Annotated in this window: 54 protein-coding genes and 1 riboswitch (2 of these 55 only partly in view); of the genes, 31 read left to right on the forward strand and 23 right to left on the reverse strand. The window is 69.8% G+C overall.

The window, feature by feature from the left end:
* Nucleotides 1–604 carry the 3' portion of an ABC transporter permease gene (locus tag M9914_05165; protein MCO5173564.1) on the forward strand. The gene continues 227 nt to the left of window position 1, outside the view, so only the last 604 of its 831 coding nucleotides appear in the window; the start codon falls outside the window, past its left edge; the stop codon is at nucleotides 602–604.
* A gap of 118 nt (nucleotides 605–722) precedes the next feature.
* Here the strand turns inward: M9914_05165 and M9914_05170 are convergent, their stop codons facing one another.
* Nucleotides 723–1010 (reverse strand): hypothetical protein, encoded by a 288-nt coding sequence (locus M9914_05170; GenBank protein MCO5173565.1) that lies wholly within the window; start codon nucleotides 1008–1010, stop codon nucleotides 723–725.
* 7 nt (nucleotides 1011–1017) lie between these two features.
* Entirely contained in the window at nucleotides 1018–1320 is a 303-nt protein-coding gene (locus M9914_05175) for a hypothetical protein (GenBank protein ID MCO5173566.1), read from the reverse strand.
* A 130-nt stretch (nucleotides 1321–1450) separates the two neighbouring features.
* On the opposite strand from M9914_05175, the gene M9914_05180 reads away from it, so the two are divergent.
* Nucleotides 1451–2671, forward strand: coding sequence for an alkaline phosphatase family protein (locus M9914_05180; GenBank protein ID MCO5173567.1), 1221 nt, complete (start codon nucleotides 1451–1453; stop codon nucleotides 2669–2671).
* Between the two features lie 3 nt (nucleotides 2672–2674).
* Here M9914_05180 and M9914_05185 read toward each other — a convergent pair whose 3' ends face one another.
* Nucleotides 2675–3331, reverse strand: coding sequence for a GntR family transcriptional regulator (locus M9914_05185; protein MCO5173568.1), 657 nt, complete (start codon nucleotides 3329–3331; stop codon nucleotides 2675–2677).
* 83 nt (nucleotides 3332–3414) lie between these two features.
* On the opposite strand from M9914_05185, the gene M9914_05190 reads away from it, so the two are divergent.
* The 8 genes from M9914_05190 to M9914_05225 all read left to right on the forward strand — a co-directional run bounded on the left by M9914_05190 (nucleotide 3415) and on the right by M9914_05225 (nucleotide 12365).
* On the forward strand, nucleotides 3415–3891 hold the full coding sequence (locus M9914_05190) for a MaoC family dehydratase (GenBank protein MCO5173569.1): 477 nt from the start codon (nucleotides 3415–3417) through the stop codon (nucleotides 3889–3891).
* 254 nt (nucleotides 3892–4145) lie between these two features.
* On the forward strand, nucleotides 4146–5678 hold the full coding sequence (locus tag M9914_05195; protein MCO5173570.1) for an ABC transporter substrate-binding protein: 1533 nt from the start codon (nucleotides 4146–4148) through the stop codon (nucleotides 5676–5678).
* 55 nt (nucleotides 5679–5733) lie between these two features.
* Nucleotides 5734–6678, forward strand: coding sequence for an ABC transporter permease (locus M9914_05200; GenBank protein MCO5173571.1), 945 nt, complete (start codon nucleotides 5734–5736; stop codon nucleotides 6676–6678).
* Nucleotides 6679–6747: 69 nt separating this feature from the next.
* Entirely contained in the window at nucleotides 6748–7566 is an 819-nt protein-coding gene (locus M9914_05205; GenBank protein ID MCO5173572.1) for an ABC transporter permease, read from the forward strand.
* A gap of 69 nt (nucleotides 7567–7635) precedes the next feature.
* On the forward strand, nucleotides 7636–8904 hold the full coding sequence (locus M9914_05210) for a CoA transferase (GenBank protein ID MCO5173573.1): 1269 nt from the start codon (nucleotides 7636–7638) through the stop codon (nucleotides 8902–8904).
* 8 nt (nucleotides 8905–8912) lie between these two features.
* Nucleotides 8913–10526, forward strand: coding sequence for a gamma-glutamyltransferase (locus M9914_05215; protein ID MCO5173574.1), 1614 nt, complete (start codon nucleotides 8913–8915; stop codon nucleotides 10524–10526).
* An 87-nt stretch (nucleotides 10527–10613) separates the two neighbouring features.
* Entirely contained in the window at nucleotides 10614–11453 is an 840-nt protein-coding gene (locus M9914_05220; protein MCO5173575.1) for an aldolase/citrate lyase family protein, read from the forward strand.
* A gap of 24 nt (nucleotides 11454–11477) precedes the next feature.
* Entirely contained in the window at nucleotides 11478–12365 is an 888-nt protein-coding gene (locus M9914_05225) for an isoaspartyl peptidase/L-asparaginase (GenBank protein ID MCO5173576.1), read from the forward strand.
* Nucleotides 12366–12372: 7 nt separating this feature from the next.
* Here the strand turns inward: M9914_05225 and M9914_05230 are convergent, their stop codons facing one another.
* From M9914_05230 to M9914_05250, 5 genes are all read right to left on the reverse strand, one after another.
* A complete protein-coding gene (locus M9914_05230; protein MCO5173577.1) occupies nucleotides 12373–12819 on the reverse strand; it encodes an OsmC family peroxiredoxin in 447 nt (148 codons plus the stop codon).
* 170 nt (nucleotides 12820–12989) lie between these two features.
* Nucleotides 12990–14267, reverse strand: coding sequence for a HAMP domain-containing histidine kinase (locus M9914_05235; GenBank protein ID MCO5173578.1), 1278 nt, complete (start codon nucleotides 14265–14267; stop codon nucleotides 12990–12992).
* Nucleotides 14268–14274: 7 nt separating this feature from the next.
* Nucleotides 14275–14961, reverse strand: coding sequence for a response regulator transcription factor (locus tag M9914_05240; protein MCO5173579.1), 687 nt, complete (start codon nucleotides 14959–14961; stop codon nucleotides 14275–14277).
* A complete protein-coding gene (locus tag M9914_05245) occupies nucleotides 14961–15770 on the reverse strand; it encodes a hypothetical protein (GenBank protein MCO5173580.1) in 810 nt (269 codons plus the stop codon). The genes M9914_05240 and M9914_05245 overlap by 1 nt, the downstream gene beginning before the upstream one ends.
* A gap of 131 nt (nucleotides 15771–15901) precedes the next feature.
* A complete protein-coding gene (locus tag M9914_05250) occupies nucleotides 15902–16396 on the reverse strand; it encodes a hypothetical protein (protein ID MCO5173581.1) in 495 nt (164 codons plus the stop codon).
* Between the two features lie 132 nt (nucleotides 16397–16528).
* Here M9914_05250 and M9914_05255 point away from each other — a divergent pair, with 132 nt between their 5' ends.
* The 3 genes from M9914_05255 (at nucleotide 16529) to M9914_05265 (ending at nucleotide 19332) form a co-directional block, all read left to right on the forward strand.
* A complete protein-coding gene (locus M9914_05255) occupies nucleotides 16529–17314 on the forward strand; it encodes an inositol monophosphatase (GenBank protein ID MCO5173582.1) in 786 nt (261 codons plus the stop codon).
* Between the two features lie 68 nt (nucleotides 17315–17382).
* Nucleotides 17383–18135: a DUF6498-containing protein gene (locus M9914_05260; GenBank protein MCO5173583.1), complete on the forward strand. Its 753-nt coding sequence runs from the start codon at nucleotides 17383–17385 to the stop codon at nucleotides 18133–18135.
* 192 nt (nucleotides 18136–18327) lie between these two features.
* Nucleotides 18328–19332 (forward strand): deoxyhypusine synthase family protein, encoded by a 1005-nt coding sequence (locus M9914_05265; GenBank protein MCO5173584.1) that lies wholly within the window; start codon nucleotides 18328–18330, stop codon nucleotides 19330–19332.
* A 179-nt stretch (nucleotides 19333–19511) separates the two neighbouring features.
* Here M9914_05265 and M9914_05270 read toward each other — a convergent pair whose 3' ends face one another.
* On the reverse strand, nucleotides 19512–23963 hold the full coding sequence (locus tag M9914_05270) for a thrombospondin type 3 repeat-containing protein (protein MCO5173585.1): 4452 nt from the start codon (nucleotides 23961–23963) through the stop codon (nucleotides 19512–19514).
* 219 nt (nucleotides 23964–24182) lie between these two features.
* Between M9914_05270 and M9914_05275 the strand changes: the two genes are divergently transcribed.
* The 4 genes from M9914_05275 to M9914_05290 all read left to right on the forward strand — a co-directional run bounded on the left by M9914_05275 (nucleotide 24183) and on the right by M9914_05290 (nucleotide 27969).
* Nucleotides 24183–26795 (forward strand): NB-ARC domain-containing protein, encoded by a 2613-nt coding sequence (locus M9914_05275; protein MCO5173586.1) that lies wholly within the window; start codon nucleotides 24183–24185, stop codon nucleotides 26793–26795.
* A 19-nt stretch (nucleotides 26796–26814) separates the two neighbouring features.
* A complete protein-coding gene (locus M9914_05280; GenBank protein MCO5173587.1) occupies nucleotides 26815–27201 on the forward strand; it encodes a dienelactone hydrolase family protein in 387 nt (128 codons plus the stop codon).
* Nucleotides 27202–27228: 27 nt separating this feature from the next.
* Complete coding sequence (locus M9914_05285) at nucleotides 27229–27549, forward strand: TfoX/Sxy family protein (protein MCO5173588.1); 321 nt, start codon at nucleotides 27229–27231, stop codon at nucleotides 27547–27549.
* A 32-nt stretch (nucleotides 27550–27581) separates the two neighbouring features.
* Nucleotides 27582–27644: riboswitch (guanidine-III (ykkC-III) riboswitch) on the forward strand.
* A gap of 10 nt (nucleotides 27645–27654) precedes the next feature.
* The gene (locus M9914_05290) at nucleotides 27655–27969 is read left to right on the forward strand and encodes an SMR family transporter (GenBank protein MCO5173589.1); all 315 of its coding nucleotides are present in this window, start codon (nucleotides 27655–27657) and stop codon (nucleotides 27967–27969) included.
* Between the two features lie 208 nt (nucleotides 27970–28177).
* Here the strand turns inward: M9914_05290 and M9914_05295 are convergent, their stop codons facing one another.
* Together M9914_05295 and M9914_05300 are read right to left on the reverse strand one after the other, a co-directional pair.
* Nucleotides 28178–28705 carry a methylated-DNA--[protein]-cysteine S-methyltransferase gene (locus M9914_05295; protein MCO5173590.1) on the reverse strand — a complete coding sequence of 176 codons (528 nt, stop codon included), beginning with the start codon at nucleotides 28703–28705 and terminating at the stop codon, nucleotides 28178–28180.
* Entirely contained in the window at nucleotides 28702–29727 is a 1026-nt protein-coding gene (locus tag M9914_05300) for an LLM class flavin-dependent oxidoreductase (GenBank protein MCO5173591.1), read from the reverse strand. Before M9914_05300 ends, M9914_05295 begins: the two co-directional genes overlap by 4 nt.
* Nucleotides 29728–29949: 222 nt before the next feature.
* Here M9914_05300 and M9914_05305 point away from each other — a divergent pair, with 222 nt between their 5' ends.
* Both M9914_05305 and M9914_05310 read left to right on the forward strand, forming a co-directional pair.
* Nucleotides 29950–30120: a hypothetical protein gene (locus M9914_05305; protein MCO5173592.1), complete on the forward strand. Its 171-nt coding sequence runs from the start codon at nucleotides 29950–29952 to the stop codon at nucleotides 30118–30120.
* A gap of 54 nt (nucleotides 30121–30174) precedes the next feature.
* Nucleotides 30175–32442, forward strand: a complete 2268-nt coding sequence (locus M9914_05310; protein MCO5173593.1) for an alpha-glucosidase — start codon at nucleotides 30175–30177, stop codon at nucleotides 32440–32442.
* Between the two features lie 33 nt (nucleotides 32443–32475).
* On the opposite strand, the gene M9914_05315 is transcribed toward M9914_05310, so the two are convergent.
* The 9 genes from M9914_05315 to M9914_05355 all read right to left on the reverse strand — a co-directional run bounded on the left by M9914_05315 (nucleotide 32476) and on the right by M9914_05355 (nucleotide 43134).
* On the reverse strand, nucleotides 32476–33327 hold the full coding sequence (locus tag M9914_05315) for an ABC transporter permease (protein ID MCO5173594.1): 852 nt from the start codon (nucleotides 33325–33327) through the stop codon (nucleotides 32476–32478).
* 46 nt (nucleotides 33328–33373) lie between these two features.
* A complete protein-coding gene (locus tag M9914_05320; GenBank protein ID MCO5173595.1) occupies nucleotides 33374–34381 on the reverse strand; it encodes an ABC transporter permease in 1008 nt (335 codons plus the stop codon).
* Between the two features lie 154 nt (nucleotides 34382–34535).
* Entirely contained in the window at nucleotides 34536–36119 is a 1584-nt protein-coding gene (locus M9914_05325; protein MCO5173596.1) for an ABC transporter substrate-binding protein, read from the reverse strand.
* Nucleotides 36120–36225: 106 nt separating this feature from the next.
* Entirely contained in the window at nucleotides 36226–36912 is a 687-nt protein-coding gene (locus tag M9914_05330; GenBank protein MCO5173597.1) for a hypothetical protein, read from the reverse strand.
* Between the two features lie 46 nt (nucleotides 36913–36958).
* Nucleotides 36959–38338: a hypothetical protein gene (locus M9914_05335; protein ID MCO5173598.1), complete on the reverse strand. Its 1380-nt coding sequence runs from the start codon at nucleotides 38336–38338 to the stop codon at nucleotides 36959–36961.
* 28 nt (nucleotides 38339–38366) lie between these two features.
* Nucleotides 38367–39155, reverse strand: coding sequence for an outer membrane lipoprotein-sorting protein (locus M9914_05340; protein ID MCO5173599.1), 789 nt, complete (start codon nucleotides 39153–39155; stop codon nucleotides 38367–38369).
* Between the two features lie 57 nt (nucleotides 39156–39212).
* Nucleotides 39213–41537, reverse strand: a complete 2325-nt coding sequence (locus M9914_05345) for an MMPL family transporter (GenBank protein ID MCO5173600.1) — start codon at nucleotides 41535–41537, stop codon at nucleotides 39213–39215.
* 77 nt (nucleotides 41538–41614) lie between these two features.
* On the reverse strand, nucleotides 41615–42247 hold the full coding sequence (locus tag M9914_05350; GenBank protein ID MCO5173601.1) for a TetR/AcrR family transcriptional regulator: 633 nt from the start codon (nucleotides 42245–42247) through the stop codon (nucleotides 41615–41617).
* Nucleotides 42248–42381: 134 nt separating this feature from the next.
* Nucleotides 42382–43134 (reverse strand): tyrosine-protein phosphatase, encoded by a 753-nt coding sequence (locus M9914_05355; GenBank protein ID MCO5173602.1) that lies wholly within the window; start codon nucleotides 43132–43134, stop codon nucleotides 42382–42384.
* 153 nt (nucleotides 43135–43287) lie between these two features.
* On the opposite strand from M9914_05355, the gene M9914_05360 reads away from it, so the two are divergent.
* The 8 genes from M9914_05360 (at nucleotide 43288) to M9914_05395 (ending at nucleotide 51519) form a co-directional block, all read left to right on the forward strand.
* Nucleotides 43288–44109 carry a zinc metallopeptidase gene (locus tag M9914_05360; GenBank protein ID MCO5173603.1) on the forward strand — a complete coding sequence of 274 codons (822 nt, stop codon included), beginning with the start codon at nucleotides 43288–43290 and terminating at the stop codon, nucleotides 44107–44109.
* A gap of 201 nt (nucleotides 44110–44310) precedes the next feature.
* Nucleotides 44311–45597, forward strand: coding sequence for an extracellular solute-binding protein (locus M9914_05365; protein ID MCO5173604.1), 1287 nt, complete (start codon nucleotides 44311–44313; stop codon nucleotides 45595–45597).
* A gap of 10 nt (nucleotides 45598–45607) precedes the next feature.
* A complete protein-coding gene (locus tag M9914_05370; GenBank protein ID MCO5173605.1) occupies nucleotides 45608–46513 on the forward strand; it encodes a sugar ABC transporter permease in 906 nt (301 codons plus the stop codon).
* Entirely contained in the window at nucleotides 46514–47413 is a 900-nt protein-coding gene (locus tag M9914_05375) for a carbohydrate ABC transporter permease (protein MCO5173606.1), read from the forward strand.
* Nucleotides 47410–48042, forward strand: coding sequence for an HAD family phosphatase (locus M9914_05380; protein ID MCO5173607.1), 633 nt, complete (start codon nucleotides 47410–47412; stop codon nucleotides 48040–48042). The genes M9914_05375 and M9914_05380 overlap by 4 nt, the downstream gene beginning before the upstream one ends.
* A gap of 80 nt (nucleotides 48043–48122) precedes the next feature.
* Nucleotides 48123–48602, forward strand: coding sequence for a DUF2249 domain-containing protein (locus tag M9914_05385; protein MCO5173608.1), 480 nt, complete (start codon nucleotides 48123–48125; stop codon nucleotides 48600–48602).
* A gap of 144 nt (nucleotides 48603–48746) precedes the next feature.
* Nucleotides 48747–50081 (forward strand): MFS transporter, encoded by a 1335-nt coding sequence (locus M9914_05390; GenBank protein MCO5173609.1) that lies wholly within the window; start codon nucleotides 48747–48749, stop codon nucleotides 50079–50081.
* 4 nt (nucleotides 50082–50085) lie between these two features.
* Entirely contained in the window at nucleotides 50086–51519 is a 1434-nt protein-coding gene (locus tag M9914_05395; GenBank protein MCO5173610.1) for an FAD-dependent oxidoreductase, read from the forward strand.
* 150 nt (nucleotides 51520–51669) lie between these two features.
* Here the strand turns inward: M9914_05395 and M9914_05400 are convergent, their stop codons facing one another.
* Nucleotides 51670–51918: a GlsB/YeaQ/YmgE family stress response membrane protein gene (locus tag M9914_05400; protein MCO5173611.1), complete on the reverse strand. Its 249-nt coding sequence runs from the start codon at nucleotides 51916–51918 to the stop codon at nucleotides 51670–51672.
* 183 nt (nucleotides 51919–52101) lie between these two features.
* Entirely contained in the window at nucleotides 52102–52605 is a 504-nt protein-coding gene (gene msrB, locus M9914_05405) for a peptide-methionine (R)-S-oxide reductase MsrB (protein MCO5173612.1), read from the reverse strand.
* Nucleotides 52606–52793: 188 nt separating this feature from the next.
* Between msrB and M9914_05410 the strand changes: the two genes are divergently transcribed.
* Both M9914_05410 and M9914_05415 read left to right on the forward strand, forming a co-directional pair.
* Nucleotides 52794–53942, forward strand: coding sequence for a tellurite resistance/C4-dicarboxylate transporter family protein (locus M9914_05410; GenBank protein MCO5173613.1), 1149 nt, complete (start codon nucleotides 52794–52796; stop codon nucleotides 53940–53942).
* A 150-nt stretch (nucleotides 53943–54092) separates the two neighbouring features.
* Nucleotides 54093–55208: an FAD-binding oxidoreductase gene (locus M9914_05415; protein MCO5173614.1), complete on the forward strand. Its 1116-nt coding sequence runs from the start codon at nucleotides 54093–54095 to the stop codon at nucleotides 55206–55208.
* Nucleotides 55209–55218: 10 nt separating this feature from the next.
* Here the strand turns inward: M9914_05415 and M9914_05420 are convergent, their stop codons facing one another.
* Nucleotides 55219–55983 carry a M48 family metallopeptidase gene (locus tag M9914_05420; GenBank protein ID MCO5173615.1) on the reverse strand — a complete coding sequence of 255 codons (765 nt, stop codon included), beginning with the start codon at nucleotides 55981–55983 and terminating at the stop codon, nucleotides 55219–55221.
* Between the two features lie 119 nt (nucleotides 55984–56102).
* Here M9914_05420 and M9914_05425 point away from each other — a divergent pair, with 119 nt between their 5' ends.
* Together M9914_05425 and M9914_05430 are read left to right on the forward strand one after the other, a co-directional pair.
* Nucleotides 56103–56501 (forward strand): hypothetical protein, encoded by a 399-nt coding sequence (locus M9914_05425; GenBank protein ID MCO5173616.1) that lies wholly within the window; start codon nucleotides 56103–56105, stop codon nucleotides 56499–56501.
* A gap of 150 nt (nucleotides 56502–56651) precedes the next feature.
* On the forward strand, nucleotides 56652–56818 hold the 5' end (the start) of the coding sequence (locus tag M9914_05430) for an Hsp20/alpha crystallin family protein (GenBank protein MCO5173617.1). Its footprint extends 313 nt past the window's final position; the window shows 167 of its 480 coding nt (coding positions 1–167); it begins with the start codon at nucleotides 56652–56654; its stop codon lies off the right edge, out of view.

The raw sequence follows: 56818 nt of genomic DNA on the forward strand, positions 1-56818 counted from the left end.
GCGAGCCTCCTTCCTCGTCGCCGCGTCGACCACCGCCATCGCCGCCGTGATCGGCGTGCTGCTCGGGTTGCTGGCCGGCTACTACGGCGGGTTGGTCGACGCGATCATCATGCGCGCGGCCGACTTGCTGTTGGCCTTCCCCAGCTTCCTGGTGGCGTTGGTCATCGTCGGCATCCTCGGTCCTGGTCTCGTGAACGTGATCCTGGCCGTCGGCGTCCTCTTCGTGCCGCGCTTCGTGCGGCTGATGCGCGCCTCCGTGCTCTCCGTGCGGGAGAACGAGTACGTGGAGGCCATGGCGGCCCTCGGCAGCCGGACGCCGCGCATCATCTTCCACCACGTCCTGCCCAACGCCATGGCGCCGATAATCGCCTTGACCGCCATCGTCAGCGGCGAGGCCATCCTCATCGGCTCAGGACTGGGCTTCCTCGGCCTCGGCGCGCAACCGCCACTTGCCGAATGGGGAGCGATGTTGAGCGAGGGTCGGGTCTACCTGACCACCGCGCCGCATGTCGCTGCTTTCCCAGGCCTAGCCATCATGGGCCTAGTCGTGGCTCTCAATCTCATAGGCGATGGGGTCAGGGACGCGTTGGACGTGCGGCTCTAGGTAGACGTAATACAGCATGGGTTACTGGCCCGCCCCCATTCATGAACGCGCTTACGTCGTACTGGCATGTACCGGTCGGCCAGAGCGAGCGCCGGTCCCGCCGGCGAAAGCTACCGGCTCAGCCCTTGCGACTACGCGAGCCGGCCGACCAGATGAACACGCCCCCGAACAGCGCTAGCAGTACCGCGCAGGCCGCGGCGGAACCGGCTTTGCCCCAGTAGGGCAGCAACGCCTGGTACAGGGCCCAGGCCAGCAGGGCGGCTGCCGCGGCCAGGAGCCCGATGCCGACGGTCGCAAGGGCTACGCTCGTGCCGGCGCGCACGAGGCCGACGCGAACGGCGCTGGTCGCCTCGGCCTCGAACAGTTCCAGCAAGGCGATGACGTAAGCGGTGAAACGCCGGAGCACGGCGCCCTCAGCTCATCTTGCGTCGCAACAGCCAGCCGAGCGCCACGCCGACGCCCAGGGTCATCAGCACCGAGGTCAGCGGCTTCTCGGAGATCTTCTCCTCGGTGCGGCGCAGGACCTCTTCGCCCTGCTCGACAGCCGAGCTTCCTGCGCTCTTGATGCTCTCCATGAGCTCCTCGGCCTTGGCTTCCAACTGGCTGCGGGCGGCCTCGAGGAGGTTGCCGCCATCGCTTGCCATGCCCTTGAACTCCTTCTTCAATGCTTCCACATCTTTGCGGAGTGCTTCGATATCTTTACTTGAAGTAGCCATACGGTAGCCCTCCTTCTCGCCGCGGTGCAGGCCGCATTAGGCCTTGCGCCGTTCAAGGAAGATAGCACCAGATCGTGAGAGTCGGGGTGCCGGCGTCACGCCGCGGTTACAGGGTGGTTACAGTGGCCGCATGCCGAAGGTCTTCCTGATCATGCTGGACGGCGTGAGCGCCGACACGTTCCGGTCTCACCACAGCCGGTTGCCGTTCCTCTCGCGTTTGGCTGCCGGCGGCTTCAGCGTCGAGAGGTTGCGCTCGCTTGTGCCCGGCATCTCTTTGCCTGGCAGGACGTCGATCCTCACGGGGCGCGGCGCGGCCGAGGCCGGCGTGTACGGCAACAACGTGTGGCACGACACGCGCTTCAGCTACGCCGACCCGGACGACGTGCGGGTCCCGACGTTGCCGCGGTTGGCGCTGGCGGCCGGGCTGGACGTGGCTTGCGTCGGCTTCGGGATGGTGAGACCGGAGGACGCGACCGTCTTCAAGCGGCCGTGGTGGGCGGACAACTTCGTGCAGCGGGCCCGCGACGACGTCGGGGAGCCCGCGCAAGGCGCCTGGCGCCGCGCGGCCGACCACGTCGACCCGACGGGGCGCCTGGTCGCCGCGGCGACGGCCGCGGGCTACCCGAGCGACTACCCCGAGCGCTTCCCGGACAGGCGCGTCTACGCCTTCACCGGCGACATGCACGTGGCCAACTGGGTCGGCTTGCTCGCCGCGGCCGACCCGGCGCCCGACTTCGTCCTGACCGAGTTCCTGGTGACCGACTCCGTCCAGCACAGCCACGGTTTCGACACCGAGGCGTCGCTGTGGGCGCTCGGCTACCTCGACGCGCTGGTGGGCGTGACGCTGAGCCGCCTCGGGGAGCGCGCCGCCGAGTACAACTTCGTGATCCTGAGCGATCATGGCCATTGGCACGTGCAGAAGGCTTTGCGACCGGAGGCCATCCTGCCGGGCATGCAGGCGGACTGCCAGGGCGCCATGCTGCACGTGAAGGTCGACTCGGCGGCCGACGAGGCACGGGCCACGGCCGCGCTCGCCGAGCACGGCGTGGTGCCTTACGACCCGGCATACCTACCGGAGGACCACCGCGCGTTCCTGCGTCCTTACCTCGCGCCGGACGGCTTCTCCTTCGAGTCCGGACCCTCGGAGCTGCCCGTCACGGAGCCGAAGAACATCTCCAGCCACGGTCTGCGGCCGGGGCATCCGGCGGACGACCGCTTCATGTTCATGAGCGGACCCGACGTGCCGGCGGGTACCGTCGCCATGGCGGACGCCGACCAGGTGGCGCCGACCGTGGCCCAGCTGCTCGGGATCGCGACGGGCGTGTTCCCGGGGCGGTCGTTGCTGGGGTGAGGCTCAGGGAAACGCGACCGACTGCCCGCGCATATACGCCGCCGTGCGCAGGCGGTGCTCCCGTCCGATGCGTTCCAACTCCCAGGGGTCCGTGGCGGGGTCAACTAGCAGCCGTGTGATCAGCTCGTGCTCCCGCAGGTCTTCCGCCGCGCGGTTGGGCACGAGGTGGAACGCGGTGACAGCCAGCATGGCGTCGAGTTGACTCCAGAAGACCCTGATGCTGTCAAGGAGCTGCGCATTGCCAGCGGCCTCGTAGATGGTGAAGTGGAAACTCCGATTGAGTTCGATGAACCACTCCCACATACCCTGGTTCAGCGCCAGTTGAAGCTTCTCGTTGAGTGCGGTCAACTCGGGAGCGAGGTGCGCGCGATGCGCGGCCGCTTCCACCGTGCCGTAGCCTTCCAGCACTGCTAACAGTCGGATGACGTCGTATATCTCCTCGGCAGATACCCAGGAGACCACGGCGCCGACATACGGAGTTATCGAGACAAGGCGCTCGGCTTCGAGCTTCAGCAGCGCCTCCCGAACGGGCAGGACACTGATCCCGATCTCGTCGGCAAGATGGGCAGCCGTTATGCGTTGGCCTGGGAGTAGGCGCTTCTCGCGGATGCAGCGCTTTATGTAGTCGTAGGCTAGATCTTTCTTGGTCTGCCGTGCCATCCTCCACCCCCTTCTGATATCTTATAAGATATAGCTCTGATTTCAAAGCCTGGTCAGGCTCGACGCGAAGGGAGCGACCAACGATGGCTGACGCAACGATACTCGACCGCGGCAGGTTCTACGAGGACTTCGAGGTCAACGAGGAGTTCCGTCATTGGCCGGGGAGAACCATCTCCGAGGCGGACAATACGTGGTTCACGCTGCTCACGATGAACACGCACCCGCTGCATTTCGACGTGCAGTACGCTGCCGGTACCGTGTTCGGCCGACCCATCGTGAACAGCTGTTTGACTTTTTCCATCGTGGCCGGTATGTCCGTCAGAGACATCAGTCAGAACGCCATCGCTAATCTCGGGTTCGATGCCATCGAGATCCCGGCGCCCTTGTTCAACGGCGACACGTTGTATGCCTCGACCGTCATCTTGGATAAGCGGCTGTCGCGTTCGGATCCGAGTCGGGGGATCGTGAAGGTGCGCACCACAGGCGTGAATCAGCATGGTCAAGAGGTGTTGAGGTTGCAGCGCTCGATCCTGGTGCCGGTGCGCTCGGTCGAAGGCTGAGCTCAGGCGCGGCGTTGACAGATGCTGCGACAAATGCGTATAACCTCTCTTATATAATCTAAGGTTTCCGGAAGGAGCGCCCAGCTGTCGACAGCGGTGTCAATAGGCTCTCGCCGAGGCTCGGCCGAGCGCGGACCAGGGAGTCAAGCGACGCCGTCTAGGATCCATGCTCACGGCATTTCAGGATCGGCGCCACCGAATGGAGGCGCATTCAGAGAGGGGTACCCCACATGATTCGACGGCATACGTTGAACGTGATAGCGCTCATCATCGCGATGGCGGCGACGCTCTTGAGCGTAGCCGCGGCCCAGGCGACGCCCAAGGCCGGAGGCATCCTGAGGGTTGCGATCACGGGTGACCCGCCTGGCCTCGACTCTGCGGTGACGACCTCCGCCATAACGGCAGAGATCAATAACCACATCACGGAGATGCTCTACGCCTTTGACGGGGACGGGATCGTACGGCCGATGTTGGCCGCCGCCCTCCCCGACATCAGCGCAGACGGTCTGACGTACACGATTCGCCTGCGGGCCGGCGTCATGTTCCACGACGGCAGCCTTCTCGACTCGGGAGACGTCAAGGCCTCCCTGGAGCGTTGGCACCGCCTCAGCTATGGCAAGACGGTCCTGAAGAACTTGGTGGCGATAGACACACCGGATGAGCTCACCGTCGTGATCAGGTTGTCGGCGCCCGTGGGGATCCTCACGTCCGCGTTAGGCTTCGATAACTACGCTTCCGGCATCTACACGGCAGAGCAGTTGGCAGGTGCTGGCGATGATCCCATCGCTGTGCCGATCGGTACTGGCCCTTACCGACTCAAAGAGTGGATACGTGGCCAGAGCGTCGTCCTGGAGCGCTTCCCCGAGTACTCTGCTCGTTCCGAGGAGCCTTCCGGTGACGCGGGCCGCAAGAACGCATGGCTTGATGAGATCCACTTCATCAGTGTTCCCGACGCCGCTACCCGCCAGGGAGGACTAGAGTCCGGCGAATACGACGTCAACTACAGAGCGGCTGGAGAGGATTACGAGTTCATCGAGTCGTCCTCCAAGATGTGGCCTTGGATGCCGCCAGTCGGCTACAACTACACCCTCCTCTTGAACTTCAACTCGCCACTGATTCAGAACCTCAAGCTGCGGCAGGCTATCCAGGCTACCCTCGATATGGATGCGATCGCTCTGGGCGCCTTCGGTAATGAGGCGCTCTACGACCTCAATCCCGGCGTGCTTCCGCCTGGGTTCGGCGGCATGTACACCGACGCGGGTAAGGAACTGTACGATCAGCGGAACCCGGAACTTGGCAGGAAGCTGCTCGAGGAATCGGGTTACGACGGCACGCCGATCCGGTGGATCACCACGCGCGATTTCTCGTATCAGTACGCAGGCACGCTGATCGCCGTAGATCAATTGGAGGCGATCGGCCTCAAGAGCGAGATCATCGTTCGCGACTGGGCGACCACGGTCGAGACCAGGTCCAAGCCTGACGCCTGGGAGATCTTCGTAGGTAACCAGATCTCCGGCCCCGAGCCGGAGATGATCGCGATCATCAACCCTGGCTGGGTCAACGCGTACGACGGCTCGCCCGAGTTCGCCGACCTCATGGCGGAGTTGCGCGTCACCGCGGATCCGGTGAAGCGTGCCGAGCTTTGGGCCCAGGCGCAGGAGGCCTACTACGAGGACGTCGGCAGCGTGAGGGTGTCCGACACCTTCCTACTGGTGGCCTACTCATCCAGAGTGCACGTGCAGGCAAGGTACATCGCCTTCCAGGCCTGGAACACCTGGATAGAGTGACTTCAGCCGGTCCTGGCCACGCGAGGCGCGCGCGTGGCCAGGACCGCTCTCGACCATGGTCGCCTACCTCCTTAGACGCCTGGTTTCGTTGTTGTCCATCCTGGTCGTGGTCGGGCTGGTGGTCTTCTTCCTTGTCCGGCTCGTCCCCGGCGATCCGACCTCGGCACTGCTCGGCGAGAACGCCACGGCCGAGCAGGTCGAGGCGCTGCGCACGCGCCTAGGATTGGACCGCACGCTACTCGCTCAGTTCGGCGCTTGGATGGAGAGCGTCGCCCGGGGCGACCTCGGCATGAGCATCTACATGCGGATACCGGTCGTCACGGCCGTCATCCAACGCATCGAGCCGACAGGCATGCTCGCTTTGGCTGCCACGCTAGTCGCGGTTCTTCTCGGCGTGAGCCTAGGGGTGATCGCCGCCATAAAACACAACACCGGGGTCGACTACGCGGTGATGGTCATAGCCATGCTCGGGCTCTCCTTGCCGACCTTCTGGCTGGGGCTTCTGATGATCATGCTCTTCGCCGTGACGTTGCAGTGGTTGCCCGCTGCCGGCTACGTTTCCATCCTGCAGGAACCAGTGGCTAGTCTCAGGTACCTCCTCATGCCCGCCCTGGCTCTCGGGTTCAGCCAGGCCGCCATCATCGCTCGCATGACGCGCGCGAGCGTCCTTGACACCCTGGGTGAGGACTACGTGCGAACGGCCCACGGCAAGGGACTTCCGGCTTCGAGGGTCGTCATCGGCCATGCCCTGCGCAACGCCATCTTGCCGATCGTGACGGTCATCGGGCTCTCGATAGCCACGTTGGCCGGCGGCGTCGTTGTCACGGAGACGGTGTTCAATATCCCCGGCGCAGGGCGTTTGGTGATCGACTCCGTGTTGCGGCGCGATTATCCGGTCATCCAGGGGTCTGTGCTCATGGTGGCGTTCGTCTACGCGTTCGTCAACCTGTTAGTGGACCTGAGTTACGCGTTCTTCGATCCTCGAATCAGGTATCAGTGACTCGGGCGTCCTGGGTAGAGCATGGCGTCTGAGACCGCGTCCGTGACCGCGCCACGAAGAAGGGCCGGCTTGAGACGCCTGCTGTCACGTCGGATAGCGGTGGCCGGCGGGGTTCTCATCATCGTCATCGCTATCGTCGGTCTGGCCGCCCCGCTGTTGACCCCCTACGACCCGAACGGGCTGCAGATCAGCGACCGCCTGAGGCCGCCCTCTAGCGCGCACCCTCTCGGCACCGACAACTTCGGGCGTGATGTCTGGGCGAGGACCGTGTTCGGCACGCGACTCTCCCTGGTCGTTGGCCTCAGTACCGCCCTGATCACTGCCGTTCTAGGCACTCTCTTGGCTTTGCTCGCTGGGACATACCGCTTCCTGGGCGAACTCATCATGCGTGTCATGGACGGGCTCATGGCCTTGCCGGCAACGTTGCTGGCGATCGCCATCATGGCGGCCGTCGGACCAAGGGTCGAGAACATGGTGGTGGCGTTGAGCTTGGTCTACTTGCCCCGCTCCACCCGCGTCGCGCGGGCTGCTGTCCTTGTGGTGCGAGAGCAGATCTTCGTGGAGGCCGCCATCGCGCTAGGCGCAGGTAACCGCGGGATCATGCGGCGCCATATCTTGCCTGGTGTCCTCTCGCCCGTGATCGTGCAGGCCACGTACGTCTTCGCGACGGCGGTCCTACTCGAGGCCTCGCTGTCGTTCCTCGGGGTCGGCGCGCCGCCCGAAGTGCCGAGCTGGGGGATCATGTTGTCAGAGGGGCGCCTGCTCATGCGCAACGCACCCTGGATGACGGTGTTCCCCGGAACCCTTCTAGCCCTGACCGTTCTGTCCGTCAACATGCTCGGCGACGGCCTGCGGGACGCCCTGGATCCCAAGATGAAGAGAGGCTGACGACATATGTCCGAGTCAAGTGCCAGGCTGCCTGGGGGCGAGCCTGACGCAACGAGGCCACTACGCGGAGTGCGTGTCCTAGCGATCGAGCAGTACGGTGCCGGCCCTTTCGCAACGCTCGTGCTCGCCGACCTTGGTGCCGAAGTGATCAAGATCGAGCTACCCGAGCAGGGCGACGTAGGACGCGGCATCCCCCCATGGACGGACGGGGCAGACAGCTTGTTCTTCCAGAGCCTCAACCGCGGGAAGCGGAGCGTCGCCGTCGATCTGAAGGAGCGGCGCGGCAGACAGCTCTTCGAGCGCTTGGTGGCCAACTCCGACGCGGTGTTCGCGAACACGCGCGGCCTTTCCCCTAGTAAGCTCCGCATCACTTACGCCGACCTGGCCCGCTTCAACCCCGCGATCGTCTGTGCGTTCCTCACGGGCTTCGGGCGAACCGGACCGCGCGCAGACGAGCCCGGCTACGACTACATAGTCCAGGCGATGAGCGGCATGGCATCGCTAGGTGGGGAGCCGGAGGGGCCACCAACGAGGGCGGGCGTCAGCGTCGTCGACTTCGCCACGGGCCTTGCCGCCGCCTTGGGGTTGCTCGCCGGCCTGCATAGGGCCAGAACGACAGGGGTAGGCGGCGACGTCGACACGAGCCTGCTCCTCACGGCGCTGAACCTCACGAACTACGTCTCCAGTTGGGTCCTGACAAGAGGTTTCCAACCGGAGCGACTGCCGCATGGAGCGCACCCGTCGGTCGTGCCCTCCCAGCTCTTCGAGGCGAGCGACGGGTGGCTCATGGTGATGAGTCAGACTGACGCCTTCTTCCGCGAACTCGTCAAGCGGATCGACCTCCCCGAGGTACTGGCTGATTCGCGGTTCGGGACGATGGCCGGACGCCTCGAGAACCGCGAGGCGCTGCTCGGGCTGCTCGAAGCGAGGTTCCGGGAGCGAACCGTGGCCCAGTGGCTTGACCGACTCGAGGGCGCAGTGCCTGTGGCACCCGTGAACGACCTCCCGACCGCCCTGCGTGAGCCTCAGGTGGTGGAGACCTCCATGCTCGTGTCTTTCCAGCACCCGACCTTCGGGGAGGTCAGGCAAGTCGCCGGACCCGTGCAGGTGTCCTCGCCACCGCCACCTCCGACTCCGGCGCCGGCGCTTGGGGCGGATACCTGGAGCGTTCTGCACGCCTTCGCTGGTCTCGACGAGGACACGTTCCAAGAGCTGCTGGCCGACGGCGTCGTCGCTCAAGCACCCTCGGACGCCGGCGGAGCGGGCGGGAACGCTGAACCGACGTTGGACTCAGACGAGCAGCCGGTGGTCACCGGTGCACGAACCGATAGGAAGTGAGGAAGAGGATGAAGGGAATAGTCGTTGCGCCCCAACCGGTAGCGGTAGAGCTCGGGGCCAAGGTACTCGAGGACGGCGGCAACGCCTTCGACGCGGTCATCGCTGCCGCCTTCGTGCAGATGGTCAGCGATCCGTTCATGTGCGGTCTGGGCGGCTGGGGCTCCGGCGTGTTCTATCGGGCCGAGACCGACACGTTCGAGAACATAGGGTTCTGGGCGCGCATCGGCTCGAAGATGCGGCCGGACATGTGGGAGAAGGACGTAAAAGGGTTCACCGACATCTGGCGCTTCGCGCTCTTCGATGACCATCGGAACCTCTACGGCTACACGTCCATCATGACGCCGGGTACGGTCGCGGGCTTCGCCGAGGTCCATCGCCGTTACGCGACCAAGCCGTGGGCGGAACTGCTGCGGCCGAGCATCGAGCTCTCGGAGAACGGCTTCCACGTTCCTGAATACATGGCCCAGCACTATCGTCAGCTCTTCCTCCCCGGACTCCCGCACCCTCGGGACAAGTACGCGCATAACCCGGCGGCGCGTGCCCTCTTCCGTAACTCCGACGAGAGTGACCTGAAGGAACGCGGTGAGTTCTACAGCAACCCCGACCAAGCGCGGGTGCTCAGGCGGCTTGCCGAGGCTGGTCCCGAGGACTTCTACACGGGCGAGATCGCGGAGGTCATCGCGAACGACTTCGAGGCCAACGGTGCCTTCGTTACCCGCGAGGACCTGGCCAGCTACCGGCCGGTCGTGGAGCCCGCCCTTGACTCGACCTACCGCGGCTACGACGTGGTGAGCACGGCGCTACCTGGCGGAGGGCTGCTCTTGCTCCAGATCCTGAACATCCTGGAGCAGTTCGACCTCTCCTCCATGGAACACAACGGCCCTGAGCACGCCTTCATCGTCGGTGGCGCTCTCGCGTGGGCCGGCGTGACACGCGGCCGACACCTTGCCGACCCTGCTTACCGCGATGTGCCGGTCGCCGAGCTCCTCTCGAAGGAGTACGCGGCAGACATCGCGGAGCGTATTCGCCGGAGTGAACTCCCTACCGAAGTGCAGCTCAACCGGCCTGGCTACACGACCCACATCTCGGTCATGGACGAGCTGGGTAACTGCGCTTCGATCACTCACACGCTGACCACGTGCGCGGGGATAGTCGTCCCCGGCACGGGGTTCACATGGAACAACTGCGTGTCTTTGATGGACCCGATACCGGGTCGCCCGAACTCGTACGAACCGGGCAAGGCGCGCGCCAGCGCGATAGCGGCGACCATCGTCATGCGGGAGGGTCGTCCCTGGATCGTGTTGGGAGCGCCGGGCGGGTGGTCGGTCACGTCGGCTGTCGCGCAGTCGATAAGCAACATCATCGACTTCGGGATGTCGCCGGTCGAAGCGGCGGCCGCCGCGCGGTTCCACAGCGAGGGCAATCCGGTCTACTGCGAAGGTAGGGTCTCGGCCCGCACGGTCGCGGCCCTGCGCGGCCGGGGCATGACGGTCGAGCAGTCGCTCATGAACTTCGAGAACAAGTTCGGCTCCATCCAGATAGCCATGCATGACGAGAACGGCTTCCGTGGCGGGTCGGACCCGCGCCGCGACGGCGGCACGTTCGCCGTGGCCCATGGTTGAGCCCATGTCGTGGGATGGAGGACCGAGCGCGTGAGCGCCGGGCCGCCGGCGAGCGGAGGGCCTAGCCCGTTGCGGAGTTGGCTGTTCATGCCGGCCGACCGCCAGCGCTTCCTTGCGAAACTCCCGCGGACTAGCGCGGACGCGGTCGTGCTCGATCTCGAGGACGGTGCGGGTGCGGCGGCTGATGGCGCGCGCGCGAACGTGGCCTGGTGGGTGTCGGCGGAAGCGCCCCAGGTACCGCCAGCGCTGTTCGTGCGGACGCGTGAGGTCGATCATCCCGGTTTCGCCGAAGATGTGAGGGCTGCCGTCGGCCCTAGGCTGACCGGTCTGGTACTACCGAAGGTAGCGGGCACGACCCAGGTCAAGGCCGCCGCCCAAGCGTCTGCCGCCGCAGCCGCTGCCCATGGTCTGCCGGCTCCGCCACTCGTCCTGATAGTCGAGTCCGCCCGCGGTCTCGAGGCGCTCCAAGCGATGCTTGCGGCCACCGATCGCGTCCGCGCCGTGGGGTTCGGGGCCGAGGATCTCTCTGCTGACCTGGGATTGCCGCCCCGGGGCGAGCGCGAGACATCCGAAGACGTGATCCTCGATCATGCCCGCGCTCGCGTGGCGGTCGCATGCGCGGCGGCAGAGGTGGCGATCAGGATCGATACGCCCTGCCTGAGGATCGACGACGAGGAAGGTCTGGTCGGCGAGGTCGTCCGCGCGTTGAGCTTCGGGTTCGGTGCCAAGTTCCTGATCCACCCCGGGCAGGTGGAACCGCTCCACCGAGCCTTGCTGCCGAGCCCGGAAGAGATCTCCTGGGCGGAGCGGGCGCTTGCCGCGTCCCCGACTGGTGGTGGGGCGCTACGAGTGGACGGACGCATGGTCGACGAGGCCATACTGCGGCAGGCCAGGGCCGTGTTGACGCGAGCTGCCGGAGGACGTTGAGGGCCGTGCGGCGTACGATGCACCATGATCGCGATCGTGATTCACGGTGGGGCGGGCAAGATCGCCGCGGATGACCGCGTGCCTTACCTGGCAGGGCTCGAGCGGGCTCGTGACGTCGGTTACCGGGTGCTGGCGGACGGCGGGACGGCGGTCGCCGCGATCCTGGCGGCCGTCACGACCATGGAGGACGACCTAGCGGCGTTCAACGCCGGCACGGGCGGGTCGCCTAACCGCGACGGGGCCGTGGAGTGCGACGCCGCCATCATGAGCGCCGATGGCACCAGCGGCGCGGTCGCGGCCGTCACGCGCGCGAAGAACCCCATCCTCCTCGCCGACAAGGTGCGCACGGCGACGCCGCACGCCCTGATCGTCGGGGCGGGCGCAGACGCGCTCGTCGAGCACCCGATCGACAACGCCCAACTCCTCACCCCTCGCACCCGGCGGGCACTCGAGCGTTGGCGCGAGGACCGTGACCTCGGGCCGAAGGGCTCCGCTACGGTCGGGGCGGTGGCCCTGGACGACCACGGCATGCTCGCCGCGGCCACGAGCACGGGCGGCATGCTGGGCAAGTGGCCCGGCAGGGTCGGTGACGCGCCGCTCATCGGCGCCGGCACGTACGCGGCGCGGCACGTCGGCGTCTCGTGCACGGGCGACGGCGAGGCGTTCATCCGCGCCGTGACGTCGAAAGGGCTCGCCGACCGGCTTCGGGCGGGCGTCGAGCTGGGCGCGGCGGTGCGATCGGCCCTCGACGAGGTCGCCGTCCAGAACGCCACGGGCGGCGTGATCGTCCTGACGGCGGACGGCCATATCGCCAGCGGTTTCAACGCCCGCGACATGGCCTACGCGTGGCGCACTCCTGGCGGAGCCGACGCGTGCGTCTCGGCGGAGCCGGGCGTGCGGTTGGTCGGCTGACCGGCGCCTAACCCTCCAGCAGCGCCGCCTCTACGGTGATCTTCGCGCCAGCGAACAGCCTGGAGACGGGGCACAGCTTCCCGGCCTCGTCCACGATGGACGCGAACTGCTGCGCAGAGGCGCCGGGGACCTTGCCGTGCACCGTTAGGCTCGAGCGGTCGATGGTGGGCAGCCCGTTCACCTCGCTGAGCGAGACCGTGGCGGTGACCTCGAGCCGTTCCGCTTCCAGCTTGTGCTCCGCGAGCTTGAGCGACAGCGCCATGGAGAAGCAGGACGAATGGGCGGCGGCCAGGAGCTCCTCCGGGCTCGTCTTGCCGCCGGGCGCCTCCGTACGCGAGGCCCATGTGAGGGCGAGACCGTCGAGCGCGGTGCTGCTGCTCTTACCCAGCTTGCCCGAGCCCTTGGCTAGCGATCCCAGCCAGGTCGTCTGAGTGGTCCTGTCGGCGATGCTCATGGTGTCTCCTCCTTAAGCGGTCTAGTGCCGCTGTGGCCTTGGTTGGCTACTTGTCCGGCCACGTCTCCTCACCCTACTTCGCTTGTGCGTAGGCGCACTTGGCCGCAGGAACGGACGGGGGAGAGGTGCGTGGCCAGGGCGGGTACGGGGCGGCAGACTAGGGGGCAGCCTCACTCCTCGAGTTGGGCGGAGAGCGGCGGCAGTGTCATCGTGAACCGCGTACCGCCTCCCGGGATCGGCTCCGCTACAATCCGCCCACCATGCATCTCCACCAGCTCCTTCACGATCGTCAGACCGATGCCTGAGCCGCCTTGTGCAGCCTTGCTGGTGAAGTTCCGCTCGAACAGGCGCCTCGACGCCTCGTCCGTGAGGGTCGGCCCGTCGTCCGCCACGCTCAGGGTCACTTCGCCCGTTGTCTCCGTGACCGTGATGACGACCTGCTCCGGCGCCGTCGCCGCTTGTACCGCGTTGCGCACGAGGTTCCTCACCGCCTGGGCGAGGCGCTCGCGACTGCCGAGCACGAGTCCGGCCGCCGGGCGGTCGCAGACGACCCCGGGGTACTCGGCGCATACCCGTTCGGCGACCTCCGCCAACGGGACGACGCTCGGCTCGAGCGCTACCTGGAGCTCGCCACGGGCCAGGGTGAGCAGGTCCTGCGACGTGTAGAGGAGTTCGCGGGCCGCGTCCCGAGCGGCCCTGATCTGCGGCGAAGGGTCGGCCGCCGCCAGCCCTTCCAGCTGCCCGGCCACGACCGATAGAGGCGCGGCCAGCTCGTGCGCTATGCCCGCCAGCGCGTCGCGCTCAGCCTGCTGCCTTTGGCGGATGGCGGAGACGGCGCCTTCCAGGGCCCGCCCGACCTCCCCCACCTCGTCCACTGGCAGGTGTGGCAAGGTCAAATGCGGGTCCGATGGGTCCAGAGCGGCTGCCTCCTCGGCTAAACGACGCAGCGGTCGCAACTGGCGCCTGAGCAGCTGCAGGCCGATGGCGGCGCTGATCAACGCGATCAGCCCCGCTGCAATGAGCAGACTGCTGCGCAGGGCGCGACGTGTGGCGAGCGCTTCCGAGACGTCGTAGCTCAGCCGGACCGTGCCGAGACGGACCCCACCTCCGAGTATCCACGGTGCCGACGCCACCACCACGTCCTTGCCACCCCACACCGCCCGGCCGTTGCCTAGCGGGATGGGTTCTGGATCCCCCTCCGGCACGAACACTTCGCCTGCCGGACCGACGAGCTGCAGGTTCAGGTGCTCGAACTCGGCGGTCAGGAGGTGCTCTCCGACCGTAGGGTCGGCCATCAGCGCTGTCACCCGCTGCAGCTCTCGTCGCAGTAGTGCGGTCAACTCGCGCGTCTGGTGTCGCTCGAACAGCGCTACGCTGAGGAGCACCGATGCACCGAGGGCGGCAAGCAGTGATGCGCCGAGGAGCACCGCCAGCCGCGTCCTCAGCATCTTCGCCTCACACGACCACGTAGCCGCGGTTGCGCACCGTGCGGATGACCTCTCCTAGGCCCATGCCCCTGAGCTTGCGCCTGACGTTGTATACGTACACCTCGATCGTGTTCGAGTCGGGAGGGACGACTCCGTAGAGAGCCCTCTCGAGGTCCTCCTTGGTGAAGATGCGCCCGCGGTACCGGACGAGCAGGTGTAACAGTTCGAACTCGCGCTCCGGCAGGTACTCGACGGCCTCGCCGACGGTGCATGCGTGCGTCTGCCGGTCAAGGATCAAGTCACCGTACGCGACCACGCCTCGGGCCCCCGCCTCGCGCAGCTGCACGTGAACGCGTGCCAAGAGTTCCGCGACGTTGAACGGTTTGGTGAGGTAGTCGTTAGCCCCGGCGTAGAGACCGGCGACGCGGCTCTTGACGTCGGCGCGGGCGGTGAGCATGAGAACGGGCGTGCTGCCGTCCTGCCTTACCTCCGCGGCCAGGTCGAGCCCGTCGCCGTCAGGCAGGTTGAGGTCGAGGACGATCAGGTCGAAGCGCGCTCCCGCCAGGCGTTCGCGCGCCTCGCCGAGTCGCCCGGTCACCGTGACGGCGTAGCCCGAGAGACCTAGTTGCTCGCTCAGGAGCCGCGCCAGCTCACGATCGTCCTCCACCACTAGGACGTGGGCAGCGGACCCCTTGCCAGCATGGTCTGCCGGCATCAGGCCGTCGCCAAGCCGAGAGGCGAAGGTGCGGCCGGGCCCGGTGCGGTCGCTTGCCAGGGACCGACCGATGTCGGCGGGGAGCCGACTGATGCAGCGGCTGCGCCGGTCCACACCTCGCCGGTCTCGCCCTGGTCGCCGTCGTCCTCCGGATCGTCACTCTCGTCCTGGTCATCGTCGCCGGTCTCATCGTCCTGCTCGTCGTCGCCGCTCTCGTCGGCGTCAGCGGCGTCGTCCTGCTCGTCTGGATCGCCCTCGTCCTCCCCGTCGGACGGTCGGTCGTCCTCGCTGTCGTCGTCTTGGCCGTCGGTGTCGCCGTAGTCGCCGTCAGTGTCCCTGTCGCCGTTCTCACCGTGCCCGTCGTCGTCTCCGTCGTCTCCCTCGTCGTCGACCGCCGGGCCGGCAGGGTCGTCGTCTGGCTGAGGGGTCCGCGCCGCGCCCGGACCGCCGAAGAGCAACTCGATCCCGCGCTTCGCGAAGAAGTCCGAGATCCCGACCTGGACCCCGTCCGCCAGCTGGAGGACGAGGCGAGCATCGGGGGTCAGGGCGCCTAGGTAGCGTTCGACGTTCCCGTCGTCGTCGATCAGAAGGAGCACGAAACGGCCGCTGATGTCTGCGAGGTCGAGCGTCAGCCTGTCCGCCCGGACTTGACCGTGGCCGAGGAGGCGCGTACCGGAGGCGTCGATCACTATGGCCTCGGAGGTGCGGAAGGTCGACTCGGCGCCTTGGGCGCGGGCGGCCGGCTGGGTCAGCTGGCTAGCTAGTACCGCCAGGAGCGAGAACGCGACTATCCTTACCTTCACGAGCATGACATCGCCATCGTACAGTTCCCCTCTCTGACATCGTTGCTAGCCGCCATGGGCCACGGTTCGAGCGTCGACGCCGTCAATGGGCGTCGACGCTCTGCGATGTGTCACGGCCGGTTCTCGGCTACCGGGGATCAGTCGTCGTCGCGGTCGTCCTCGTCGTCGTCATCGTCGTGGTCGTGGTCGTCGTCATGACGGTCGTCCCGATCGTCGTCCTCGTCGTCATGGCGATCACGATCGTCGTAGCTGTCGTCGTCCCAAGGCTCGTCCAGGACGTTCTCGACGTCCAGGTCCAGCCGTAGCCCCTCGGAGACCGCGAAGTCGGCCAAGCTTACGACCGCGCCGTCCACGACGAGGAGGATCTCGCCGGTGTCCGAGTAGCGAACGTCGTAGATGGTGACCGTGCCGTCGAAGGACGACACCGTCAAGGTGGCGGTGCCGGCTTGACCAGCGAGCACGTCGAGCTCGAGTTCCTTGCCTTCGAGTTCACCGTACCCGACCAGGCTGCCTTGGTCGTCGTGCAGCTGCAGGCGGGCGTACGTAGGGAGTGGCGCCGCCAGGGCCGTTACGGTCAGGGTGATGGCGGCGAGTAGGGCGGCGGTCTTGGGGAGCTTACGGGTGCTGTTCATGTCCAACCTCCTTACGCCATCCTCCCGGCCGTCGCTGAAGGCTGCCTGAAGTCCGCGGCTCGTTGGCCGAGCCGGGCCGGGCCGACCGCGCCGGCGACCGCTCGCCAAGCTGTCGCCCTACAATGGCGAGTCATGAACGAGTACCTCGCCATCGCCATCACGGCCGCGCAGGCCGCCGCAGCCATCCACCGCTTCTACGCCGCCGACCCAGACAAGCAGGTCGGTACGAAGGCCAACTACGCCGACATCGTCACCAAGGTGGACAAGCTGAGCGAGACGCGCATCCGCGAGGTGATCTCGGCGGCCTACCCCGACCACGCCGTGCTGGGCGAGGAGCAGGGGCAGCGCGGGGCGGGCGGCGGCACGCACAGGTGGATCGTCGACCCGCTCGACGGGACCATCAACTACACCAGCGGCTTCCCCTTCTACAGTGTCTCCATCGCGCTCGAGGTGGAGGGTCGGCTGGAGGTCGGTGCCGTGCTGGACAGCGTGAGCGGCCGGCTCTTCACGGCCGTGCGGGGCGAGGGGGCACAAGCCGATGGGGTCCCCATAAGGGTCAGCGGTGTCGATCGGGTGTCGAACGCGGTGCTGTCGACCGGGTTCAACGCCGACGAGCAAGGGATAACGGCGAGCCTGCCACTGTTCGAGAAGGCGTTGCGTGAGGCGCGCGGCGTGCGGCGCGCCGGTTCGGCCGCCCTCGACCTCTGCATGGTGGCCTGCGGCCAGGCCGACGGTTTCTGGGAACTGAGCCTCAACCCCTGGGACGTGGCGGCGGGCGTGCTCATAGTGCGCGAGGCCGGCGGGCGGGTGACGGACGAATGCGGACGCGACTTCGAGGTGGAGAAGCCGTTGCTCGTCTCCAGCAACGGGCTCGTCCACGACGAGATGCTGAGGGTGCTCGGGTTCATGGTGGACTGACCGCCGCTGACGAGACGATGCGACCTCCACCACGCCGCCACCGGTGCGAGGGACCATAGGATGGCGGAGTGAGTTCGACTACCAGGCGCGCGCCCGCCAACCGGTGGGCTCTGCTGTCCTTGCTGCTCGCCAACCTCGTTCCGGTAGCGGGCGTCTTCTTATGGGACTGGCAGCTCGGCGACCTGGTCCTCCTGTACTGGCTCGAGAGCGGCGTGGTGGGCCTCTACACGGTGGCGAAGATGCTCGTGGCCAGTACGGATAAGCTGCCGCGGTCGGTGCAGTTGGCGGGCAAGGTCTTCGGCGTTCCGTTCTTCATCGCCCACTACGGCATCTTCTGGCTCATCCACGGGCTCTTCGTCGTGGTGCTCTTCGGCGGCTCAGGCCCCACCATCCCCGTCAGGCCGGACACGTTCTTCTTCGCTGCCGTGATCGTCACGGGGATGCGCGCCGACGTGCTCGCCTGGCCCGTTGCGACGATGCTGGTATCGCACGGCGCGTCGTTCGTGACCGACTACCTGGCATCCGGCGAGTACCGTCGCGTCGGCGTCAACGACCTGATGTCGCAGCCGTACGGCCGCGTGGTCGTGCTGCACCTGACGATCATCGCTGGCGGCTTCCTGGCGCTGCTGATCGGGCCGTCTCAGCTCGTGTTGCTGCTGTTCGTGGCCGTCAAGGTAGGCGTGGACGTGTGGGCGCAACTGCGGGAGTCCCGAGCCGCGACCAGGACGGCCGTAGGCCCGTCGGCGGAGTCGCCCCCGGCCGGCGGCGCGGCGCGCACGCAGCCCGAGACCCTGACACCGGTCTCCCGGACGGAGCCTTAGCGCGGCCCTACGCACCCCAACGGCGCTCCCACGCATCAGCCGGGTGGTTCCCGACCGATGGTCGGCACGCGACCAAAGGCCTTACGAGCCGGCGGTCCCACTCGATCGGCGGTCGCACTTACTCCGATCGCCGCCCGGGCATACGATGGCGCCAGAGGGAGCGGCCTGCCCGCTCCAGCATAAGGAGCCACCATGTCGACCACTACCGCCAACCTAGCCACGGCCGCCCGAGGCCCGATCAGCACCTTCCTCCGCCACCACTACCGACACTTCAACTCCGCCGCCCTCATCGACGCGACCGACGCGTACATCGAGCACCTGAACAGGGGCGGCGCCATGATGATCACCCTCGCCGGTGCCATGAGCACCGCCGAGCTGGGGCTCTCGCTCGCCGAGATGATCCGCCAGGACAAGGTGCAGATCATCACGTGCACGGGCGCGAACCTTGAGGAGGACGTCTTCAACCTCATCGCGCACGACTTCTACGAGCGCGTGCCCCACTACCGCGACCTCACGCCCGAGGACGAGCAGGCGCTGCTCGACCGGCACATGAACCGCGTCACGGACACGTGCATCCCGGAGGGGGAGGCCATGCGTCGCCTCGAGGGAGCCCTGGTGGACGAGTGGACGCGCGCCGACAAGGCGGGTGAGCGCTACTTCCCGCACGAGTTCCTCTACCGCATCCTGCTCTCAGGGAAGCTCGAGCAGTACTACCAGATCGACCCACAGGACTCCTGGCTGCTCGCCGCGGCGCGGAAGAACCTCCCCATCATCGTGCCGGGCTGGGAGGACTCGACGAGCGGCAACATGTACGCCGCGCACAACCTCCTGGGCGAGATCAAGAACGTGCACACGGTGCGCACGGGCATCGAGTACATGATGTTCCTCGCCGAGTGGTACACGGCCATGGCCGAGGAGCGCTCGGTCGGCTTCTACCAGATCGGCGGCGGTATCGCCGGCGACTTCCCGATCTGCGTCGTTCCCATGCTCGAGCAGGACATGCAGCGCTCCACGCCGCTCTGGGGCTACTTCTGCCAAGTGAGCGACTCGACCACGAGCTACGGCTCGTACTCCGGCGCCGTGCCGAACGAGAAGATCACGTGGGGCAAGCTCGGCATCGACACGCCGAAGTTCATCATCGAGTCCGACGCGACCATCGTGGCGCCGCTCATGTTCGCGATGATCCTGGGGCAGTAACCGGCTCGGGCGGCAGGCAAGAAGCCGCTGTCCCCTGAGGAGAGGCCGCCGTCAGGCGCTGTCGGATCTGCGTGATGGCGGCGTACATGGCGCAGCGGCCGGCCCCGCGAAAGGGGGCGGCCGCTGCGCCACGTACGCTAGGCGTCGCTAGCGGACGCCGGGATGTTCTGGCGGACCGATCAGTTGTTGATCGGCGTGATGGTGAAGCGGATGTTCACCACGCAATCCTCCGGGTTGGCCGAGGCTTGGGTCTGACGGAACACGTCCTGCTTGATGGAGTCGAACAGGCCGTCGCTCGTCAGGTAGTTCTGGTTGAGGTTGTTGAGGTTGTAGCCGATGGCGCCGTCCCAACGCGTCAGGGCGGTGGTGAAGGCTTGCAACGTGGCGCCTTGGGCGGCGGTCAGGACCAGCAGGTCGTTGCGGACCGACACGTAGTCCGTCCCGAGGTTCTTGCCGCCCGTGCTGTAGCTGCCGCCGTGGGTGGTGCCCACGAGGCTGTAGTGGAAGTTGCCGGTGACGTACGCGTTGCCGCCCCCCGCCTCGCCGCAGATGTTGTTGAACGACGTGCGCACGCCTTGCATCTCGTACGTGATCCGCAGGAGCTGGTCGCGCACCAGCGGGTCGGTGTCGTTGTTCGAGTCGGTGTCGGCCATGCGGGCGCCTTCTACCGTGTCGCTAGCGCCGTCCCCGTCGGTGTCGTACTTCGTCGGGTCGGTGCCGAGCGTGACCTCCTGACCGTCGACGAGGTTGTCGAGGTCGACGTCCGCCACGAGCGGGTCGGAATGGACGACGTAAGGCGCCGCCCCCGTCACCTGGATGCGGCGCGGCGTGGTGACCTCCACCCCGTCGCTCAGCAGGTCGTCGTCCGTGTCCGCGTCGAGCGGGTCGGTGCCGAGCTGGACCTCTTCGAAGTCCGTGAGGCCGTCGCCGTCGGTGTCGGCCAGGCGCGGGTTTGTGCCGAGTTGGAACTCGACGTCGTCGCGCAGGCCGTCGCCGTCGGTGTCGGCCAGGTCCCTCGCGGACGTCACGTGTAAGGCGACCGCGGTCGGCTGCACGTACGGCGCCGTGCTCACCGGGTAGTACGTGACCGTCCAGCCGTCGTCCTCCTGCGCGTTGACGAGCGTGTCGCCGTCGTCGTCGAAGACGAGGTCGCCGTCGTTCACGTTGGGGTTCGTGCCCAGGGTACGCTCGGCGCCGTCCGGCAGGGTGTCGCCGTCGGAGTCCGGGTTGAGCGGGTCCGTGGTCACGCCGGTGAGCAGGACGCCGCCACGCGTGCGCATCGTGAAGCCGCGAACCTCGTCGCTGTCCGTGATGCCGTCCTTGTCGGTGTCGCGTTGCTGGGCGTCGGTCCCAAGGGTGAGTTCCTCGGCGTCGGTCAGGCCGTCGAGGTCGGTGTCCGTGCGCGAGCAGCTCGAGTAGCCCGTGTAGTCGCCCTTGCCGATCACGCTCACGCGCCAACCCTCGAACGCTTCGAAGCTGTCCGTGAGGCCGTCGCCGTCGGTATCGACGTTGGTATCCGAGCAGCTGAGCATGTACTCGATGGACGCCGGCAAGCCGTCGTCATCGAGGTCCTGCACGTAGGCCAGCGTTATGCCCTCGCCGGCGCCGAGCACGCGGCCGCGCACGTCCTGCGACGTGTTGTCGACGATGCCCTCCGGCGTGAGCACCGCCCAGGCCTTGAGGGGGTTGCCGAGCTCGCGTGATGCGGTGCGGATGCGCCACAGCCGCTCCACCCCGCCAACCACGCGCGTGGAGTAACTGTTGGCGAGCTGTACGGGATCGAGAGTCGCCGTCGGGGTGGCGTCCTCGTCGTAATGATCGAGCCCGAGGACCTCCTCGAGGGCCTCGGCGAGGGTTATGCCGACCTGCCGCCCGCGGTCGTCGAAGAGGATGCGGTCGTCGTCGTCGATGACGCCGTCGCCGTTGGTGTCGAAGAGGGCCCGGCCGGCGCTCGTCGAGACCTTCAGGCGCTCCGTCACGTCGCCCTCGCCGTCCCCGTCGCTGTCGGCCGCCCCGTAGTCGATCACGACGGTGGCCGTGCGGTCGTTGACGTCCTGCGAGGTGAACGCGAAGTTGCGTCCGAACTCGTCGGTGACGTCGAAGTTGGAGATCTTGAACACCAGGCCGTTCGGGTTGCGCATCAGCTGCTCGACGAGCGCGGGGAAGACCTGGTCGTTGACGAACACGAGCGGCCCGCGCTCGGGCACGAGCGGCCCGAGGTTGTAGCCGCCAGCCGGCTCGCTCTCCGGCGTGAGGGTGGCGATGGGCACGAGCCGGCCCGGGAAGTTCTGGTCGAGGATGAACGCGGAGACCTGGATGTCGGAGATGTTGAACGCGATGTCGCCCAGGTTGCGCAGGCTGACGGTCAGGCGCATGGCCGCGCCCTGGACCTCGCGCGCGAGCGTCTCGTCCACCTGGAGCTCGCGGTCCGTCTGGGTGGAGCGTTCGTACGCGTTCTGCGTCTCGCGCGCCGATTCGGACGTGAAGCTCGACGACCACTGGCCCGTGTAACCCGTCTCGACGTTGAACTTGCCGGACGCGCCGAAGTCGACGCCGGCCTTCCAACCGATCTCGACCCCGGCCTTGACCATGAACTCCTGCGTGTTGCTGTCCGTGTTGCTCGTCGAGCGGCTCTCGCTCTGGGTGAGCGTCGAGGAGTACGTGGCCGACTCGAGCTCGCGCGTGCCGCGCTGGCTCGTGGCCGAGAACCGCACGTCGAGCTGCAGGTCGACGGCGCCGACCTCGATGCCCGGCAGGGGCAGGTCGGCCAGGCGCGGGTTGCGGTTGCCGAAGTTGATCTCGTCACCGTCGTCTATCTGGTCGCCGTCGGTATCGGCGAGGTTCGGCGACGTGCGGAAGAACCACCACTCGAGCCCGTCTATCAGCCCGTCGCCGTCGGTGTCCTGTGCCGCCGGGTCGCTGTAGACGTAGTTCAGCTCCCAGAAGTCGCTCAGTTGGTCGCTGTCCGTGTCGGCGCTGCGCGGGTTGGTGAGGTAGGTCTTCTCCTCTAGGTCGGTGAGACCATCGCCGTCCGTGTCGGCGAGGAGCGGGTCGCTCGTGACCGTCGTGGTGGTGGTAGTGCCGTCGGCGCGCCGCACGACGACCGTCCAGCCGCGCTGCTCGGCCGCGTCCGAGAGCCCGTCGCCGTCCGTGTCGACGCCCGGGCCGCTCGCGGCCATGCCGTGGAACTGGACCTGGTAGGGGTTCTCCCGGTCGGGCGGAACGACGAGGTTGCCGGCCAGGTCGGCTACTCCCACGACCTTGAGGCCGTACTCGATCTCGCTCTGCGAGAGGGTGGTTAGGTTGACGCTGCGTCCGTCCGGTGAGAGGGTGGCGCCCGTCACGGTGAGCAGGGCCTGGGTGGCCGCGCTCTCGCCGGCGAGGCTGGCGATGCCGTAGCGGGAAGGGTCCTCCGCTCCACTGCCGCCGCCACGCATGGGCTCGCTGAACGTGACGAGCACGTTCGTCGGCGAGGTGGCTACCGCCCCCGTCACGCGCGGCGACGTCGTGTCCGGCGTGCCGACGGGGTCCGGGCCGACGATCACGATGCCGGCGCTCGTGAGCTGCTGCAGCGGGTTGCCGGCCATGTCCGCGATGCCGGCCAGCGTGAGGGTGTACGGGATGCCGGGCGCGAGGTCGTCGACGACGAGCCGGGCGCGCGTGGCGCGTTGCTCGGCGGCGAACGAGTCGACGGCCACCTGCGTCCCGCCGGGGCCGGTGAGCGCGAAGGTGGCGCCGCCGAGCGAGCCGGGTGCGAGGGTGCCGCGCACGCTTTCGCTGAAGAGCACGATCACCGTGTTCGGGTCCGCGGCGTACGCCGTGCTCACGTAGGGCGCCGCCGGATCGGGCGTGCCGATAGGGTGGAACTCCAGTTCGGCCGCCCGGGGGTCGAGGAGCATCTGGCCGTGGAAGGTGGTGGCGCCCGTCACGCTCGCGCGCCCGACGGGGAAGTCCATGGCGTTCGTGGTGAGCACGACGGCGCTGCGGTCTGCTCCCCCACCAGCCTGGTCGAACTCGGCCGAGACGACGGTGAGGTTGGGGGTGAGCGCGTAGCTGCTCGGGAGCAGCGCGTCGTCGCCCATCGCGACCGGGTCGCCCGCGGTGTCGGTGAACGTCAGGAGCAGTTGGTCGTTGCCGATGGGCACGGCACGAGCGAGCACTGGCGCCGGCACGAGGCTGCCCGTGAACTTGCCCGCGTCGGTGGCGGCTCCCGTCAACGTGCCGGGCGCGTCTGCCGCGGCAGACGCCGGGGTAGCGGCCGGGACCTGGGGCGCGTCGAGACGGTAGTCGACCGCCGCCTGCGGGGCCGTGGCGAGCGCCACACTGAGTCCGTCGGCGCGCGGATACGCGGCCACGACCTCCAGCTCACCGCCGCCGGTGGCGGTGACGGTGTACAAGCCCACGTCGGTGGCGCCGGCCCCCACCTGCCTGTCGAAGCTGGCGATCAAAGACGTGTTGCTCGTGGCGCGGACCCCCGTGAGGCCGGCCGGCTCGGGAGGAGCGGGTGGGGGCGTCGTCGGCTGCTTGGCGCAGCCGACCACCAGGAGGAGGGCGGCGCCGACGAGCCAGGTCACGAACCTGGCCGTGAACCCGCGCGCGAGGCGTGCGTGAGGGGTCGGAGTGTCTATCATCCTGCGCTCCCAGCTGCCGGGCTCCCGCCTCGGCTATCGGTTCGCGGCTTGACGTTGGGCTCCCGGAACGCCGCGAAGACGTGGGCGAAGGGACGGTGCCGTCCGCCTGAGCATCCGATGAGGAAGTATGCAAGACTCGCCCTGTCTTGAGCCTGTCTTGGGCCTGTCCGCGCCCGGGGGTCCGGCGGAGCGGCCGACGAGCTGGGAAGGAGAGCGGGCGTGCTGCAGCTGCTAACCTTCGGGGGTCCGGAACTCGTGGGCGGGACGCTGCCTGGCCGTCGGCCGCTCCTGCTGGCGGCCTACCTCACCGTAGAGGGTCGGCAGCCGCGCCGCCGCCTGGCTGAGCTCTTCTGCGAGGGCAACCGCGACCCGCTCAACCAGCTCTCGGTCAACCTCACGCGTCTGCGTCGCCAGCTGCGGGAAGTCGGCGCCGAGGGCGCGCTTCACGTCGACGCGGCGGGCGTGGCGCTCGACCTCCGCACCGACCACCACCAGTTCCTCGCCGCCCTGGAGCTCTGCGACGTCGCCCGGGCGGTCGAGCTGCACCGGGGGCCGTTCCTGCAAGGGGCAGAGGTCGGCCTCGGCGACGAACTCTTCACGTGGGCGATAGCCGTGAGGGAGGCCCTCGTCGAACGCATGCAACGCTCCGCCGTGGCGGAAGCCGGCAGGCTCGTGGCGGCCGGGAGGTACGCGCAGGCCGGCGCGCTCGCCGACGCGGCCTACGCCGCCGCCGGCCAAGGCGGCAGCGACCCGGCGCAGGTCGAGGTGTTGCACGCGCTCATAGTCCTCGGCGGCGGGACGCTGAGGGGAGAGTCGCTGGCGGAATCCCGTGCCCTTGGCGCGGCCGAGGGGACGGAGGGCGAGCGCGTTCGCGGCTTGGTAGCGCGCCTCAGGACAGGTACCGTCCTGGCGCCGACGAACCTCGTCGCGCCGCTCGGCAGGACGGTCGGCCGCCAACGCGAGCGTTTGGAGCTCGCCGCGCTACTCAGGCACGCGGACGCGCGGTTGGTGACCCTGGTCGGCGAGGGCGGCATCGGCAAGTCGCGGCTCGCCCTGCAGGTGGCGGCCGATCGCCACGCGACCGGCGATTTCCCGGGCGGGGTCGTGGTGGTGAACGCCGACGGCGCCGTGAGCGCGGACGCGCTGGGGCGGCGCTGCCTGAGCGCCGCGCCCTGGTTGACCGGCGGCGAGCTGGTCGAGGCCCTGGCGCGCCTCCGGGGCCGCCGGTCGCTGCTCGTGCTGGACGATGTGGGCGCGGGCGAGGCCGAACTGGACGCCGCCGCGACGCTGATAGGGACGGCTTTGGGCGCCTCGCCGGACCTGAGCGTGCTCGCCACCGCCACCAGGCGCCTGGCCCACCCGGGTGAGCGCGTGTTCAGGGTCGCGGGCCTCGGTCAGGACGGGCCGGAACTGTTCTCCGAGCTGGCCAGGGCGATCAACGGGACCGACGCCGCGGATCCGGCGGGCCGCGCGGGAGCCGCGAGGCTGTCCGAGACCGTCGGCGGCTCCCCGCTAGCGCTCGCGGTGGCCGCCGGGCTGGCAGGCGCCATGTCCGCTCACGACCTGGCCGCGCTGATCGAGCGGGAGCCCGCCGCGCTCGGCGAGCTTCGCGGCGTCCCGCCGCGCTTGCGGAGTCCCGCCGCGCGGTTCGCGCACACCGTCGCCGAACTGAGCGCCGCCGGTCGCGCCGCGCTCGCTCGTCTGGCTTACTTCGAGCCCGGCTTCACGCGCGAGGCGGTCGCGGAGGTTACCGGCGTCCCGGCGACGGCCGTGCTGGAGCTGCAGGAGCTCTCGCTCCTCGCCGCGCGGGAGGACGGATGCTTGGAGCTCGGCAAGCTCACGCGGCTCTTCGCGCGGCGGTTACTCGTCGCCGAGCCCGACTTGCATGCGAGCACCGCCCGTGCCCATGTCGCCTACTACGCGAGCCTGCCCCTCAGGCACTACCGCGCCGCCTTCGGACCCGAGCAGGCGGCGGTTCAGCGGCTCCTGCACGGCGCGCTGCCCAACAGCCTGCTGGCGTTCAGGCACGCCCTCGAGCTCGAGGACGGGGTCGCCGTCCAGGCCCTCTCGCTCGGTTGCTACGCCCTCTTCGGGCGGCTGGGGCGGTTCGACGATGCCATAGCGCTCTTCGGCGAAGGGCTGGCGGCGCTGCGGTCCGGATCGCCGGAGACCGCGGCCGCTCGCGGCCAGCTCCTCGCCATGCGGGCGAAGAACCTGATCTGGCTCGGGCGAGTGGGCGAGGCCGAGGCCGACGCCGAGCGCGCCCTGGCGATGCTCCTCCCGGTGGGCCACGCCATCGGGGTGCGCAAGGCGTACCTGGCGCTGGCCGAGTGCGCCGTTGCGCGGCAGGACCCCGCGGCCGCGACGCGCTACTTCGACCTGGCGAGGGGCGCCCTGCCGCCCGAGTATCCGGGTGCGTTCGCCGGCAGCGACGCGCTGGTCCAGATGGTCACGGGCGAGCTCGGTGCCGCCGCCGAGGCACTGCAGGCGGCCGTCGAGAGCCACCGCCGCCACGGCAACGCGGGTCAGGAGGCGGTGACGCACTTCCGGCTCGCGGGCGCGCGGTTCGGGCGCGGTGAGCTCGGCCTGGCGCGCCGTAGTTTCGAACGCGCGCTGAAGCTGACCCAGGGGGTATACCCGTACTACGAGCACGCCAGCCGGTTGGGGTTGGCGCGCACGCTCGCGGCGCTGGGCGATACGCCGGCCGCGAGCAGGTTGGTGCGGCAGGTCGCGGCCGGAGGCCCTGAGACGCCCCCCGACCTCGCCCGCGCGGCGGCGGCGCTGCTGGAGCACATCGGCATGGGCTCCGTGGCGGCGGGCGTATCCGGCTAGGCTCACCCAAGGAGTAGTCATGGCGGAGTTGGTCCTGTTCCATCACGTGCTCGGTTTGACACCCGGGATCATCGCGCTGGCCGATCGGCTGCGCGCCGGCGGACACACGGTGCATACTCCCGACATGTACGAAGGGAAGCGGTTCGCAACGTTGGACGAGGGCATGGCTCACGTCCGCTCCGTCGGCGTCCCCCTCCAGATCCACGCCCAGGAGCACGACCCGGAGTTCGACAACGGCTACGACCTGCCGACGGCCCAGGCCGTAGTGGCGGAGGCCGCCGACGGCGAGCTGTTCCTCTACCCTGGCGACAAGCACTTCTTCGCGGACAGCTCGACAGGGGAGTACGACGCGGAGGCGACCGACCTGCTCGTCGCTCACGCCCTCGCGCTCCTCGCCAGGGTCTAGGCGCCGTGCGCTCGCGCGAGGTGCGGCATGGACGCTGACAGCAAGCGCTTGGCGCAGGCACTCCTCGGCTGGCTGGAGCCGCTGGGCGGCAGCACCAGGGCCATGTTCGGCGGCTACTGCGTCTACCTGGATGGGAAGCCGGTTGGCCTCGTCAACGACGGCAGCATCTTCGTCAAGCGGAGCTCGGCGGAGGCGCAGCTCGCCGGTTTGGCCGAGCTCGGGCCCGCCTACCCGGGGGCCAAGGACTCGTGGCGCCTGACCCCGACGGCGCTGGAAGCGGAGCCGCTGCGGGTCGTGGCCGCCATCCATGCGACCGCGGCCGTGCTGCCGGAGCGGCGGCGTCGCTAGGGGTGTGCTAGCATCCTGGCTCGACCGCGTGAGCCGTGCTGCACGGGCGGTCCCGGACGAGAGCGACGTACCCGGTCACGACAAGACGTCGCCATGGAGGCACTCATGGCATGGGTCGTTCTTATCGTCTCGGGGGTCTTCGAGGCCGTTTGGGCCACGGCGCTCGGGCGCTCCGCTGGCCTCACCAAGCTCTGGCCGAGCGTACTGTTCTTCACCGCCCTCGCCGCCAGCATGGGCGGGCTGGCCTACGCCATGAAGACGCTGCCGACCGGCACGTCCTACGCCGTGTGGGTCGGCGTGGGCGCCAGCCTGGCCGTCGTGTACGGCATGGCCACGGGCGCGGAGCCGTTCTCGTTCCTGCGGGCGGCGCTGCTCGTGGGTCTGGTCGGGTGCATCGTCGGGCTCAAGCTCGCGGCCTGAGCGCGGCCAAGGCGTGTGGCGCGTCTCGAGAGGGATCCAGGACGGGAACATTCGAGGCTCGCGGCCCGGGCGCGCGGCAGGTCTCGCCCTCGCGCTTCGCGCGCGTTCGCCCGTGCGTAGCGCCTAGCCCCTATCGCTGCCCGGACCCGCTCCCGCCCGGGCCGTTCTCATCCCGACCGCTCCCGACCAAGCCCGTGCCCGACGCCGCCTAGAAGAGCCTGCCTGCCCCGCGGCCCCCGAAGAACCTGCGCTCGTGCTCGAGCAGCCAGCGCTTCCGCTCGAGGCCGGCCGCGTAACCGCCCAGGCCGCCACCCGTGTTGACGACCCGGTGGCACGGCACGACCACCGCGATGCGGTTGGCGCCGTTGGCCTGGGCCACGGCCCTGAACGACCTCGGGTTGCCCACGGCGTGCGCGAGCTGCAGGTACGTGATGGTGGTGCCAGCCGGGATCTTCAGCAGCTCCCGCCAGGCGCCGCGCTGGAAGGCGGTCCCGCGCAACTCCAACGGGGTCCGGAACTCGGCGAGTGCGCCCGCGAAGTACTCGCCCAGCTCCCGTTCGAGCTGCGCGAGGGGCTCGTTCACGCCCGCGACGATGGCGGCGTCCCGCGCGAGGTCCTCGAGCTCCCGCGCCAGTTCGCGCCGCTCCTCGAACTCCAGGAGCACGAGCGCTTCCTCGGTGGCCACGCCGAGCATCGGGCCGATGGGCGTGGTGAGGCGCGTCGAGGTGAGCGTCAACGCCACCCCAGCTCGGGAGCCACGTACTTGAGGATCGCCTCGATCACGTGGGCGTTGTACTCCACCCCGAGCTGGTTGGGAACGGTTAGGAGCAGCGTGTCGGCTTCCGCGATCGCCTCGTCCTCCGCGAGCTGCTTCACGAGCGCCTCCGGCTCGGCCGCGTAGCTGCGCCCGAAGATGGCGCGGGTCTGCTCGTCGATGTAGCCGATCTGGTCGCGCTCCTCGCCGTCGCGGCCGAAGTAGGCGCGGTCCCTGTCGTCGACGAGGGCGAAGATGCTGCGGCTCACGGACACGCGCGGCTCGCGTGCATGCCCGGCGGCCCGCCACGCGTCGCGGAAGGCGCGGATCTGCTCCGCCTGCTGCACGTGGAACGGCTTGCCGCTCTCGTCGAACTTCAGGGTGGAGCTCTGGAGGTTCATGCCGAGCTCGGCCGCCCAGGCGGCCGTGCCGTTCGTGGCGGAGCCCCACCAGATCCGGTCGCGCAGACCCTCGGAGTGCGGCTCCAGGCGCAACAGGCCGGGCGGGTTGGGGAACATCGGGCGTGGGCTCGGCCGCGCGAACCCCTCGCCCTTCAGCAGCTCGAAGAACACGGTGGCGTGCCGCCGCGCCATCTCGGCGTCCGTCTCGCCCTCTGCCGGCGCGAAGCCGAAGTGGCGCCAACCGTCTATCACCTGCTCGGGCGAGCCGCGGCTGATGCCGAGCTGGAGGCGCCCGCCCGCGATGAGGTCGGCCGCGCCCGCGTCTTCGACCATGTAGTAGGGGTTCTCGTAGCGCATGTCGATGACGGCCGTGCCGATCTCGATGCGCTTCGTACGCGCCCCGACGGCGGCAAGGAGCGGGAACGGCGAGCCGAGCTGGCGCGCGAAGTGGTGCACGCGGAAGTAGGCCCCGTCGGCCCCGAGCTCCTCGGCGGCGACCGCCAGATCGATCGATTGGAGCAACGTGTCGCCGGCCGTCCGCGTCTGCGAGTACGGCGAGAGCCCCCAGTGGCCGAACGATAGGAAACCGATGCGTTTCGTCATGTAACGCGAGTCTGGCACGCCGGGGCCCCCGCCGATGTCGTCGATCGGCTCCGATACGGACCGACGCCGGCCCCGGGGAGAGCGCGCCTCGAGGCGATCGACCCCACACGCACGGTCCGTGACCCTATCTGCACGGTCCGGCGTAGAGCCGCCGCCGCCCGGCGTGATAGCTTCGCTCCAGATGCGACCCGGCGAACGACCCGACGGTGCGAGGCGACCCAGATGAACCGCGCGTTCAGCGTGCTGCTGCTCGTCTGCTTCGCCGTCACCGGGACCTACCTGTTCACGCGCGCGCTGAACGGAGCGGGACCGCTCGCGTACTTCTTCTCAGCGGTCGCTTTCGGCATGGCCATCGCCGTCGTGCAGAGCCTCACGCGCGGTGGGCGGCGCTGAGCACGTCTTGGCGGGGCCGGCCTACAGCGGCGAGCCGATCGTGACTGGCTGAGCATGACCTCCATCACGCGCGCTTTCCCGTTCGCGACCAGCAGGAGCGCCAACCGGCCCGGCCGGCTCGACGCCGCGCCGAACGTCTTCGGCGATCACTCCTTGGGGGCGTTCACGCTGAGCGTCTCGCGGCTGCCGGAAGGTGGCGCGGCGCTGGCGGTGGTCGCCACCGCCGATCGGCAGCGCGTAGTCTTCGCCTCGCCCCCCGGCCGCGCCTTCCTCGCCGCCGCGCTGGGCCGGTACGGCGCCGCCGGGCGCGCCGGCCATCTCAGACCCACCGAGGCGATCGCGAGGCGCTACCGCCGTCAGTGGTTGACGGACGTGACCACCGAAAGCGGCTCAGAGCGACCGGCGCTTACGTTGAGCGGGCGACTGACGGCCTCCGACACGTCCGAACCGGTGACGTTCTCCGTGCGCCTCACGGACGTCGACGGGCAGCGGGTCGGCGTGGACGTGGAGCTGCGGCGCTCAGACGTCGGCGCGGGCGCCGCCGATGCCCGTACGGGCTCCGCCGCGGGTCCCACCACTGCCGTCGCGGTCCCGGCCACGGACGACCTCTTCGTCGACCTCTACTGGGCGCAGGACCCGACCGCGCGCGTCTTCGGCTTCGGCGCGCAGTTCACGTACCTCGACATGCGCGGCAAGGCCGTGCCGATCCTCACCGCCGAGCAGGGGGTGGGGCGTGGCGCCCAGCCGCTCACGCGCTACACGGAAGCGTTCGGGGGCGCGGGCGGCGACTGGTGGAGCACGTACGCGCCGGTGCCCGGCTTCGTGACGACCGGCCTGCGCGGCTTGACGCTGCGCGACAGCGCCCCAGCGCTCTTCGACCTGCGGCGGCCAGGGACGGGCAGTGTGAGGGCGTACGCCCCCAGGCTGAGCGCGCTGCTCTACGCCGCGGCCACCCCTAGCGAGCTGCTCGAGCTGCACACGCGCGAGACGGGCCGCATGCACCCCCTGCCCGACTGGGCGCACGCCGGCGCCGTGGTGGGCATGCAGGGCGGCGGCGAGAAGGTCGAGCGCGTCGTGGCGGAGCTGGAGGCGGCCGGGGCGCCGCTGGCGGGCGTCTGGCTCCAGGACTGGGTCGGCAACCGCAAGGTGCCGTTCGGGACGCGCTTGTGGTGGGACTGGCAGCGCGACGCGGAGCGCTACCCCGACTGGCACGGCATGCGCGAGCGCCTGGAGGCCAAAGGCGTGCGCGTCCTCGTCTACGTCAACCCCTTCCTCGCCCCCATGCACGAGCGGCCGGGCGGGCGCCCGGCCCTCTTCGACGTCGCCGCCGCCGCCGGCTACTTCGTGAAGGGCCCCGACGGCGGCACGTACCTCACGGACCAGGGCGACTTCGTCGCCGGCCTCCTCGACCTCTCGGACCCGGAGGCGCGCGCCTGGTACCTGGAGACGCTCACCGCGAACCTCTTGGAGAGCGGCGCCTCGGGCTGGATGGCCGACTTCGGCGAGGGCCTGCCGCTGGACGCCCGGTTGGCGCGCGGCACGGCCTTGGAGTGGCACAACCGCTACCCGGAGGAGTGGGCGGCCTTCAACGCGGAGCTGCGCGCGCGCCTGGCCGCGGCGACCGGCCGTCGGCCGAGCGACTACGTGACCTTCTTCCGCTCGGGCTTCACGCGCAGCCCTGGCGCCGCCGGGCTCTTCTGGCTCGGCGACCAGTGCGTCACGTGGGACCGCTTCGACGGCCTCGCGAGCGCCCTCACGGGCCTGCTCTCCGGCGGGTTCTCTGGCTTCGCGCTGAACCACGGCGACGTCGGCGGCTACACGTCCACGTTGCCGCCCCTGCCGCGCACGGTGCGCAGCCCGGAGCTGCTCGCCCGCTGGGGCGAGCTGATGGCCTTCACCGTCATGCTGCGCACGCACGAGGGGAACCGGCCGCAGCACAACGTCCAGGTCTACTCGGACGCCGGCGCGCGCGCGGAGTTCGCCCACGCGGCGCGCTTGCACGCGAGTTGGCGGGAGCTGCGCGTGAGCCTGATGGCGGAGGCTCACGCGACCGGCATGCCCGTCGCGCGCCACCCGTGGCTCCAGTACCCGGCAGACCCAGCGTGCGCCGACCTGACGGAGCAGTTCTTCCTCGGTCCCGACCTGCTCGTCGCACCGGTGCTGCGCGAGGGCGCCACGACCGTCGCCGCCTACCTGCCCGCCGGCAGCGGCGCGTGGCGCCACCGCTGGACGGGCGCGCGCTACGCGGCCGACGCCGGCGCCTGGGTGGAGGTGGGCGCGCCGCTCGGTAGCCCCGGACTGTTCGACCGCGTGGAGCGCTAGGAGCGTCGGGACCGGCTCGAGGCCGGCCGGGCGTCAGCCCTTGCGCCGCCCGCGGGGGTCGAGCACGTCCCTGAGCCCGTCGCCGAGGAGGTTGAAGGCGAGGACCGTCAGGAGGATGGCGATGGCGGGGGCGGACGACGCCCACGGCGCCTCGATGATGAACGAGCGCGTCTCGGAGACGACCGCGCCCCACTCCGGCGTGGGGGGTTGCGCGCCGAAGCCGATGAAGCCGAGGCCGGCCGCGGTGAGGATGGCCCCGCCGACGTCGAAGCTGGCCTGCACCAACAGCGGCGTCAGCGCGTTCGGGAGGACGTGCCGCACGGCCTGTCGCCACCGGCCGGCGCCGAGCGCGCGCGAGGCGTCGACGAAGTCGAGGGACTTGAGGCTGAGCACCTGCGCCCGGATGAGCCGGGCGTAGTACGGCCACGAGACCGCGGCGACGGCGATCATCAGGTTGACGAGGCTCGGCCCGAGCGCCCCCGCGATGGCCATGGCGAGGATGAGCGCAGGGAAGGCGAAGAAGATGTCGGTGATGCGCATCGCGATCTCGTCCGCCAGGCCGCCGAGGATGCCGGCCAGCAGGCCGACGAGACCCCCGAGGACGAGCGCTATGCCCGTCACGGTCAGACCGATGCGCAGCGAGATGCGCGAGCCGTGGACGACGCGCGCCCAGACGTCGCGCCCCAACTGGTCCGTGCCGAGCAGGTGCTGGCCGCTTGGCGGCTTCAGCCGCTCGGGGAGGTTCTGCAGGAGCGGGTCGCCGGCTATCACGGGCGCCAGGAGGGCGACGAGCACGAGGAGGACCGTCAGGACGCTGCCGACGACGGTGCCTGGGTTGCGCAGGAAGCGCCGCAGCGCCTTGTTCTTGATCCTCGGGGCCGTCATCGCGGGGTCGCCTTCCCGAGGACCGTCGCGCTCGTTACGAGGCCGCTCACGAGTAGGCGATCCTCGGATCGAAGACGGCGTACATGATGTCGACGAGCAGGTTGATGACGCTGTAGGCGAGGCCGGCGACGAGCGTCACGCCCATCACGGCGGGGAAGTCGAGCGCCGTGGCGCTCGCGGTGGCGTACGAGCCGATGCCGGGCCACGAGAAGATCGTCTCGGTGAGCACGGCGCCGGTGAGCAGCCCGCCCAGGAGGCTGCCGAGCACGGTCAGGACGGGCAGGGCGGCGTTGCGCAGGGCGTGCTTGAGGACGACCTTGCTCTCGGGCAGGCCCTTGGCCTTGGCCGTACGGACGAAGTCCTGCGAGAGGACCTCGAGCATGGCGCTCCGCACCATCCTGGCGACTAGGGCCGTCGAGAAGGCGCCGAGCACGGCCGCCGGCAGGAGCAGGTGCCTGAGCGCGTCGACGAGCACCTCCCAGTCGGCGGCCAGGAGGGCGTCGAGGGTGAGGATGCCCGTGACGCGCTGCGGCGCGAGCAGGAAGGCGTCGAGCCTGCCCGGCCCCGGCAGCCAGCCGAGCTTGGAGTGGAACAGGAGCAGCGCCAGGATGGCCAGCCAGTACACGGGCGTCGCACCGCCGATGAGGGCGAGGGTCCTGACGCCGAGGTCGAGGGGCCGGTCCTGCTTCACGGCCGCGAGGATGCCGGCCGGGACGCCGAAGAGCAGCGCGAAGAGCATGGCGCCGAGGGTGAGCTCGAACGTGGCGGGGAAGAAGTCCTTGAGGTCGTTCAAGATAGGCCGCTGGGTGCGCAGCGACTTGCCCAGGTCGCCCTTGGCGAGCGACTGCATGTACAGGAGGTACTGCTGCCAGGCGGGCTTGTCGAGGCCGCGCTTCTCCCGGTAGGCCGCGATCTGGGCCGGCCGGGCGTTGTTGCCGAGGGCCGCCGCGGCCGGGTCGGTCGGCACGACCTGGGAGATGAAGAACGTGGCGAGCCCCACGCCCCAGACGACGAACACGAGCGAGCCGAGGCGGCGCAGGAGGAACCCTAGCATCGCCCGTCCTCGAGGGGCGCGCCCTCCCCGAGGGCACCCTCGAACAGGGGCTCCCCGTCCGTGGCCCGGTCGGCCTCGCGGTGGCTACGGTCAGAGAGGGCCCGGTGACCCAGGCCCTCTCGCCTTGCTTCTCGGCTCAAGCTCAAGCCTTTGCTCAGGGGAGCTTGCTGATGCGGTCGAACTCCACGTCGCCGCCCGCGCTGCGCTCGAAGCCGAGCACCTTCGCGGAGGTGACGATGGGCTTGGACGGCTGGTAGAGCATCGAGTACGGTCCCTCGGTCGCCACCAGGTGGTTCAGTTGCGCGTAGAGCGCTTGACGGGCGGCGACGTCGACCGTCGCGGCGGCCTCGCTGGCCAGCTCGGCGGCCTGGGCGTTGTCCCACACGTTGCGCCAGGCGATGGAGCCGGCGGGGAAGCTGCTCAGGGGCGTGGCGTTGCCGTCGGGATCGGGGTAGTCGGGGCTCCACGCGGCCATGACGAGCTGCGCGGCCTGGGCGCGGTAGATGGTGTAGAGCTCGCCGCCCGTCGTCTGCTTGATGGTGGCGGTGATGCCGGCCTCGGCCAGGTCGGACTGGATCTTGGCGGCGAGGTCGGCGCACGGTACGCCGCCGCCGCAGGCGCCCGTCGAGATGAGGAACTCGACGCTCAGGTTCGGCACGCCGGCCTCGGCGAGCAGCTCCTTGGCCTTGGCGACGTTGCGCTCGTAGTAGATGGTCGTGTCTGCGCCCATGAGGCCGGCCGGCACGATGGTCTGCATCGGACGGCCGAGACCGAGGAGCAGGTTGTCGATGATGCCCTGCTGGTCGACGGCGTAGCGCACGGCGTCGCGGACGCGGTTGTCCTCGAACGGCGCGCCCGGTCCGGAGTTCATGCCCAGGTAGGACATCTGGAACGTGTCGGTGCGGTAGGTCTTGAGGACGCCGGCCGCCTCCGCCGCCTGGAAGGCTTCGGGTGTGTAGTCCCAGGCGATGTCGATCTCGCCGGACTCGAGCGCCGTGCGCTGGGCGTTGGACTCGGGCATGTGGCGCATGATCACGCGCGTGATGGGGCCCGGGTCGCCGTACGTCGGGTTCGTGACGAGCACGACCTGCGAGCTGCGGTCCCAACGCTCGAGCAGGTACGGGCCGGAGCCGGCGGAGTGGTCGTTCAACCAACCCTGGCCGTAGTCGCCGTCCTCGTAATGCTGCTCGACCTCGGCCTGGTCCATGACGCCGCCCGTGGTGAACGTGAGCAGGTTGAGCACGATGCTGGCGTTCACGCCCTCGGGCAGGTCGAGGCGCACGGTCTTGTCGTCGAGGGCCACGACGGAGTCGAGGTCCATGCCGACCACGTCCGTGAACAGGAACGAGGACGGGCTCTCGATGAGGATGGGGCGCTGGAAGGAGTAGACGACGTCGGACGCCTTCACGGGGCGTCCGGTGGAGAAGGTCGCGTCGCGCAGGTGGAACGTGATGCTGTTGCCGCCGCCGTCGCGCGCCGCGATCTCCCAAGACTCGGCGAGGCCGGGCACGACCGCCGACAGGTCGGCGCCGTCGAACTTGACCAGGCGTTCGTAGATGTTGTCGAGGATGGTAGTGCTGGTGAACTCGTAGCTCACGCCCGGGTCGAGCGTGATGAGGTCGCCCCAGTCGCCGCCGATGACGAGCGTGGTCTGACGCGCAGACTGGGCTGCGCCGAACGCCGTGACCACCGATATGACGAGCGCAACCGCCAGGGTTGCGATCCGCTTGAGACTCATGCTGCCTCCGTTGCGATCACTCGATTGCTTGCCCGCTTGGGTTGACGGGTAGGCGAAGTGTACACCCTGGGTCGTGACGCGCTAGGCGCACGTGAAGGCGCGCGGCTCAGTTCTGACCGAGCCCGGCGAGCAGCTTCGCCGCGGCGGCCTTCTCGACGTCGTCGGAAACCCGGCGGCTCGGAAGCGAGGCGGCGAGCTCGAGCTGGGTGCGCGCGTCCGCCGGCTTGCCGAGGGCGATGAGGGCGCGCGCGTACTCGACCCGGAGGTTGACCTGCTCGGGCGCCGCGGCCACGCCGCGCGCGAGGAGCGGCTCCACGGCGTCCTTGCGCCCGCCGTACAGCCACCCGACGCCGTTCTCCACCAGCTCGAGGTGCCACATGGCCAGCCCGACGAGGGCGTCGGCGTTGGCGGGCTCGAGGGCGAGCGCGCGGTCGAAGAGCTCCTTGAGCTCGGGCGCGACGCCCAGGTTCTGCAGGATGCCGGAGCGGCGGGCGATCTCGCCCTTGGCGCGCGCGAGCTGTATCAACGCCGCTGCCGAGGTCGGGTCGAGCCCGACGGCGGTCTGCGCGGCCGCGACCGCCCGGTTCAGCCACACGAGCTGGTCGGCGAGGGCGGCGCCCTCCAGGGCGAGGCCGTAGACGACCCGGTCGGTCGCGGCGCGCGCCGCCGTCGTCTGCATGGCGGCCGTCTGCGTCTGGCTCGCCTTCTCCCAGGCCGCCACGTAGTCGCCGCCGTCCGCGAGCGAGCTCGGCGTCTGCGCCCCGGCGGCCGACCAGGCGAGGACGGCCGCCAACGCCAGTACCGTCAGGCGCGGCCGGCAGGCCGCGGCGCGCGCCGGACTAGAAGGCGTACGCGAGCCCGAGCCGGAACTGGGTGTTGTCCCGCCACGCTCCATACGTGCTCCCACCCTTCCCGTACAGGACCGTCGCCGAGGCGGTGCCGGTCAGGCCGTCGGCGAACGTGTAGGTGAAAGAAGGCCTGACGGCCCCGCTGCCGTCCGTCCACTCGTGCAGCCAGGCGACGTCGAGGCCCGTGCGGTTGTCGGGGTCGAACGTCGCCGCCAGCACGGTCGAGAACGATTCGTGCGCCGCGCCGCCCGCGTCCGCCGCCGTGCGCTGGTAGGCGCCTTGGAGGGTCACGAAGGGGCCGCCGGCGAGCTTCGTCTCGGCGCCGAGCACGGCCGCGAACGCGTCGTTGCCGACGGCGGGGTCCGTGCCGTCCGGGTCGTCCGAGAACGTGTACGCGGCCTCGCCCCGCACCACGTAGGCGCCGAGCACGGCCGAGAAGTCGCCGCCAAGCACCGTGATCCGGTCGTAGGCGAGGCGCGGCTGCAACAGGAACGCGCCGGGCGTCTCGGTCGGCACTAGCTCGGCGGAGGTGGTCGGCAGGTGCCTGAAGCCGCGGTACGCGACGGCGCTCACGTCGGCCCCGCCCCCGAGGTCGAGGTCGAGGGTGGCACGCACGCCGAACTGCATGTTGCCGAACTCGAAGGCCGGCGCGGTCTCGCTGGGCGCCAGGACGCCGACGATCGCCGTCCCGGGCGGCAGGGTCGGTAGCTCGGCGGCGGACTGCCACCGTTCGCCAGGCAGCGTGGAGGGCACGAAGACGGGCACTACGACCATGTCGACGCTCACGCCTTGCTGCGCGTGCACGGTGGCCCGCAGCAGCGGGGTGGCGCGGCGCTGGTCCGCCGGGTCGGCCACCGGGTTGGAGAGGTCGCGGGGGTTGACGACGTCGACGGGGTTCACGGCGTCGGTCGAGCCCCAGGCGACGACCTGGTTGCCGACGCTCAGGTCGACGGGGCCCAGGTAGACGGTCGCGTACGCGCGGCCGAGGCCGACCTCGAACCGCTCGGCGGCGGCCGCGTCGTAGCCGGCGTACAGCTCGGCGACGAAGACGGCGTCAGGGAAGAGCCCCGCGCCGACCTCGCCGTCGAGCTTCAGGGTGAGCCCGGCCGCCGCCACGGGGATGGTGCCGTCGACGGCCACCCCGAACTCCGTGGTGAGGAGCCCGCCGAGGCGGTAGCTCACCTGGGCGGCGGCCGTGGCGCATAGGAGGACGGCGCTCACGGCGAATGCGACCCTCGTCGCGAACGCGCCCCGTTTGGCGAGGCGGGTCCTCGCGACGGGCGCGGCTAGCGTCGCGGGCGCGACCCTACCTTCGGGCGCGACCCTAGGAGCGGGGTCTACGGGTGAGAGGCGCGGCTGCCTGTTGCTCATGGTGGTCACCTCTGGCGAGGCAGCGCCTTCAGCGCTGCAGGAAGCGTTCCGTGAAGACGTCGGCCGGGATGGCCTCGTCCACCTTGAAGTCGGACTGGTCGATGGTCGTGTACGAGCCGGCGGCGACCGTCTCCATGCGGATGACGCTCGGCAGGTCGTACCCGCCGACCGCGCTTGTGCCGCTGATGGTCAGGACCTTGACGAGCTGCCCGGCGCGGTAGAACTCGACGCGTTGCGGCAGGAGCGTGGCTTCCGGGACCTGGAAGACGATGCGGTCGTAACTGCCGTCGGAGCCGGGCTTCGCGACGCCCTCGATGACGTAGACGGGCCCCGGCAGCGTCTCCAGGAGCGCGGTCTCGAAGTCGTCGCCGAAGTCGCCGCTCAGGCTCGCGATCTCCTCGTACGAGAAGTCGGAGCCGAAGAAGGCGTCCTGCTTCTGGCCGCCCGCCACGCGGCGCACGCGGCCTAAGGCCGGCAGGTAGATCATGGTCTCCGTCTCGCCCGACGCCTTCTCGACGGAGAGGAAGCCGGACCCGCGCACGTCCGCCGGCTCGAGGAACTTGATGAGCTGCGAGCCCCCCTCGTCCGCCGACCAGACCTGCATGGTGCGCGTCAGCGAGTGGCCCGACGCGGCCGTGATGGTCATGCTCATGGTGGCGACGGTCGTGCTGGGCGCGGGCTTGGCCTCCATGGCGTCCACGACCTCCTTGGCGGTCGTGTAGCTCTGGGCGAAGGCGGCGCCGGCGAGAGCGAGCACGAAGGCCGTCGCGACGATGGCGCGGGCGCTGGCCCGGCGGTGGTCCTGGTGTCCGGTCATGGGGTTGCCTCCTGGTCTGGGGGTTGGTCGGGTCTCGGTGTAGCCGGTCATGGCGGGTCAGGCTTCCGCGGCGGCCTTCGCCGCGCCGCGCGGGTCGCGAAGGAACACTAGGCAGGCGGCCGGCAGCAACGTGAGCGAGGCGGTGCCGACCGAGACGACGGTGAAGGCCATGAGCGAGCCGAGCGTGCGCACCGGCACGAACTGGCTGAAGATCATGGCGGCGAAGCCCGCGCCGAGGGTGAGGGCCGTGAAGAGGATGGAGCGGCCGGAAGAGTGCAGGGCGCGGCTCATGGCCGCCTCCGGCGGACTCCCGAACCGGCGCTCCTCCATGTACCTGACCGTGAGGTGGATGGCGTAGTCGCCGACCCCGATGGCCAGGGCCCCGAGGAGCATGGTGGAGAGGTCGAGTGGGATGCCGAAGAAGCCAAGCATGCCGTACTGGAGGGCGATGGTGAGCAGCAACGCGAGGATGGTCACGACGGCGGCCCGGAACGAGCGCACGAACGAGTCGATGATGACGACGAGCACGATGGCGAGCGAGAGGCTGATCACGAAGTCGTGCAGCAGGGCGTCCTCGATGGCGAGCTGGAGCACGGTCGAGCCCGTGTAGCCGAGCCGCGCGTACTGCCCGATGGTGGCGGCGCCGGCGGCCTCGATCTCGCTCACGATGCGGCGCATGACGGCCGTCGACTCCGACTTGGTCGCGATGTCGACGCGCGCGAGCCGCGAGTCGAGCGTGAGGTAGTTGCTCACCTGCTTCGGGTCGCCGGAGAGCTGGTAGAGGAGGAGCTCCTGCGCGACCTCCTCGCGCGTCGCCGGCAGGGCGAGGTCGCCGGTCAGCGTGTGATGGATCCCGCGCAACACGGTGGCGATGGATGTCGTGTGCCCGACCCCGTCTATGGCGGCCACGCGCTCCTGGAACGCCAGCATGGCGGCGAGTGCGGCCGGGTCGCTCATGTCGCCCTCGACGAGCACCTCGACCTGGCTCGAGCCGCCGAACGCCGCCTCCACCACGGCGTAGTCGTGCCGCAGCGGCGAGTTGGCGTTGAAGTAGTCGATGACCGCGGTGTTGGGCACGATGCGGGTGGTCCCGAAGACGGCGAGCGCCAGGAGGACGCCGGCGGCCACGAGGATGGCGTACCGCCGCTTGTCGGCGAAGCGCGCTACGGCCGCGAGGAAGCCGGCGATCACGCCCGGCTGCTCCGGGTCGACGACGCGGCGCGGCGGGCGCAGCAGCCCGAGCACCGCGGGCAGGAGGACGAGGGAGGCGACGAGCGTGGCCAGCACGCCGCCGGCCGTGAGGAGGCCGAGGCCGCGCACCGTCGGCATGCCCGAGAGGGCGAACGTGCAGAGCGCGGCCGAGATGGCGAGGCCGGAGATGAGCACGCCGAGCCCCGTCTCCTTGCGCGCGGTCGCGATGGCCGCGGCCTTCGAGGCGCCGTGGGAGAGCTCCTGGAAGAAGCGCCCGAGGAGGTGCAGCGAGAAGGAGCTGCCCACCGCGAGGATGGCCACGGGCGCGATCACGCTGAGGGTCGTCAGCTCCGCGCCCAGCCAGCCCATGGTCCCGAGCGACCAGAGGAGGCCGACGAGCACGGTCATGAGCGGCAGCAGCGCGCCGCGCACGGTGCGGAAGTTGAGGTAGAGCATCACGAGGATGAGCAGGGCGGCCACCCCGCCCAGGAGCGGCATCTCGCGCGCGAGGGTGGCGCGCATCTCGCCGTCGATCAGCGGCCCGCCCACCAGGTGCGACGCCCCGAAGCCGGCGCGCTGCCACTGCTCGTCCAGGACGGCGCGGATGGCGTTGCTCATGGCGGCCGAGTCGACGTCGGCGGAGACCTCCATGACGACGTTGGCCGACCGGCCGTCCTCCGCCACGAGCAGCCCGCCCCCGTAGAGGGGCGACGTCTCCAGGTAGCGGCGGGCCTCGGCCAGGTCGTCTAACGTCGGGGCCGGCGGGAACAGGTCCTCGACGAGGAGGAAGCCGTCGTCGTCGAGCATGCGCTGGGCGTTGGCGGCGCTCGTCACGTTGTTGACGCCCGTGACTTCGGCGAGGCTGGCCGTCAGCTTGCCGAGCTGGGCGATGGCCGGCTGCGTGTAGATGTCGCCTTCTAGGAGCGCGACCATGACGGTGTCGGCGCCGAACACGTCAGACACCTCGCGTTGCAGGTCGGCGACCGTGCTCTTGTCGGGGAGCATCGCCGACACGGAGGCGTCGAGGCGCAGCCGCAACGCCCCGAGGCCGAAGCCGAGCGAGAGGACGGCGAAGACCGCGACGACGACCAGGTTGCGCCGGCCTCGGCCGGCGTGCCGGTCGTGACCGGCGCCTCGACCGCGGCCTGCGGCCCGGCTCCCGTCGGCGTTCCCATGTGCGCTGTCGGTCATTCCCCGCCCCGGTTGGAACGAGCGTTCCATATGGAACGGGCTTGCTTGGCTCTGGCGTTCATGCGTGCGGTCGCCTCCTAGGCGTTGGGGAGTGGGTCCGGCTGGATCGGGGTGTGCGGTCCGGCGTCGTCGTTGGGGATGCTGTCAAGGACCATGGCGGCGTAGCCGTCGAGCGTGGCCCTGTCGGTCGAGACCTTGGCGACGAAGCCGAGGCTGAGCGCGCCGAAGAGGAGGAAGCGCGCCACGTGCTCGGGCGGGTGGCGCGGTCGCAGCTCGCCGCGCTCGGCCGCGGCCGCGATCAGGCCGCCGACCATCTCGATCAGCTCTGTGAGGTAGCGCGACAGGAAGGCGAGGACCTCCGGCTTGGTGCCTGCCTCCTCGACCGCCGCTCTGAGCGTGAGGGAGCTGGTGCCGCCCGCGCCCGTGAGCTCGCTTATCAGCGAGGCGAGCAGGGCGGCGAACTTGTCCCTGAAGGCGCCGGGTCCGGCGAGGCCGAGCCGCAGCTGCTCGCGCTCCAGGGCCGCGTGGGCGGCGAGGGCCTCCATGTAGAGCTCGTACTTGCCGCCGAAGGCGGCGTAGAACGAGCTGGCGCTGAGGCCGAGCTCGCCCTGCAGGTGGCGCACCGACGTGCCCTCGTAGCCCTGGCGCCGGAACAGGCCGGCCGCCTTGAGGACGGTCTCGTCGTGGTCGAACGCCTTGGGCCGCGCCATCGCTACCAGGCTAGCACGTTGTGGAACGTTCGTTCCGTAACTGGCTGACGACGGTCCGCGGCGCCCCGTTCCGGAAGCGTCACGCCTCCTGGCTGGGTGGGGCCGCGCGTGCGGCGGGCACCCCGGTTCCCGGATCAGCCGACGAGCTTGTGCCTGAGCGTCGCCAACTGCTCGTCCTGGAGCCCGTTGGCCTTCAAGTAGGCCGTCGCCCCGCCGTAACGGGTGGCCAAGTAGTCGAGCGCGGGAAGCATCAGGTCGGGTGTGGCCCCGAGCAGGCGCTCGAAGTCGCTGCGCTCGATGCCGTGCTTGGCGGCGTCCTCCAGTAGGCGCTGGCGCAGCGGGTCGATGCGATCGTGCGTGAGGGCGAAGTCCTCGATGATGGTGTCCCTGTCGACCCCGACGACTTCGAGCAGGAGCGCGGCCACGAGGCCGGTGCGGTCCTTGCCGGCGGTGCAGTGGAAGAGCGAGGCGCCCCGCGCGTTCGCCAGCAGCGTCATGACACGCACGAAGCCGGGGCCGGCGTGATCCAAGGCCCGCAGGTAGAACGCGGTGATGTCCCACCGGTCGGCCGGTTGGTCTCCGGCCGCGTCGATGTGCCCCCAGATCTCGACGTTCTGGTAGTCGATGCCGCTCGTGGCCGCCAGGCTGTTCTTGTCGCGCTCGAGCTCGTGCGCCTGGCGCAGGTCTATGACGGTGCTCAAACCCAAGCGCGCGAGGCGCTCGAAGTCCGCCGCCCCCAGGTCCATCGGAACGTCGGAGCGGAAGAACACGCCGAAACGGGTGCGTCCGTTCCCGGCTACCGGCAACCCCCCGAGGTCGCGGGTGTTGAGGGTGCCGTCGAGCGGCAGGAAGCGGTGGTCGTGAGGTGAGGAGGGCGCCTTGCTCATGGTCCCGGGATTCTACTATCGGGGTAGCATGCTCGGGCGACGACGGCGCAGGTGCCCGTCTCCGGGCATCGTCCTCCCGGCCCATCGCGCCGCGAGGTCTTGGCAAGCTGTGGCAGGGCAGGCCCCCTTCGATGCCCGCCGAGGAGAGTGCGCATGAAGTGGGAAGACGCAGGTCGTAGCAAGAACCTCGAGGACCGTAGAGCGGCCGGTCCGGGCCGCGCGGCCGTGCCCCTCGGCATCGGCGGCGTGCTGATCATCCTCGCGCTCAGCGCCATCACCGGCACGGACCTCTTCTCGGCCCTCGGCCTGTCGCCGAGCGCGGCCGTGCAGCCCCAGGCCGCCACTCCCAACCAGGCTGAGCTCGAGGCCGAGGAGCCGATGGTGCGCTTCGTCTCCTTCGTGCTCGACGACGTGCAGTCGTTCTGGCACGCGACGTTCGAGGCGAGCGACCTCCCGTACCAGGAAGCGGGCCTCGTCCTGTACCGCGACGCCGTGAGCACGGCGTGCGGCGACGCCCCTTCCTCCGCCGGACCCTTCTACTGCCCCGGCGATCAGAAGGTCTACCTCGACCTGTCGTTCTTCGAGGAGCTGAGCAGGCGCTACGGGGCGCCCGGCGACTTCGCGCAGGCCTACGTGATCGCGCACGAGCTCGGTCACCACGTGCAGAACCTGCTCGGCACGCTGACGCGCGCCCAGTCCCAGGGCCTTTCCGTGCCGGTCGAGCTCCAGGCCGACTGCTACGCGGGCGTGTGGGGCGCGAGCGCCGACCGGCGCGGGGTCATGGAGCGCGGCGACCTCCAGGAGGGCCTCGGCGCGGCCGCCTCCGTCGGCGACGACACCCTCGCCAAACGCGCCGGGCGCATCCCCAACCAGGAGACGTTCACGCACGGCAGTTCGGCCCAGCGCACGCAGTGGTTCACCACGGGCTTCCAGTCAGGCGATCCCAACGCCTGCAACACGTTCGCGAGCCGGTGAGCCAAGCGCGCTGATCGCGCCGGCGGTTCGCGCCGGGTCCCCACCTTCGTTGACGGCCAACGCCTTCGCTAATATGCTGCACGGTGATATCGCGATTGGGTGGGAGCGCGCACGTAAGCGGACTCTCGACCGCCGGCCCGCAGACGGTGCTGCTGGTTAGATATCGCGCTCGAAACATAAAGTTGGGGAATTGGAGGAACGATGCTCAACCGCTTCATCCGCGTTCTCGCTCTGATGCTCGTGGCTGCCGCCCTCGTCGGAGGCAGCGCCATCGCTCAGACGGAGATCGTCTACTGGACGCACGAGGACCCGAACCGCACCGCCCTCGAGCAGGAACTGATAGCTCGCTTCGAGGCGGACTACCCGCAGTACAAGGTCGTGCGCGTCACGAACCCGACCGACCAGATGGCGCAGCTCATCCTGACCGCCTTCTCCGCCAACCGCGGCCCCGACATCTTCAACATGGACATCCCCAACGAGTACCCGTACATCGTTAACGGGCGCGTCGCCCCCGTCGACCCGGCCGCCGCGGGTTACATCGACGAGCAGTCCATCTACGATGCCTACCTCCCGGGCACCCTCGACCCCGTCACGTACGAGGGCGAGCTCTACGGCCTGCCCCTCGAGGTCACGAACTGGTCGATCTACCTGAACATGAACGTGTTCCGTGACGCCGGCCTCGACCCGCTCACCGACTACCCGAAGACCTGGGAACAGCTCATGGACGTGGCCGAGAAGCTCACGATCCGGGACGGCGAGATCATCACGCGCCGCGGCTTCGACTTCCGCTACCCCTACTACCTCAACTTCCTCCCGTCGATGGCGGCGCAACTCGGCGGCAAGCTCATCGGCGACGACGGCAAGAGCGCCATCGTCGGCGACGAGGCGTGGCTCCGCGTGCTGCAGTACTTCAAGGACTGGGGCACCACGGGCAAGAACCTAGGCTCGCCAACCTACAAGGCGGCGCGCTCGATCTTCAACTTCGACAACAACGACATCGGCATGATGGAGTCCGGTCAGTACCAGGCCGCGCGCATCCTCAACGACAACCCCGGCTTCCTGCCCGGCGAGGGCTGGATGGTCATCCCGTTCCCGCAGTGGGAGGACGCCGTCGCCGACGTGGCCGAGGCGTACTACGGCCACTACTGGATGGTCAACGCCCAGGCTTCCAAGGAGAAGCAGCAGGCCGCCTGGACGCTGCTCGGCTACTTCGCGAGCCACGCCGACGAGTTCTTCCAGCGCGTCGCGGTCCTGCAGCCCACGCAGGAGCTGCTCAACTCCGACATGTTCAAGGGCGCTCCGTACTCCGACGTCTTCATGAGCGACCTGGCCAAGGCTCCCGTCATCTACTACGACGAGAACTCGCCGCAGGTGCTGCAGGTCCTCAAGGACTCGATCGAGGCGGTCATGCTGCAGGGCAAGGAGCCTGCGGACGTGCTCAAGACCATGCGCGAAGGCGTCGAGCGCGCCCTGCGCGGCGAGTACTGAGTAGCTCGAGGTGGCCCGTAAGGCTGTCAAACTGACCGTGGCCACCAGGAGGGCGATGTGGGGCTGGGTGTTCGTACTCCCAGCCCTCATCTATTTCGCGGTCTTCAGCTTCTACCCTATCTTCAACGCTTTCTGGCTCAGCCTGCACACCAAGAACCCCTTGTCTCTGCGGCCCCCGCGGTTCGTGGGCCTTCGCAACTACCTGGACCTGCTCGACTCGGCCACGTTCTGGAACTCCTGGAAGGCCACGGGGCTGTTCACGCTCGGCACGGCCATCCCCCTCGTGGTGCTTAGCTTGCTGCTCGCCACCATCATCGTCTCCCGCCTCAACTTCCAACGCTTCTTCCAGCTCGCGTTCTACGCCCCCGCCGTGATCCCCAGCGTGGTCGCCGCGGCCGTGTGGCTGCTCCTGCTCGACCCGCGCGGAGTCGCCAACCAATGGGTCAACTTCGTGCTCGGCCTGAGCGGCGTGGACCACAAGTGGCTGGCCAACCCCGAGATGGTGCGCTTCTCCACCACAGTGGTCTACCTGTGGGAGAAGCTCGGTTTCTTCACCATCATCTTCATAGCGGGTCTAGGCGGGATCCCGCAGAGCGTCAAGGAGGCGGCCCACGTCGATGGCGCCGGCGGTTGGCAGCTCTACCGCTACGTGACCCTGCCGCTACTCAAACCGACGACGCTCCTCGTGTCGGTCATGGCCATGATCTTCTGCATGCGCACCTTCGCGACCCAGTACCTGTTCACACAGGCGGGCGCTCCGCGTGAGTCCATCAACGTCGTGACCCTCAGCATCTACACCACGGGTATCCGTGACCTCCAGCTCGGCTTGGCGAACGCCATGAGCATCGTGCTCCTGCTCGTCATGCTGGTCCTCTCCCTTCTCCAGTTCAGGTTGTCGGGCAGGGGGGAAAGCTGAGTGGCGGCCGGTAGCCTGAGGAAGCGGCGGACGGTCGCGGGGGCGGCCGTGGTGCGCCGGACACCGCTCGAGGCCGTCGTCCACGCCCTTGGCTGGGTCGTGCTCGTCGTCGCCCTCGTGCTCGTGCTCGCCCCGCTCGTGTTCATGTTCATCGCCTCCTTCATGCCGTCGCGGGAGATCATGCGCATGCCGTTCTCCTGGTGGCCGAGCTCCTTCTTCCTCGACAACTTCTGGCAGGCCATCAAGGGTAACGACGGCAAGTTCATCTTCCCGCGCGCGATCCTGAACTCGGTGGTGGTGTCGAGCTGCGTGGCCCTGACCACGGTGCTGTTCTCGGCGCTGGCGGGCTACGGGCTGACGAAGCTGAAGTTCCGGGGGAGCAACATCGTCTTCGTCCTCATCCTCTCCACCCTGATGGTGCCGTTCGAGACCGTCATGATCCCCCTGTACGTCGTGGTGACGGGCATGGGGCTCCAGAACACTTACGCGGGGCTGATCGTCCCGTTCCTCCTGAGCGCCTTCGGCGTGTTCCTCATGCGCCAGTCGCTCCTTACCTTTCCGGACGAGCTCCTCGACGCCTCACGCATCGACGGCGCGTCCGAGCTCGGGATCTTCTTCCGCATCGTGCTGCCCAACATGCTGCCCGTCATGGCCGTACTGGGCGTCCTTACCTTCGAGCAGCAGTGGGGCAACCTCATCTGGCCGCTGCTGGTCGTGCAGGCCCCCGAACTGAGGACCATGCCCCTGTACGTCGTGACGTTCATGGAGGAGAAGAGCACGAACGAGGGCGCCATGGTCGCCGTCGCCGCCCTATCGAGCCTCCCGATGCTCGTCATCTTCTTCAGTCTCTCGCGCTTCTTCCTCAAGGGCGCCAACGTGTTCTCCGCGGGCAAGGAGTGACCGGCCGTAGCGGGTCCGCACCTCGCTCGGACGAGGCGCCGAAGCTGGCGATCTTCGACATGGGCGGCGTGATGGTCGATGGGCACGACGTCGCCCCCGCCATCGCGAGCGAGCTCGGCCTCGACGCCGTTACGTTCAGACGCTTGCTCCGCGAGGCGGGTTCCGACGACCTCGACACGGGCAGGGTCTCCCCGGCCGAGTTCTGGGAGCGCTTCAAGGCCGTCACCGGGTTGGGGCTGGCCGGTGAGCCGTGGGGCGATCACTTCCACCCGCGCCGTCGGCCCCGCATGTACGACCTGGTCGAGCGGCTCAAGGCCGCCGGCGTGAGGGTGGTGGCCGGCACCAACACGTCCGGCCCGCACTACCGCGTCCACCTGGACGGCGGCGACTACGCGGTGTTCGACCACGTCTACGCCTCGCACCTCCTCGGGGTCGCGAAGCCGGACCCGGGGTTCTGGCTCCGGATCCTCGGCGCCGAGGGGGTGGAGGCGGAGCGGTCGTTCTTCATCGACGACCTCGCGGAGAACGTGGGCGCGGCGGCTCGGCTCGGGCTCACGACCGTCACGTGCGGCGACGTGGACGCGGCCGTCGCCCAGGTCGAGGAGGTCTTCGGACTGGTCCCTGGCTGAGGACGCGGCCGTGCCGGGGTGCCGGGGAGCTTGTCGCGGGTCATGGCTCGCCGCGCCGCGTGGCGGTTAGCTTCGCTCCCATGACCGGACCCACCCAACCGACGGACGACCGAGCGGCGCCGACCCCGAGCGAGGCGGTCGCCGAGCTCAACAGGCTCTTCGACAAGGCGCTGCGCGCGTTGGGCGACGCCGGCAGGCAGGACGACGCTTGCGAGCTGGCCGCCAAGGGCTGGACCCTCCTGCGGCACGAGTGGCCGAAGGAGGGGGAGCGTCTGAACGGCACGCTGCACTACCTCACGCGCACCGTCAGGCCGCAGCCCGTGACCGACACGGGTTCGGACCGGCTGCTCGAGGTGCGCCACCTCCCCCCGGCCGAGCGCCACCGCCTCATCTTCCGGACGTACTTCGCCCTCGCGGCCGGCGAGGCGTTCGTGCTCGTCAACGACCACGACCCCAAGCCGCTCTACTACCAGCTCGCCGCCGAGAACCCGGGCGCCTTCACCTGGGAGCCCTTGGAGGAGGGGCCCGAGGTATGGCGCGTGAGGATCGGCAAGGTCTAGCGCGGTAGGTCGACCGCGGCCGCTGCCGGCGGCGTTGGCCGCGGCCGACCCGTGGCTGATGGCGCACCGGCGGCCCGCGCCGCGCTGCCGGAGGCGGCGGCGCGGCAGCGACGGGCCCTACTGGCTTTCGGTTAGTCTGGCGCGGTGAGCGTGGACGCCTCGAGCCTGCCGACCGACCCGACCGCGGACGGAGCGCCGGCCGCCGGCCCGCAGGTCGCCCAAGCGGCCGGCGGGGCGTTGGCCGATCCCGCCGTGCGCGCGCGCCATGCGCGCCGCATCACGGGCGCCCTGTTCATCAGTCAGAGCCTCGGCACTGCCGGATCCATAGCCGCAGCCACCGTGGCCGCCATCGTCGGCGCCGAGCTCTCGGGGCGGGACTCGCTGGCGGGTCTGCCCGCTGCGGTCGTCCAGATCGGCGTGGCGGTCGGCGCTTACTTCTGGAGCCGCCGGTCGGACCGGATGGGCCGCCGCGGCGCCCTGGTGGCCGCGCTCCTCACGGGCACGGTCGGCGCGACCATCTCGCTCGTCGGCGTCGCCAGCGGCAACTTCCCGCTCGTGCTCGTCGCCCTCTTCATAACCGGCTCCGGCAACTCGGCCGTGCAACTGGGCCGTTTCGTCGCCGCCGAGGTCAACCCCCGAGCGAGGCGCGCCCGCGCGCTGTCGTCGGTCGTGTTCGGCGGCACCATCGGCAGCGTCGTCGGCCCGGCGCTCGTCGGGCCGACGGGCCGCCTCGTCGAGGGGTGGGGTTGGAACGAGATCGCCGGCCCGTACCTCGCGACCGGCCTCGGGTACCTGCTCACGGCCGTGCTGCTGCTCGTCGCTCTCAGGCCGGAGCCCCGCCTGATCGGCGACGCCATCGCCATGGACGAGGGCACTACGGTGCGCAAGGAGCGGGCGCGCGGCCTCCGCGAGCTCCTGGCGGACGCGGCGGTGCGCACGGCCGTCACGAGCGTCGTCCTCGCGCACATGGTCATGGTCGGGCTCATGCAGATGACGTCGCTGCACATGCACCAGCACGCCCACAGCCTCGTCAACATCTCGTTCGTGTTCTCCGGGCACACGCTCGGCATGTACGCCTTCTCGACCGTGTCCGGCTGGATGACGGACAGGTGGGGCAGGCGCCGCGTGCTGGCCATCGGGGCGGTAGTCCTCGTGGCGGCGTGCCTGCTCGCGCCGCTCTCGCCGAACCTCCTCCCCGTGGCTTTCGCCCTCTTCCTCCTCGGCCTCGGCTGGAACTTCTGTTACGTGGCCGGCTCGGCGCTCCTCACCGACGTGCTGACGCCGGCGGAGAAGGGCCGCATGCAGGGCTTCAACGACCTGCTCGTCGGCGGGGCGGCGGCCAGCGCGACGATCCTGGGCGGCCTGCTCATGGCGAAGGCCGGTTACCTGGCGATGGGTCTGGCAGGGGCGGTCGTCGCCGCGCCCCTGCTGTTCATCGTGACGCGCCTTCCGCGCCCTACCGGTGCCGCGCTCGACTGACGCCGTGACCGGCCTCGCGCGAACGGTGCAGGACGGTGCCGCGTTCGACGTCGTCGTCATCGGCGGCGGCGTGGCCGGGGCGGCCTGCGCGTTCCGGCTGGCCAGCGCCGGCGCCCACGTGCTCGTGCTCGAGCGCGAGCCGCGCTTCGCCGACAGGGTGCGCGGCGACGTGATGTACCCGTGGGGCGTCGCCGAGGCGCGGCGGCTGGGGTTGGGAGGGGTGCTGGACGCCGTGGCGCGACCGCTGCGCTACTGGCAGACGCACGTCGCCGGTCTGCCCTCGCCGCGTCCGCGCGACCTGGCCGCAGAGGACGCGGCCAGGCGCGGCGCCGCCGGCGCTCGAGAAGGCGCCGGCGCCGGCGAGACGGCCGTGGCTTTCTTCCACCCCGAGCTCCAGGCCGCGCTACTGGCCGCAGCCGAGCGCGCCGGGGCCCGGGTCGTGCGTGGCGCGGCCGCCACCGCCGTGCTGGGGGTTGGCGCCCCGCACGGTGATGACGCCGGTGTTCCGGACTCGGCGGCTGGTGAAGCGGAAGGCGTGCTAGGCGGCCGCGGGAAGCTGCGCGTCATGGCGCGGGCGGCCGGCACGGAGTTCGAGGTCGGCGCCCGCCTCGTCATCGGCGCCGACGGCCGGTCGTCGCGCGCCAGGGCCTGGGGTGGGTTCCGAACGCTGGCCGACGAGGAGCGGCTGATGTTCGCCGGCGTCATGCTGGAGGGGGCCGCGGTCTCGTCCGCGCGCGAGCCGCGCGACACGGCCCACGTCTTCTTCGCCCCGAGCGCCGGGCTGCTCGCCATGGTGCTGCCCGTCGACGAACGCCGCACGCGCGTGTACGGGGGCTACCACCTGGCTACGGGACGTAGGCGGCTCATCGGCGACGGGGCCTTCCGCGAGCTCCTGGGCCTGGTCGAGGCCGCAGGCGTGCCTTCGCGGTGGCTGGCGACGGCCAAGCAGGCCGGCCCCCTCGCGCAGTTCTCCGGGGCGGACACGTGGGTGAGCATGCCGTACGCCGCCGGCTTCGCCCTCGTCGGCGACGCGGCCGCGGCGAGCGACCCGAGCTTCGGCTGCGGCATGGCCCTGGCCTTGCGGGGAGCGCGTGAACTCACGGACGCGTTGCTGGCGCCCGGTGAGTTGGGGGCCTCGCCCGCGACCGGGCCCGCCGGCGAGCCCGCCATCTCGTTCGAGCCGGCCGCCGTCGACGCGGCCGGCTCGGCGTACGCCGACGCCACGCTGCACACCACCGGCGCCTTGCGCCGGCTGACGGGCTGGCTGCGCGACGTCTACCGCGAGCCGGGCGAGCGGGCCGACGCGTTACGCGCGGAGCTCTGGCCCCTCTTCGCGAGGGACCCGGCGCGGGTGCCGGACGTGGTGGTGGCCGGGCCCGACTCCCCGAGCGACGCGGCCGCCAGGGCGCGGTTCTTCGGGGACGACGCTTCCCGGTAGCTAGCGGGCCGCAGACGCGAGCGGGCCGGGCTCCGCTGCGACGGGCCCGGCCCTGGTAGGTCTTGCGGTCGCTTGGCGGCCCCCGGTCGGTCGTGCGGCCGCCTGGCGGGGCCGACCGGGCTCAGCGGGAGAACTCTGCCTCGGCCGCCCTCAGCCGCCGCGTGAGAAGAGGCGCACGATCACGAGCAGCACTATGGCGCCGACGACGGCGACCAGGAGGCTGTACAGGTTGAAGCCGGTGACGCCGAGGCCGCCGAACTGGTTGAACAGCCAGCCGCCGAGGAAGGCGCCGATGACGCCTACGACGATGTTGGTGAGGAGGCCTTTCCCGGAGCCGGTGATGGCACCCGCGATCCAGCCTGCCAGCGCGCCGAAGATGATCCATAGCAAGATGTTCACCTAGGTGACTCCTTTCCGGCGCGGTCGCGGTTCGACCGGCGCTCGACAAAGGTAGCAGCAGGGAAGGGGTCTGCCTGGTACGGATGACCTACCTGACCCGTTAAGTGCGGGGCTCCGCCAGGCCTCTTGCCCGTAGCCGGCGACCGCGCGCGCTTGCCGGTGGCGCCTGCCGCCCGGGGGTGATCAGGTCTCGGCCCCTCCCCCGCGTCCGTCGGGCCGCCCGCCAGACTCGACCGTTCCGGCGTCCGGCTCGAAGGTCAACGCCACCGAGTTGATGCAGTAGCGCAGCCCTGTCGGTTCCGGACCGTCGGGGAAGACGTGGCCGAGGTGCGCGCCGCACGTGGCGCACCGCACCTCGATGCGGTGCATGCCGTGGCTGAGGTCCTCGGAGCTCGTGACGCGGCCTTGCGCCGCTATCTCGGAGAAGCTCGGCCACCCGCAGCTCGAGTGGAACTTGGCGCCCGACTCGAAGAGCAGCGCGCCGCACACGACGCAGTGGTAGTCGCCCGCGGCGAAGTGGTCCCAGAACTCGCCCGTGAACGGCGCCTCGGTGCCGGCCTCTTGGGTGACGCGCCAGGCCAGGGGGGTGAGGCGGTCGCGCAGGTCCCGAGCCGTTTCGGCGCGGTCGCGCGTGGTGCCGTCGCGTTCGCCCGCGACGGGTCGGTCGTCGTTCGGCAACTCGCTCATGGGCCGAGTCTACGCGCGCTCGCCGGCTTCGGCTGTGTCCGCGCTTTCGGCGAGCCGGCGCCGCGTTCGGCGAGCCGGTTGGCCTCTTCCACGCTGTGTCCGCGCGCTCGGCGCGCCGGCGTGGCGCGCGGACCGCGCCCGGCGTGGCGCTCGTCGTGCCGCGCGGATGCCGGCGTTATGCTCCTGCGGTGGCCACGGGTAGGCGAGTGAGTGAGGGCGTGACGGCAGGCACTCGACCGGGCGGCAGACCGGCCGCTCCCGAGGTCGACGGCCTCGCGCGGGTGCTCGTAGCCGTCCCGCCGGAGTACGGGGCGCTGGTCATGGCGACCGGCATCGTGGCGTTCGCCTGCGCCGGCATAGGGCTGCGCGCCGTCGCACTGGCCCTGACCTGGCTCAACGTCGTCATGTTCTTGGTGCTCGCGTGCGTCTTCGCCGCACGGCTCGCCCTCGCGCGGCGGCGTACGTCCCAGGAGTTCGTCGACCATGCCCGCGGCCCGGGCTACTTCACATGGGTGGCCGCTACCTGCGTCCTCGCCAGCCAGGTCGCGACCTTCCTCGGAGCGGCCAACGTCGCCCGCGCCCTGCTGGCCGTGGCCGCCGCCGCCTGGGTCGGCATCACCTACGGCTTCTTCGCGGCCGTGACGCTACGACGCGCCAAGCCGCGCCTGGAGGCGGCGCTGAGCGGCTCATGGCTCCTCGCGGTGGTAGCGACCCAGGCCGTCGCCTTGCTCGCGGTCCAGGTCGGGGGAGAGGGGTTGGCAGTCGTCCGGGCGGGGGGCGCCGACCAGAGCGGGATGGGCGCGGACCTGGTCTTCGGGGGCTTGTGCCTCTTCCTGGCCGGCACGGTCCTGTACTTGCTGATCATCGGCCTGATCTTCTACCGCTTCACGTTCCTGCGGATCGAGGCGAGCCAGCTCGCGGCGCCGTACTGGATCAACATGGGCGCGTTGGCGATAACCACGTTGACGGGCGCGACGCTGTTGACGGAGCCTGGCCCCGAGCCGCTCTGGAGCTCCGTGAGGCCCTTCCTCCTAGGCTTCACCCTCCTCTTCTGGGCGTTCGGGAGCTGGTGGATCCCGCTACTCGTCGTGTTCGGGGCGTGGCGCCACTTGGTGGCCAAGTATCCGCTGCGTTACGCCCCAGAGTACTGGGGGCTCGTCTTCCCGCTCGGCATGTACGGCGTCGCTTCCCGGCAGCTTGCCGCGCACGTCGGGATCGGCCTCATGGAAAGCGTCGCCTCGCTCTTCGCCTGGGTGGCCCTGGCGGCTTGGGCGGCGACCTTCCTCGGCCTCCTGCTGACGCTCATGACGGCGAGCCGCCGCCGGGCCGCGGCCTGAACGCGGCGCGGCGTATCATCAGACGCACATGCGATCGTATAGAGGCGTCGAGCCTCCACATGGCCTACGCCGGCGTGCTCGCGCCAAGCGTGCTCGTCTGCCTACCTGGCTGCCCCCGCACGCCAGGTGCCTGGCGTGGGAGGAGGGGTGATGGACAACGTTCCCGTGTGGGGTACGAACGACTGGGAGGTGCTCCCGCAGCTCGAGGGCGATGCGGAGGCGGACGTCTGCGTCATCGGGCTCGGCGGCTCCGGCTTGAGCGCCGCGCGTGAGCTCAGGGCGCTCGGGCGCAGCGTCGTCGGGGTCGACGCCGGCAGCGTTGCGGGCGGTGCGGCGGGGCGCAACGGCGGCTTGCTGCTTGCCGGCCTGGCGGCCTTCCATCACGACGCGCGCGCCAGGCTCGGCGCGGAGCGCGCCGTGGCGCTCTACCGCGCGACGCTGGTGGGCGTGGAGACCGAGCTCGCGGCGGCCGGCCGGAGCGCGCGCCGCGTCGGCTCGCTGCGCATCGCGGTCGACGCCGCCGAGGAGGCCGACTGTGAGGAGCAGTACGCCGTCATGCGCGCCGATGGGCTGCCCGTCGAGCGGTACTCCGGCCCCGAGGGGGTAGGGCTGCTCTTCCCGGACGACGCGGTGTTCGACCCGCTCGCGCGCTGCCGGCGCCTGGCGCGCCTCGCGCTCGAGGCCGGCGCCAGGCTCTTCGAGCGCAGCCCGGTCGTCGAGTTGAGCGGGAGGCGCGTGCGCACCGTCATGGGCAGCGTCGCGTGCGGGGCGGTCGTCGTCGCCGTCGACGGTCGGCTGGTCAGGCTCCTGCCCGAGTTGGCCGGCGAGGTCAAGGACGTGCGCCTCCAGATGCTCGCCACCGCCCCGACGAGCGAGGTGAGCCTGCCGCTCCCCGTCTACCGCAGGTACGGCTACGAGTACTTCCAGCAGCTTCCGGACGGCCGCGTGGCGCTGGGCGGCTTCCGTGACCGCGGCGGGGACGCCGAGTGGACGGACGCCGCCGAGCCGTCGGAGTTGGTGCAGGGGCTGCTGGAGGCGTACTTGCGCGACGGTCTCGGGGTGAGCGCGCCGATAACCCATCGTTGGGCCGCGACCGTCGGCTACACCGACACCCTCCTGCCCGTAGCCAGGGAGGCGCGCCCGGGGGTATGGGCCATCGGTGGCTACAGCGGCACGGGCAACGTCGTTGGCGCCGTGCTTGGGCGCGCCGCCGCGCGCCGCGCGCTCGGGCTCCCCTCGGCCGAGTGGGACCTGTTCGCGGCGTAGCGCCGCCGCGTCAGGCGCCTTCGCGGGGGAGCCGTGCCCACAGCGGCCAGGCCTCGAGCTCCTTGCCCAGCGTCCGCCACTGGGGGAGGTGGCGAGTCATGAGCGCCTTGAAGCGGGGCCCGTGATCGGCCACCAGCAGGTGGGCGAGCTCGTGGACCACCACGCACTCCAGGAGGGCCGGGCGCCGCTTGGCGAGCTCGAGGTTGAACCAGAGGCGGCCGGCAACTGGGTTGCAGCTGCCCCAGCGCGTGGACATGCGCTTGATGCCGACCGCGGCCGCCCTCACCCCGAGCTCCTGCTCCCGGGCGGCGACGAGCGGCGCCAGGTCGGCGGCCAGCTCGCTTCGGTAGAACCGCGCGAAGGCTCGCTCCAGGACGTCGCGCCCAGCGTCCGGCGGCGCGAGGAGGAGGATGCGGTCGTCCTCGGTCAGGATGCGCACGCGGTTGCCGGCACGCTGGTCCTGGCGAGCGAGCGCGTAGGGGACCCCCCGTAGGTAGTGCGTCTCGCCCGGCAGGTAGCGCGCGGCGCCCCCGGCGGCGAGCTCGGCGAAGCGCTGCCGGTGCCCCTCGATCCAGGCGCTCCGTTCCGACACGAGGTCGGCGAGGTCGCGCAGCGTGGCGCGGGCCGGCGCGGTGAGCCGCACACGCCCGTCGGGCGGGTAGACCCGCAAGGTGACGCGCTTGACGCGTCGCCTGACGAGCTCCACCTCGTGGCCGGCGAGCCTCACCATGGTGCTCGGGCCACGGCCGGTCGTCGTAGAGGGTCTGACGGGCATGCGGCCACTCTCGCACGCGCCGCGGGCGCCTGCCTACCTGCGGCGGACGGCAGCGCAGTAGACTGCCAACTGGCTCCGCCCGCGGTGGGCCGCGGGGCGCGGAGCCTGCGGAGGTCAAGGTGTCGCAACCGAGATGGTACTTGCCCAGGCCGCGACCGACCCCCTTGGTCGTGTCTTCCAGGGTCTTCGTCAAGGCCTTCCATAGTCTCGCCGTCATCGTCTTCGCCGCGGCTGCCTGCTACCTCATCTACTGCGGCGTCACCGGCACGCGGGACGCCATCATGGTGTGGGCGCTAGTCGCGGTCGCCATCGAGACCGCCGTCTACGTCGGCTTCGGCCGCAAGTGCCCCCTGACCATGCTGGCCAGGTGGCTTGGTGACGAGGGCGGTCACGACTACCTCTTCGAATGGCTCCTCGGGACGCGCAACATCGGTCTCGTGTCGCGCTCGCTGGCCGGCCTGGCCGCGATCGGCGTGCTGCTCATCATCATCGGCAGCATCAGACAGGCGCTGGCCTGACGACGTCGGAGCAACTAACTTGACATACTAACGCTCAGGTTCTATGATCCTGGCACAGTGGCGGTGGCGTAGGTCCAAGACGCGCCGGCCAACCGGGTCACCCGTACTACCTACGCGAACAGTCGAGCGTCCGCCACGGAAAGGGACACCATGGCACTGGTCAAGAGCACGCTACGCAACCGTCCCGTTGCCCGCTACATAGCCCCCATGGGCGGGATGGACGACTTCTTCCAGCAGTTCGAGAACATGCTGCAACCGTTCGCGCCCCGCGGTGAGGCCGGCTACTTCCCGACCCCGTTCCCGCTCGACCTCTACGA

The sequence above is a fragment of the Trueperaceae bacterium genome, from assembly GCA_023954415.1.
GTDB lineage: Bacteria > Deinococcota > Deinococci > Deinococcales > Trueperaceae > JAAYYF01.

Coding starts and splice junctions, on each gene's coding strand:
- M9914_05335 (MCO5173598.1), bottom strand. CDS start 38,338: ATGAGCAACAGGCAGCCGCGCCTCTCACCCGTAGACCCCGCTCCTAGG.
- M9914_05315 (MCO5173594.1), bottom strand. CDS start 33,327: ATGACGGCCCCGAGGATCAAGAACAAGGCGCTGCGGCGCTTCCTGCGC.
- M9914_05340 (MCO5173599.1), bottom strand. CDS start 39,155: ATGACCGGACACCAGGACCACCGCCGGGCCAGCGCCCGCGCCATCGTC.
- M9914_05355 (MCO5173602.1), bottom strand. CDS start 43,134: ATGAGCAAGGCGCCCTCCTCACCTCACGACCACCGCTTCCTGCCGCTC.
- M9914_05185 (MCO5173568.1), bottom strand. CDS start 3,331: ATGGCACGGCAGACCAAGAAAGATCTAGCCTACGACTACATAAAGCGC.
- M9914_05190 (MCO5173569.1), top strand. CDS start 3,415: ATGGCTGACGCAACGATACTCGACCGCGGCAGGTTCTACGAGGACTTC.
- M9914_05345 (MCO5173600.1), bottom strand. CDS start 41,537: ATGACCGACAGCGCACATGGGAACGCCGACGGGAGCCGGGCCGCAGGC.
- M9914_05415 (MCO5173614.1), top strand. CDS start 54,093: ATGGACAACGTTCCCGTGTGGGGTACGAACGACTGGGAGGTGCTCCCG.
- M9914_05220 (MCO5173575.1), top strand. CDS start 10,614: ATGCCGGCCGACCGCCAGCGCTTCCTTGCGAAACTCCCGCGGACTAGC.
- msrB (MCO5173612.1), bottom strand. CDS start 52,605: ATGAGCGAGTTGCCGAACGACGACCGACCCGTCGCGGGCGAACGCGAC.
- M9914_05255 (MCO5173582.1), top strand. CDS start 16,529: ATGAACGAGTACCTCGCCATCGCCATCACGGCCGCGCAGGCCGCCGCA.
- M9914_05245 (MCO5173580.1), bottom strand. CDS start 15,770: ATGCTCGTGAAGGTAAGGATAGTCGCGTTCTCGCTCCTGGCGGTACTA.
- M9914_05265 (MCO5173584.1), top strand. CDS start 18,328: ATGTCGACCACTACCGCCAACCTAGCCACGGCCGCCCGAGGCCCGATC.
- M9914_05310 (MCO5173593.1), top strand. CDS start 30,175: ATGACCTCCATCACGCGCGCTTTCCCGTTCGCGACCAGCAGGAGCGCC.
- M9914_05305 (MCO5173592.1), top strand. CDS start 29,950: ATGAACCGCGCGTTCAGCGTGCTGCTGCTCGTCTGCTTCGCCGTCACC.
- M9914_05280 (MCO5173587.1), top strand. CDS start 26,815: ATGGCGGAGTTGGTCCTGTTCCATCACGTGCTCGGTTTGACACCCGGG.
- M9914_05320 (MCO5173595.1), bottom strand. CDS start 34,381: ATGCTAGGGTTCCTCCTGCGCCGCCTCGGCTCGCTCGTGTTCGTCGTC.
- M9914_05365 (MCO5173604.1), top strand. CDS start 44,311: ATGCTCAACCGCTTCATCCGCGTTCTCGCTCTGATGCTCGTGGCTGCC.
- M9914_05290 (MCO5173589.1), top strand. CDS start 27,655: ATGGCATGGGTCGTTCTTATCGTCTCGGGGGTCTTCGAGGCCGTTTGG.
- M9914_05270 (MCO5173585.1), bottom strand. CDS start 23,963: ATGATAGACACTCCGACCCCTCACGCACGCCTCGCGCGCGGGTTCACG.
- M9914_05240 (MCO5173579.1), bottom strand. CDS start 14,961: ATGCCGGCAGACCATGCTGGCAAGGGGTCCGCTGCCCACGTCCTAGTG.
- M9914_05325 (MCO5173596.1), bottom strand. CDS start 36,119: ATGAGTCTCAAGCGGATCGCAACCCTGGCGGTTGCGCTCGTCATATCG.
- M9914_05285 (MCO5173588.1), top strand. CDS start 27,229: ATGGACGCTGACAGCAAGCGCTTGGCGCAGGCACTCCTCGGCTGGCTG.
- M9914_05200 (MCO5173571.1), top strand. CDS start 5,734: ATGGTCGCCTACCTCCTTAGACGCCTGGTTTCGTTGTTGTCCATCCTG.
- M9914_05420 (MCO5173615.1), bottom strand. CDS start 55,983: ATGCCCGTCAGACCCTCTACGACGACCGGCCGTGGCCCGAGCACCATG.
- M9914_05350 (MCO5173601.1), bottom strand. CDS start 42,247: ATGGCGCGGCCCAAGGCGTTCGACCACGACGAGACCGTCCTCAAGGCG.
- M9914_05215 (MCO5173574.1), top strand. CDS start 8,913: ATGAAGGGAATAGTCGTTGCGCCCCAACCGGTAGCGGTAGAGCTCGGG.
- M9914_05360 (MCO5173603.1), top strand. CDS start 43,288: ATGAAGTGGGAAGACGCAGGTCGTAGCAAGAACCTCGAGGACCGTAGA.
- M9914_05300 (MCO5173591.1), bottom strand. CDS start 29,727: ATGACGAAACGCATCGGTTTCCTATCGTTCGGCCACTGGGGGCTCTCG.
- M9914_05180 (MCO5173567.1), top strand. CDS start 1,451: ATGCCGAAGGTCTTCCTGATCATGCTGGACGGCGTGAGCGCCGACACG.
- M9914_05175 (MCO5173566.1), bottom strand. CDS start 1,320: ATGGCTACTTCAAGTAAAGATATCGAAGCACTCCGCAAAGATGTGGAA.
- M9914_05225 (MCO5173576.1), top strand. CDS start 11,478: ATGATCGCGATCGTGATTCACGGTGGGGCGGGCAAGATCGCCGCGGAT.
- M9914_05250 (MCO5173581.1), bottom strand. CDS start 16,396: ATGAACAGCACCCGTAAGCTCCCCAAGACCGCCGCCCTACTCGCCGCC.
- M9914_05230 (MCO5173577.1), bottom strand. CDS start 12,819: ATGAGCATCGCCGACAGGACCACTCAGACGACCTGGCTGGGATCGCTA.
- M9914_05235 (MCO5173578.1), bottom strand. CDS start 14,267: ATGCTGAGGACGCGGCTGGCGGTGCTCCTCGGCGCATCACTGCTTGCC.
- M9914_05385 (MCO5173608.1), top strand. CDS start 48,123: ATGACCGGACCCACCCAACCGACGGACGACCGAGCGGCGCCGACCCCG.